Annotated in this window: 54 protein-coding genes and 1 tRNA gene (2 of these 55 cut by a window edge); 22 read left to right on the forward strand and 33 right to left on the reverse strand. The window is 67.4% G+C overall.

All coding sequences use genetic code 11. The annotated features are described in order from the left end of the window. Positions 1–41, forward strand: partial view of an alpha/beta hydrolase gene (locus ACIOU8_RS16135; protein WP_400791622.1) — the 3' end only. Its footprint begins 709 nt before the window's first position; only the last 41 of its 750 coding nucleotides appear in the window; the start codon falls outside the window, past its left edge; the stop codon is at positions 39–41. A 25-nt stretch (positions 42–66) separates the two neighbouring features. Here ACIOU8_RS16135 and ACIOU8_RS16140 read toward each other — a convergent pair whose 3' ends face one another. The 9 genes from ACIOU8_RS16140 to ACIOU8_RS16180 form a co-directional block, all read right to left on the reverse strand. Beyond that, entirely contained in the window at positions 67–1167 is a 1101-nt protein-coding gene (locus ACIOU8_RS16140; RefSeq protein ID WP_400791625.1) for a polysaccharide deacetylase family protein, read from the reverse strand. Between the two features lie 3 nt (positions 1168–1170). Then, entirely contained in the window at positions 1171–2286 is a 1116-nt protein-coding gene (locus tag ACIOU8_RS16145) for an adenosine deaminase (protein WP_400791628.1), read from the reverse strand. 52 nt (positions 2287–2338) lie between these two features. After that, positions 2339–3631, reverse strand: coding sequence for a thymidine phosphorylase (locus ACIOU8_RS16150; RefSeq protein ID WP_400791630.1), 1293 nt, complete (start codon positions 3629–3631; stop codon positions 2339–2341). Continuing rightward, the gene (locus ACIOU8_RS16155) at positions 3628–4047 is read right to left on the reverse strand and encodes a cytidine deaminase (RefSeq protein WP_400791631.1); all 420 of its coding nucleotides are present in this window, start codon (positions 4045–4047) and stop codon (positions 3628–3630) included. The genes ACIOU8_RS16150 and ACIOU8_RS16155 overlap by 4 nt, the downstream gene beginning before the upstream one ends. 7 nt (positions 4048–4054) lie before the next feature. Further along, positions 4055–5341, reverse strand: coding sequence for an ABC transporter permease (locus tag ACIOU8_RS16160; RefSeq protein ID WP_400791633.1), 1287 nt, complete (start codon positions 5339–5341; stop codon positions 4055–4057). After that, on the reverse strand, positions 5338–6657 hold the full coding sequence (locus tag ACIOU8_RS16165; RefSeq protein ID WP_400791635.1) for an ABC transporter permease: 1320 nt from the start codon (positions 6655–6657) through the stop codon (positions 5338–5340). The genes ACIOU8_RS16160 and ACIOU8_RS16165 overlap by 4 nt, the downstream gene beginning before the upstream one ends. Beyond that, entirely contained in the window at positions 6654–8168 is a 1515-nt protein-coding gene (locus tag ACIOU8_RS16170) for an ABC transporter ATP-binding protein (protein WP_400791637.1), read from the reverse strand. Before ACIOU8_RS16170 ends, ACIOU8_RS16165 begins: the two co-directional genes overlap by 4 nt. A gap of 162 nt (positions 8169–8330) precedes the next feature. Continuing rightward, a complete protein-coding gene (locus ACIOU8_RS16175) occupies positions 8331–9443 on the reverse strand; it encodes a BMP family protein (RefSeq protein WP_400791639.1) in 1113 nt (370 codons plus the stop codon). Positions 9444–9590: 147 nt separating this feature from the next. After that, positions 9591–10706 (reverse strand): mannose-1-phosphate guanylyltransferase, encoded by a 1116-nt coding sequence (locus tag ACIOU8_RS16180; RefSeq protein ID WP_400791641.1) that lies wholly within the window; start codon positions 10704–10706, stop codon positions 9591–9593. A 179-nt stretch (positions 10707–10885) separates the two neighbouring features. Between ACIOU8_RS16180 and sdhC the strand changes: the two genes are divergently transcribed. The 8 genes from sdhC (at position 10886) to ACIOU8_RS16220 (ending at position 18469) form a co-directional block, all read left to right on the forward strand. Further along, a complete protein-coding gene (gene sdhC, locus ACIOU8_RS16185) occupies positions 10886–11320 on the forward strand; it encodes a succinate dehydrogenase, cytochrome b556 subunit (protein ID WP_072591539.1) in 435 nt (144 codons plus the stop codon). After that, complete coding sequence (locus tag ACIOU8_RS16190) at positions 11320–11763, forward strand: succinate dehydrogenase hydrophobic membrane anchor subunit (protein ID WP_290160414.1); 444 nt, start codon at positions 11320–11322, stop codon at positions 11761–11763. Before sdhC ends, ACIOU8_RS16190 begins: the two co-directional genes overlap by 1 nt. Positions 11764–11782: 19 nt before the next feature. Next, the gene (gene sdhA, locus ACIOU8_RS16195; RefSeq protein WP_400791643.1) at positions 11783–13609 is read left to right on the forward strand and encodes a succinate dehydrogenase flavoprotein subunit; all 1827 of its coding nucleotides are present in this window, start codon (positions 11783–11785) and stop codon (positions 13607–13609) included. 2 nt (positions 13610–13611) lie between these two features. Then, a complete protein-coding gene (locus ACIOU8_RS16200) occupies positions 13612–14379 on the forward strand; it encodes a succinate dehydrogenase iron-sulfur subunit (RefSeq protein ID WP_400791646.1) in 768 nt (255 codons plus the stop codon). A 77-nt stretch (positions 14380–14456) separates the two neighbouring features. Then, entirely contained in the window at positions 14457–15662 is a 1206-nt protein-coding gene (locus ACIOU8_RS16205; RefSeq protein WP_400791648.1) for a YihY/virulence factor BrkB family protein, read from the forward strand. Positions 15663–15672: 10 nt separating this feature from the next. Beyond that, entirely contained in the window at positions 15673–16515 is an 843-nt protein-coding gene (locus ACIOU8_RS16210) for an exodeoxyribonuclease III (protein ID WP_400791651.1), read from the forward strand. Between the two features lie 67 nt (positions 16516–16582). After that, complete coding sequence (trpS, locus tag ACIOU8_RS16215; protein ID WP_400791653.1) at positions 16583–17587, forward strand: tryptophan--tRNA ligase; 1005 nt, start codon at positions 16583–16585, stop codon at positions 17585–17587. Positions 17588–17611: 24 nt separating this feature from the next. After that, entirely contained in the window at positions 17612–18469 is an 858-nt protein-coding gene (locus ACIOU8_RS16220; RefSeq protein WP_400791655.1) for a hypothetical protein, read from the forward strand. Positions 18470–18503: 34 nt separating this feature from the next. Here ACIOU8_RS16220 and pth read toward each other — a convergent pair whose 3' ends face one another. Both pth and ACIOU8_RS16230 read right to left on the reverse strand, forming a co-directional pair. Then, positions 18504–19085 (reverse strand): aminoacyl-tRNA hydrolase, encoded by a 582-nt coding sequence (pth, locus tag ACIOU8_RS16225; protein ID WP_400791656.1) that lies wholly within the window; start codon positions 19083–19085, stop codon positions 18504–18506. 119 nt (positions 19086–19204) lie between these two features. Next, positions 19205–19813: a 50S ribosomal protein L25/general stress protein Ctc gene (locus tag ACIOU8_RS16230; protein ID WP_400791659.1), complete on the reverse strand. Its 609-nt coding sequence runs from the start codon at positions 19811–19813 to the stop codon at positions 19205–19207. 221 nt (positions 19814–20034) lie between these two features. Here ACIOU8_RS16230 and ACIOU8_RS16235 point away from each other — a divergent pair, with 221 nt between their 5' ends. Together ACIOU8_RS16235 and gndA are read left to right on the forward strand one after the other, a co-directional pair. Beyond that, positions 20035–20160: a hypothetical protein gene (locus ACIOU8_RS16235; protein ID WP_258184237.1), complete on the forward strand. Its 126-nt coding sequence runs from the start codon at positions 20035–20037 to the stop codon at positions 20158–20160. A 97-nt stretch (positions 20161–20257) separates the two neighbouring features. Next, positions 20258–21706: an NADP-dependent phosphogluconate dehydrogenase gene (gene gndA, locus ACIOU8_RS16240; RefSeq protein WP_400791661.1), complete on the forward strand. Its 1449-nt coding sequence runs from the start codon at positions 20258–20260 to the stop codon at positions 21704–21706. A gap of 59 nt (positions 21707–21765) precedes the next feature. On the opposite strand, the gene ACIOU8_RS16245 is transcribed toward gndA, so the two are convergent. Both ACIOU8_RS16245 and ACIOU8_RS16250 read right to left on the reverse strand, forming a co-directional pair. Next, the gene (locus ACIOU8_RS16245; RefSeq protein WP_400791663.1) at positions 21766–22491 is read right to left on the reverse strand and encodes an ABC transporter ATP-binding protein; all 726 of its coding nucleotides are present in this window, start codon (positions 22489–22491) and stop codon (positions 21766–21768) included. Positions 22492–22526: 35 nt separating this feature from the next. After that, positions 22527–23996: an ABC transporter permease gene (locus ACIOU8_RS16250; RefSeq protein WP_400791665.1), complete on the reverse strand. Its 1470-nt coding sequence runs from the start codon at positions 23994–23996 to the stop codon at positions 22527–22529. Between the two features lie 164 nt (positions 23997–24160). Here ACIOU8_RS16250 and ACIOU8_RS16255 point away from each other — a divergent pair, with 164 nt between their 5' ends. The 3 genes from ACIOU8_RS16255 to ACIOU8_RS16265 all read left to right on the forward strand — a co-directional run bounded on the left by ACIOU8_RS16255 (position 24161) and on the right by ACIOU8_RS16265 (position 27646). Further along, complete coding sequence (locus ACIOU8_RS16255) at positions 24161–24889, forward strand: response regulator transcription factor (protein ID WP_042540306.1); 729 nt, start codon at positions 24161–24163, stop codon at positions 24887–24889. Between the two features lie 26 nt (positions 24890–24915). Then, entirely contained in the window at positions 24916–26397 is a 1482-nt protein-coding gene (locus tag ACIOU8_RS16260) for a sensor histidine kinase (protein WP_400791917.1), read from the forward strand. Between the two features lie 415 nt (positions 26398–26812). After that, entirely contained in the window at positions 26813–27646 is an 834-nt protein-coding gene (locus ACIOU8_RS16265; RefSeq protein WP_400791668.1) for a DUF559 domain-containing protein, read from the forward strand. A gap of 312 nt (positions 27647–27958) precedes the next feature. Here ACIOU8_RS16265 and ACIOU8_RS16270 read toward each other — a convergent pair whose 3' ends face one another. The 6 genes from ACIOU8_RS16270 to ACIOU8_RS16295 form a co-directional block, all read right to left on the reverse strand. Beyond that, positions 27959–29533, reverse strand: a complete 1575-nt coding sequence (locus ACIOU8_RS16270; protein ID WP_400791671.1) for an FAD-dependent oxidoreductase — start codon at positions 29531–29533, stop codon at positions 27959–27961. Between the two features lie 27 nt (positions 29534–29560). Continuing rightward, the gene (locus ACIOU8_RS16275; RefSeq protein WP_400791674.1) at positions 29561–30418 is read right to left on the reverse strand and encodes an FAD:protein FMN transferase; all 858 of its coding nucleotides are present in this window, start codon (positions 30416–30418) and stop codon (positions 29561–29563) included. 17 nt (positions 30419–30435) lie between these two features. Next, positions 30436–30906: an FMN-binding protein gene (locus ACIOU8_RS16280; RefSeq protein ID WP_400791677.1), complete on the reverse strand. Its 471-nt coding sequence runs from the start codon at positions 30904–30906 to the stop codon at positions 30436–30438. Positions 30907–30991: 85 nt separating this feature from the next. Further along, a complete protein-coding gene (locus ACIOU8_RS16285; protein WP_140037590.1) occupies positions 30992–32026 on the reverse strand; it encodes a ribose-phosphate diphosphokinase in 1035 nt (344 codons plus the stop codon). An 8-nt stretch (positions 32027–32034) separates the two neighbouring features. After that, complete coding sequence (glmU, locus tag ACIOU8_RS16290) at positions 32035–33465, reverse strand: bifunctional UDP-N-acetylglucosamine diphosphorylase/glucosamine-1-phosphate N-acetyltransferase GlmU (RefSeq protein ID WP_400791681.1); 1431 nt, start codon at positions 33463–33465, stop codon at positions 32035–32037. A 1-nt stretch (position 33466) separates the two neighbouring features. Further along, a tRNA-Gln gene (locus ACIOU8_RS16295) sits at positions 33467–33538 on the reverse strand. Between the two features lie 81 nt (positions 33539–33619). Between ACIOU8_RS16295 and ACIOU8_RS16300 the strand changes: the two genes are divergently transcribed. Genes ACIOU8_RS16300 through ACIOU8_RS16310 form a run of 3 tightly spaced genes read left to right on the forward strand, consistent with a single transcriptional unit; the run spans position 33620 to position 35243 of the window. Next, complete coding sequence (locus tag ACIOU8_RS16300; RefSeq protein WP_400791683.1) at positions 33620–33799, forward strand: hypothetical protein; 180 nt, start codon at positions 33620–33622, stop codon at positions 33797–33799. 7 nt (positions 33800–33806) lie between these two features. Beyond that, positions 33807–34301 carry a MarR family winged helix-turn-helix transcriptional regulator gene (locus ACIOU8_RS16305; protein ID WP_400791686.1) on the forward strand — a complete coding sequence of 165 codons (495 nt, stop codon included), beginning with the start codon at positions 33807–33809 and terminating at the stop codon, positions 34299–34301. Positions 34302–34319: 18 nt separating this feature from the next. Then, the gene (locus ACIOU8_RS16310) at positions 34320–35243 is read left to right on the forward strand and encodes a pseudouridine synthase (protein WP_400791919.1); all 924 of its coding nucleotides are present in this window, start codon (positions 34320–34322) and stop codon (positions 35241–35243) included. On the opposite strand, the gene ACIOU8_RS16315 is transcribed toward ACIOU8_RS16310, so the two are convergent. The 7 genes from ACIOU8_RS16315 to ACIOU8_RS16345 form a co-directional block, all read right to left on the reverse strand. After that, a complete protein-coding gene (locus ACIOU8_RS16315) occupies positions 35230–35889 on the reverse strand; it encodes a methionine ABC transporter permease (protein WP_400791688.1) in 660 nt (219 codons plus the stop codon). The two genes, ACIOU8_RS16310 and ACIOU8_RS16315, sit on opposite strands and share 14 nt — an antisense overlap. Further along, complete coding sequence (locus tag ACIOU8_RS16320) at positions 35889–36932, reverse strand: methionine ABC transporter ATP-binding protein (RefSeq protein WP_400791690.1); 1044 nt, start codon at positions 36930–36932, stop codon at positions 35889–35891. The genes ACIOU8_RS16315 and ACIOU8_RS16320 overlap by 1 nt, the downstream gene beginning before the upstream one ends. Before the next feature lie 99 nt (positions 36933–37031). Then, entirely contained in the window at positions 37032–37946 is a 915-nt protein-coding gene (locus ACIOU8_RS16325) for a MetQ/NlpA family ABC transporter substrate-binding protein (protein WP_400791692.1), read from the reverse strand. 91 nt (positions 37947–38037) lie between these two features. Further along, positions 38038–39840 (reverse strand): Na+/H+ antiporter, encoded by a 1803-nt coding sequence (locus tag ACIOU8_RS16330; protein WP_400791694.1) that lies wholly within the window; start codon positions 39838–39840, stop codon positions 38038–38040. A 123-nt stretch (positions 39841–39963) separates the two neighbouring features. Continuing rightward, positions 39964–41775 (reverse strand): ABC-F family ATP-binding cassette domain-containing protein, encoded by a 1812-nt coding sequence (locus ACIOU8_RS16335; RefSeq protein WP_400791696.1) that lies wholly within the window; start codon positions 41773–41775, stop codon positions 39964–39966. Positions 41776–41814: 39 nt separating this feature from the next. Beyond that, on the reverse strand, positions 41815–42612 hold the full coding sequence (locus ACIOU8_RS16340) for a hypothetical protein (RefSeq protein ID WP_400791699.1): 798 nt from the start codon (positions 42610–42612) through the stop codon (positions 41815–41817). A gap of 9 nt (positions 42613–42621) precedes the next feature. After that, a complete protein-coding gene (locus ACIOU8_RS16345; protein WP_400791702.1) occupies positions 42622–43359 on the reverse strand; it encodes an alpha/beta fold hydrolase in 738 nt (245 codons plus the stop codon). Positions 43360–43463: 104 nt separating this feature from the next. Between ACIOU8_RS16345 and ACIOU8_RS16350 the strand changes: the two genes are divergently transcribed. The 4 genes from ACIOU8_RS16350 to ACIOU8_RS16365 all read left to right on the forward strand — a co-directional run bounded on the left by ACIOU8_RS16350 (position 43464) and on the right by ACIOU8_RS16365 (position 47330). After that, positions 43464–44801: a DUF222 domain-containing protein gene (locus ACIOU8_RS16350; RefSeq protein ID WP_400791704.1), complete on the forward strand. Its 1338-nt coding sequence runs from the start codon at positions 43464–43466 to the stop codon at positions 44799–44801. Between the two features lie 116 nt (positions 44802–44917). Continuing rightward, positions 44918–45445, forward strand: coding sequence for a hypothetical protein (locus tag ACIOU8_RS16355; protein WP_400791707.1), 528 nt, complete (start codon positions 44918–44920; stop codon positions 45443–45445). Positions 45446–45513: 68 nt separating this feature from the next. Then, positions 45514–46293 (forward strand): hypothetical protein, encoded by a 780-nt coding sequence (locus ACIOU8_RS16360; protein WP_400791710.1) that lies wholly within the window; start codon positions 45514–45516, stop codon positions 46291–46293. Positions 46294–46499: 206 nt separating this feature from the next. After that, positions 46500–47330 (forward strand): hypothetical protein, encoded by an 831-nt coding sequence (locus tag ACIOU8_RS16365; RefSeq protein WP_400791713.1) that lies wholly within the window; start codon positions 46500–46502, stop codon positions 47328–47330. 94 nt (positions 47331–47424) lie between these two features. Here the strand turns inward: ACIOU8_RS16365 and ACIOU8_RS16370 are convergent, their stop codons facing one another. The 7 genes from ACIOU8_RS16370 to rsmA all read right to left on the reverse strand — a co-directional run bounded on the left by ACIOU8_RS16370 (position 47425) and on the right by rsmA (position 55662). Beyond that, positions 47425–48546, reverse strand: a complete 1122-nt coding sequence (locus tag ACIOU8_RS16370; protein WP_400791716.1) for a substrate-binding domain-containing protein — start codon at positions 48544–48546, stop codon at positions 47425–47427. A gap of 60 nt (positions 48547–48606) precedes the next feature. Beyond that, positions 48607–49962 carry a multiple monosaccharide ABC transporter permease gene (gene mmsB, locus ACIOU8_RS16375; RefSeq protein WP_400791719.1) on the reverse strand — a complete coding sequence of 452 codons (1356 nt, stop codon included), beginning with the start codon at positions 49960–49962 and terminating at the stop codon, positions 48607–48609. After that, positions 49959–51479: a multiple monosaccharide ABC transporter ATP-binding protein gene (mmsA, locus tag ACIOU8_RS16380; RefSeq protein ID WP_400791921.1), complete on the reverse strand. Its 1521-nt coding sequence runs from the start codon at positions 51477–51479 to the stop codon at positions 49959–49961. Before mmsA ends, mmsB begins: the two co-directional genes overlap by 4 nt. A gap of 155 nt (positions 51480–51634) precedes the next feature. Further along, positions 51635–52648, reverse strand: a complete 1014-nt coding sequence (locus ACIOU8_RS16385; protein WP_400791721.1) for a LacI family DNA-binding transcriptional regulator — start codon at positions 52646–52648, stop codon at positions 51635–51637. Between the two features lie 121 nt (positions 52649–52769). After that, positions 52770–53702, reverse strand: a complete 933-nt coding sequence (locus ACIOU8_RS16390; RefSeq protein WP_400791723.1) for a 4-(cytidine 5'-diphospho)-2-C-methyl-D-erythritol kinase — start codon at positions 53700–53702, stop codon at positions 52770–52772. 13 nt (positions 53703–53715) lie between these two features. Then, the gene (gene mgrA / locus ACIOU8_RS16395; protein WP_400791725.1) at positions 53716–54783 is read right to left on the reverse strand and encodes an L-glyceraldehyde 3-phosphate reductase; all 1068 of its coding nucleotides are present in this window, start codon (positions 54781–54783) and stop codon (positions 53716–53718) included. A 9-nt stretch (positions 54784–54792) separates the two neighbouring features. Continuing rightward, positions 54793–55662 carry a 16S rRNA (adenine(1518)-N(6)/adenine(1519)-N(6))-dimethyltransferase RsmA gene (rsmA, locus tag ACIOU8_RS16400; protein WP_400791727.1) on the reverse strand — a complete coding sequence of 290 codons (870 nt, stop codon included), beginning with the start codon at positions 55660–55662 and terminating at the stop codon, positions 54793–54795. A 91-nt stretch (positions 55663–55753) separates the two neighbouring features. On the opposite strand from rsmA, the gene ACIOU8_RS16405 reads away from it, so the two are divergent. Next, positions 55754–56567 carry the 5' portion of an MFS transporter gene (locus ACIOU8_RS16405; RefSeq protein ID WP_400791923.1) on the forward strand. 461 nt of this gene lie beyond the right edge of the window, so the window shows 814 of its 1275 coding nt (coding positions 1–814); the start codon lies at positions 55754–55756; its stop codon lies off the right edge, out of view.

The following is a 56567-nucleotide window of genomic DNA, read 5'->3' on the forward strand; positions in this document are numbered from 1 at the left end:
ACATCCTGATCCCCTTCATGGCCGCGCTTCCCCAGGGCTGATCTGATCTGCTCTGCTCTGCTCTGCTCAGCCGATCCGCTTGATCAGCGAGTCCAGCCCCATGCCGTAGTCGATGCGGACGACCGGCAGCGCGAGCTTGTCCGTTCCGATCTCGACGTACCCGGGCTCGATGGTCCGCGCCATCTCGAAGCCGGCCTGCGCCACGCCCTGCTTCGCGGTGTCGTTGTGGTGTCCGAACGGATACGCGATCACCTCGCGCACCCCGAGCACATCGCCCGAGACGTTCAGGTCGGCCGCGATCTCGTCGGCCGTCCAGTTGGTCATCCGGCCCTTGCCGTTCTCTCCGGCCTGGTGCATGTCGTGGGTGTGCGACCGGCGCAGCACGTAGATCGACGGCGGCGGGTCCTGTCGGTACGCCGTGATCATGAACGACGTCGACAGGAGTCTGTTCCGCTCGATCACCGGCACGGCGAGGTCGAACCACGTCTGGTCGGCGTCGTCGTCGGTGATGATCACCGAGCGGGCAGGCAGCGAGAGGCGTCCGTCGATGAACGCGCTGAGCTCGTCCCAGGTCGGAAGATAGAACCCCGTCGTCGCGATGTGAGTCATCTGCGCCTCGAAGTCGCCGATGTACGCGTAGTTGCCGCGCAGCCACCCGGACTCGCCGTCCGGGTTCGCCGTGAACTGGTGGTACATCAGGATCGGCACCTGCACATCGGCAGCGGCGTTCGCCTCAGGGGTCGTCCAGCCGGCGAACAGCTCGGTCTGCTGATCGACGCAGGCGACGGGGTCGGCGCCGTTGATCCGGGCGGCGACGGTGTATACGGCAGCATCCGCCTCTGTCGTGTACCACCCCGCGAACACCCGCCCGTCCTGCGCGAGGATCGGAAGAGCCGCATAGAGCGCGTCCTGCCGCTGCAGCATGGGCTCGGCCGGGGCTCCGTCGCCGACGAGACTCACCGCGCACGCCAGCGGGTCGTCGGCATCGGCGAGGAGCTGCTGAGCGGGAGTCAGCGGACGCTCGATGACGGCAGCGCCGGCGCGCGGAATGCTCTCCGGCGCGCGCGTCGACCAGGCGAATGCCGCTGCCGTGCCTGCCGCGAGCACGATGACGGCGCTGAAGACCAGTGCGACGCCGATGCGGCGCCGCTTCCCCCCGGAAGCCATGGTCTAGATGTCGAATCCGTCGGCGATCATCTCCACGAGCTCCTCGCGCTCCTCGACCGGCAGGAAGGCTCCGGCCGCGGCGTTGAACTGGAAGGTCTCGAGGTCGTCGAGGTCGTACTCGAACGTCTCGACGAGGTGGGCGAGCTCACGCGTGAGAGACGTGGCACTCATCGTGCGGTTGTCGACGTTCACCGTGACGGCGAAGCCGAGCTGATAGAGCAGGTCGAACGGGTGGTCGGCGAGAGTGTCGCCCCACGCCGCCACCGCCCCGGTCTGCAGATTCGATGACGGTGAGAGCTCGAGTGGGATCTCGCGGTCGCGTACCCAGCGGGCGAGGTCGCCGAACTGAACCTGCACCTCGTCGCCTTCCTGGGTGATCACGTGCAGATCCTCGGCTATGCGCACGCCGTGGCCGAGTCGCAGGGCTCGCCCGTCGATGAGCGCCGACCTGATCGAGGCCGGGCCGGCTGCCTCCCCCGCATGCACCGTGACGGGGAAGAAGTTCTCCGCGAGGTAGTCGAAGGCGGCCCGATGGTTCGAGGCCGGGAAGCCGTCCTCGGGGCCGGCGATGTCGAAGCCGACGGCCCCGCGCCCACGGAACCCGACCGCGAGTTCTGCGATCTCCCGAGAGCGGTCGGTATGCCGCATCGCGGTGATCAGCTGTCCGACGCGGATGCTGTGGCCGTCGCGGTCAGCGGCGTCCTCCCCCTCCTCGATGCCCTGCTGCACGGCCTCGACGGCCTGCTCGAGCGAGAGACCGCGGGTGAGGTGCTGTTCGGGTGCCCAGCGAACCTCGCCATAGATCACTCCGTCGTGCGCGAGATCCTGCACGAACTCGCGTGCGACGCGGGTCAGCCCCTCCGTCGTCTGCATGACGGCCGTCGTCAGATCGAACGTCTTGAGGTACTCGACCAGCGAACCGGAGTCGCTCTTCTTCGCGATCCACTTGCCGAGAGCGGCCGGGTTCGACTCCGGCACGTCGACGCCGATCTCATCCGCCAGCTCGATGATGGTCGACGGGCGCACTGCGCCGTCGAGGTGGTCGTGCAACGACACCTTGGGCAGGCCTCGCAGAGACGCCCCCTGAATGGTGACATCGCCGTTCGCGTCGATCGACATGGGGATTCCTCTCGGTCGCGGATTCGCTGTGTTCAGGCTAGCGGTCGGCGGATCAGGCCGTGATGCGCTCGCGCACGATCGGCCCCGCAGCCGGAGCCTCGTCACCGATCGCCCACGCGCCCTCGAGCGCCTCGAGGGCGCGCGGGAACCGCGCCTCATCGGCGGCGGAAAGGGTGAAGAGCGGCTGACCGGCCACGACGCGGTCACCGGGCTTGGCGTGCAGATCGATGCCCGCTTCGAAGATCACCGGATCCTCGGCCCGCGCGCGTCCTGCGCCGAGACGCCACGCCGCGATGCCGAAGGGCAGCGCGTCGAGCTGAGACACCACGCCGTCGGCGGGGGCGGTGACCACGTGCGTCTCGTGTGCCGTCGGCAGCGGTGCGTCCGGGTCGCCGTCCTGCGCACGGATCATGGCCTTCCAGCCGTCCATCGCGCGTCCGTCGTCGAGAGCGGCCTCGACATCGGCGTCCGGCTGTCCGGCGAGCGCGAGCATCTCGCGCGCCAGGGCGATCGTCAGCTCGCGGACGTCCGCGGGGCCTCCGCCCGCCAGCACCTCGACCGATTCGCGGACCTCGTTGGCGTTGCCGATCGCACGGCCGAGCGGCACGTTCATGTCGGTGAGCAGCGCGGTCGTGGCGACGCCGGAGTCGGTGCCGAGCGCGACCATCGTGCGCGCGAGTTCGCGTGCCCGATCGATGTCCTGCATGAACGCACCCGAGCCGAACTTCACGTCGAGCACCAGCGCGTCCGTGCCTTCGGCGATCTTCTTCGACATGATGCTCGACGCGATCAGCGGGATCGCCTCGACCGTGCCGGTGACGTCACGCAGTGCGTAGAGCTTCTTGTCTGCGGGAGCGAGACCCGATCCTGCCGCGCAGATCACCGCGCCCACATCGCCCTGCATCTGCGCGAACATCTCGTCATTGCTGAGCGCGGCATGCCAGCCGGGGATCGACTCGAGCTTGTCGAGCGTTCCGCCCGTGTGGCCGAGCCCGCGGCCCGAGAGCTGCGGCACTGCGACGCCGAACACGGCGACCAGCGGTGCGAGCGGCAGGGTGATCTTGTCGCCCACCCCTCCGGTCGAGTGCTTGTCGACGGTCTTCTTGCCGAGGGTCGCGAAGCTCATCCGCTCCCCCGAGGCGATCATCGCGTCGGTGAGCACACGGATCTCATCGCGCTCCATGCCGCGCTGGAAGACGGCCATCGCGAACGAGGCCATCTGCGCGTCCGACACATATCCACGCGTGTAGGCGTCGACCATCCAGCGCAGCGCCTTCTCGGGCACGGCACCTCCGTCGCGCTTGGCACGGATCACATCGACGGCGTCGAAGGGCTCAACGCTCATCTCCACTCTCCTTCCGGTTCCTGAGCCTGTCGAAGGGCTCGGGGGCCGAACGCATCCGGCAGTACTTCATCGATGGTCCGGATGCCGGAGACGGTCTCCAGCAGCATCCCGGGCATCGCGTGCTCGTAGAGCAGTTGGCGGCAGCGGCCGCACGGCATGATCGTCTGCCCGTCGTTGTTCACGCACACGAAGGCGACGAGCTGGCCGCCGCCCGACATGTGCAGGTCACCCACCAGTGCGCACTCGGCACACAGGGTCACTCCGTAGGACGCGTTCTCGACGTTGCAGCCGGCGACGATACGACCGTCGCCGACGAGGGCGGCGGCTCCGACCCGATACCGCGAATACGGCGCGTAGGCCCTGGTCATGGCGTCGGTCGCGACCTGGCGAAGCTCGTCCCAGTCGATGTCAGTCATGTCTCTCCTAGGACTTTATGTATGGCTTGCCGCTGGCCGCCGGTCCGCGGATCTGACCGGCGAAGCCGGCGACCGCGAGCAGCGTCACGACATACGGGAGCATCAGCATGAACTCGCCGGGGATCGGTGTCTTGAGGATCGACAGCAGGTTCTGCAGGTTCGTCGCGAAGCCGAACAGCAGCGCGGCGAGAGTCGCGCGAATCGGATCCCAGCGTCCGAAGATCACCGCGGCGAGAGCGATGAAGCCGAGACCGGCCGTCATGTCCTTTCCGAACTGCGGCACCGACACGAGCGTGAAGTAGGCACCGCCGATGCCGGCGATCGCGCCCGCGAGCAGCACGTTCCAGAATCGCGTGGCGTTGACCTTGATGCCGACGGTGTCAGCGGCCTGCGGGTGCTCTCCCACGGCTCGTACGCGGAGTCCCCACTTCGTGCGGTACAGCCCCCAGGCGACGATGGCGACGGTGATGAACATGAGATAGACGATGAACGTCTGGTTGAAGAGCACCGGCCCGATGATCGGGATGTCGCTGAGGATCGGGATCTCGATGCGGCTGAAGCGCACCGGAGTGTTGAGCTCGGCTTCGTTCGGGGCGAGCAGCGCGCCGTAGAGGAACCCGGTCAGCCCGCTGACGAGCACGTTGAGCACCACACCGACGATCACCTGTTCGACGAGGTACTTGATCGCGAACGAGGCCAGCACGGCTGCGACGAGCACGCCGCCGAGCATGGCGCCCAGCAGTCCGATGAACGGGCTGCCGGTGATGCTCGAGAGCAGCGCGGCCGAGAAGGCTCCGAGCAGCAGCTGGCCTTCGATGGCGACGTTGACCACGCCCGCCCGCTCGCCGATGACGCCGCCGAGGGCGCCGAACACGAGGGGGACGGAAAGGGAGACGGCTCCGAACAGCAGGCTGCTGACCGGAACGAGACCCCCCGCACTCGCCCACACGAGGAACCCGAAGACCGCGATGACGCTGAACGCGATCACCAGCCAGATCGAGGGCTTGCGGTACGTCCACGCCCGCAGGAAAGCGAGCACCGACAGCAGCACGAGGATCACGATGACGACCCAGCTGGTCGGCCCCGTCGGCAGCGCCACATCAGGCAGTGCGATCGGGGACGTCGGGTCGTTGAGCCGGAAGGTGCTGGTGCCGCTGCGCGGCACGAGCAGGATCAGGAGCGCCAGCAGCGCGGTGGCTGCGGCGAGGACGATCGGTGCCTTCAGGTGCCGCTCGCGCACGGTGGCGAGCTGCACGGTTCCGTCGGCGGCTTCGCTCTGGACGAGGGAGGTCATGCGGTCACCGCCTTCTTCGCGGCCTTGGCTCTCGCCTTGGCCGCCTTCTCGAGGTCGGACTTCGGCAGGAAGAACACCGCGCGCAGCAGCGGCGGCGCGGCGATGAACAGCACGACGAGCGACTGCACGACGAGCACGATGTCGACGGGGATGTCCTGCGCCTGCATCGAGAACGATCCGGCCTTGAGTGCGCCGAACAGGATGCCGGCGGCGAAGGTGCCCCACGCGCGGCTGCGGCCGAGCAGGGCGACGGTGATCGCGTCGAAGCCGATCCCGGCGTCGATCGTCTCGGTGATACCGGTCGTGACCGCACCCTGAACCTGGTTCATGCCCGCGAGACCGGCGAGAGCGCCGGCGAGCAGCATGGCGTAGACGTAGACGCGCTGCACGCTGATTCCGGCCGCGCGCGCGGCGTGCGGGTTCTCGCCCACGGCGCGCATCCGCATTCCGAGCGAGGAGCGCTCGATCAGCCACCAGACGAAGAGGGTCGCGATGATCACGATTACGAACCCGAGGTCGAGCAGCGGGAACTGCGGCCCGAGGAGCTCGGGGAACTGCGCGCTCTCAGGGGTCGCGTAGCCGAGGGCCTGGTTCGTGCCCGGCTTCTGCAGCAGCCCGGGGGTGCGGATCATCCACAGCAGCAGGTAGTACGCCACGTAGTTGAGCATGATCGTGAGGATGACCTCGTGGGCGCCCGTGCGTGCCTTGAGCAGACCGGCGATCGCACCCCACAGTGCGCCGCCGGCGATCCCGGCGATCAGGGTCACCGGGATGTGCAGCCAGAACGGCAGGTCGAGCTGGAAGGTGAACAGCCCGGCGGCGGCGACGCCGATCAGCATCTGACCGCGTGCACCGATGTTGAACAGGCCGACGCGGAAGGCGAGTGCGACGCCGAGGCCGGCGGCGATCAGTGGCGCTGCGAAGCCCAGCGTGTTCGTCAGCGGACGGATCTGGGCGGCGAAGTCCGCGCCGCGTGCGTTGAAGATCGCTCCGCGGACGAGCGCCTCGTAGCCGTTGTAGACCGCGTTCCAGATCGCGGCGAAGGTGTCGCTCGGACGCTGGAAGAAGTAGCCGGAGGCCTCCAGCACGTCCTCGTTGGTGATGGCGATCAGGATGCCGCCGACGACCAGCGCGAGGAAGATCGCGAGAATCGTCGTGACGGCGTTGCTGCGCAGCATCTCCTTCAGGATCACATTGCCCCGCGGGGGCGGTGGAACCTCGCCGGAATCGCGCATCGTCGTGGTCGTGTTCACCGATAGCTGATCGGCGGATCCCTGGCCCGCCGAGTCGCTCCCCTGTGGCGTCGTACCGCTCATGCGGCCACCTCTCCCTCGGCGGCGCCCGCCATCATCAGTCCCAGCGTCTCGCGCGGGGTGTCGCCGGGAACGATCCCGACGATCGTGCCTCTGTACATGACCGCGATGCGGTCGGCGAGAGCCGCCACCTCGTCGAGCTCGGTCGAGACGACCACGACGGGAATGCCCGCGTCCCTCGTCTCGATGATCCTCTTGTGGATGAACTCGATGGAGCCGACGTCGACGCCACGCGTCGGCTGCGCCGCGACGAGCAGCTTGAGCTCGCGGCTCATCTCCCGGGCGATCACGACCTTCTGCTGGTTTCCTCCCGAGAGGGTCCCCGCCGGGGTGTGCGGCCCCTGCGTGCGGATGTCGTATTCGCTGATGCGAGCGCGGGCGAAGTCCTCGAGCGCGGACCGGCGGATGGTCCCGACTCTGCTGAACTCGTCATCGCCCGTGCGGTCGAGGATCAGGTTCTCCGCGACGGAGAAGCCCGCGACGAGTCCGTCCTCGGTGCGGTCCTCCGGCACGAAGCCGACGCCGGCGTCGAGGATCGCTCGCACGCTCTTGCCGACCAGTTCGGTTCCCCCGAGTGTGATCGATCCTTCGACCCTGGACGCCAGGCCGACGATGGCCTCGACGAGCTCGGTCTGCCCGTTGCCCTGCACCCCGGCCACGGCGAGCACTTCGCCTGGGCGCACGGAGAAGTCGATGCCGTCGACGACGATCGCCCCGGCGGTGGTGAGCACCCGCAGCCCCTTGACGTCGAGACCGCCCTCGCCGAGTCGCGGCGGATCCTTGTGCACCGTGAGCTCGACAGCGCGCCCGACCATCAGAGAGGCCAGCTCGGCGTTGGTCGCCGTGGGCGACGCCTCGCCGACGATGCGGCCGAGGCGGACGATCGTGATCGTATCCGCCACCTCGCGCACCTCACGCAGCTTGTGGGTGATGAAGACGATCGCCGTGCCCTCGTCGCGGAGCTGGCGCATGATGCCCATCAGCTCGTCGGTCTCCTGCGGCGTGAGCACAGCGGTGGGCTCGTCGAACACCAGGACCTTGGCGTCGCGCGAGAGCGCCTTGATGATCTCGACCCGCTGCTGCACGCCGACGGGGAGGTCGCCGACGATGGCGTCGGGGTCGATGTCGAAGCCGAAGCGAGCGGCGACTGCGCGGACGTGCTCACGCGCCTTCGTGATGTCGAGGGTGCCCAGGCCCTTGGTCTGCTCGTGGCCGAGCATGACGTTCTCGGCCACCGTGAACACGGGGACGAGCATGAAGTGCTGGTGCACCATGCCGATGCCGGCGTTCATCGCGTCGCCGGGGCCGCGGAACCGCTGGACGACGTCGTCCAGGAGGATCTCGCCCTCATCGGCCTGATAGAGCCCGTAGAGGACGTTCATCAGAGTGGACTTGCCTGCGCCGTTCTCGCCGAGCAGCGCATGGATCTGCCCCGGCTCGACGACCAGGTCGATGTGGTCGTTGGCCACCAGGGTTCCGAACCGCTTGGTGATACCGCGAAGTTCGAGCTTCATATCTGCACCTTATCCAGAAGTGTCATCCAGAAGAGTCCGAAGAATCTTCGGCGCATCGTACGGGGATCGCCCGGATGCGCCGCGAACAGTCGTCGTCGTCCGTCCACGGCGCGGGGCGAGTGGCCGCTTGCACCACTCGCCCCGCCATGGATTGTGAACTGCTTACGGGGAGTTCTCCGACTCCACCGTGATGTCACCCGAGATGATCTGCTCCTGCAGAGCCGCGATCTCGTCGAGCAGCCCGTCGGGCAGGTCTCCCTCGAAGGCACCGAAGCCCGAGAGCTTGACGCCCTCGTTCTCGAGCGTCCCGATGTAGGGAGCCGGGTCGAAGTCGCCCTCGGATGCGGCGACGGTCGCGTCCTCGACGGCCACGTCGATGGCCTTCATGATCGAGAAGAGCGTGACGTCGGCCACGCTCTCATCGGCCACCGCGAGGTCGCTGTCGACGCCGACCAGCAGCGTGTCCTTGCCGCTGTCGGCGATGGCCGCCGCTGCGCTCTGGTAGATCGGTCCACCGACCGGGAGGATCACGTCGACGCCCTGGTCGAGCACGCCCTGGGCGGTCTGCTTGGCGGTGTCGTTCGCGTCGAACCCTCCGGTGAAGGAGCCGTTCTGCGTGGCGGCGTCCCAGCCGAAGACCTCGACGGCGCCCGACTTGTCCTCGTTGTACTTCTCGACACCGAGCTGGAAGCCGTCCATGAACACGGCGACCGACGGGATCTGCATTCCGCCGAAGGTGCCGACCTTGTTCACGCCCGATGCAGCAGACCAGCCGGCCGCGGCGTAGCCACCGAGGTAGGCGGCCTGAGCCGTGTCGAAGACGAGAGGCTTGATGTTGGGAGCATCGGTGGTGCCGTCGAAGTCGTTGTCGGCGTAGTCGTCGATGATCGCGTAGTCGATCTCGGGGTTGGCGAGAGCGGACTCGACGGTCGCGGCCGAGAGCTTGAAGCCGACGGCGACGATGAGGGAGCAGCCCTCCGATACAGCGGTCTCGAGGTTCGGCGCGTAGTCGTTGTCGTTGGCCGATTCGAACTCGATCGGGTCGACACCGAGGGTCTCCGCTGCGCGGTCCATGCCCTCCTTGGCCGACTGGTTGAACGACTTGTCGTTCCAGCCGCCCGCGTCCGAGACGAGGCAGGGGATGAAGTCGGAGTCAGCCTCGCCGCCGCCGGTGCCGCCCGATTCGGTAGGAGCCTGGCCGCAGCCGGCGAGTGCGAAGACGACGCCGGCGGCGATGGTCGCGCCGAGCAGCTTCTTGGTGGTGGAGATGGTCAACTCATGCCTCCTGAACGGTGCCGCGGCCCTCGCGGATCGCTCAAAGTTACCTACTGTTTCGACTTTTGTGCACATGTGAGGGCGAGGCGCTGGCGAATGGTTACAAACCTGAAACCAAGACAGCCGATGAGCGACCGTGCGTGCTCATCAGAGCACGTCGCTCCGCCCGGTCAGCTTGAGGGACTCGACGACGCCCTTCACCCGCTGCGCATGCTCGACCGTGGTGACGAGCAGGGCGTCGGGGGTGTCGACCACCACGATGTCCTTGACGCCGATCAGACTGATCACGCGAGAGGTCTGACTGACCAGGATGCCGCTGGCGGCATCCGACAGCACGCGTGCCTTGGGCCCGAGCACGGCGAGGTCGTTCTTCCGACCGTTGTTGATGAGCTTGGTGAGAGAGGCGAAGTCCCCCACGTCGTCCCAGTCGAAGTGACCGGGCACGACCGCGAGGCGTCCGCGTCGCGCAGCGGGCTCGGCCACCGCATAGTCGATCGCGATCTTCTTCAGCCCGGGCCAGATCCGATCCACAGCGGGGCCACGGCGCTCGCGGTCGTCCCACGCCTCGGCGAGTTCGAGCAGTCCGGCATGCAGAGCCGGTTCGTTCGCGGCGAGCTCGTCGAGCAGCACGCTCGCCTTGGCGATGAACATGCCGGCGTTCCAGAGGTAGCCGCGGTCGGCGAAGTAGGCCTTGGCGGTGTCGAGGTCGGGCTTCTCGACGAAGCTGTCGACCAGAGCGGCCTCGCGCGCCCCCTCGACGACGAGCTCCGCTCCCCTCTTGATGTAGCCGAAGCCGATCGCGGGCTCGGTCGGAGAGATGCCGATCGTGCAGATGTACCCCTCCCGCGCGACCTCGACGGCGTCGCGGACGGCGAACTCGAACACACGCGTGCTGCGGATGACGTGGTCGGCGCTGAACGAGCCGATGATCACATCGGGGTCTCGCCGATGCAGGATCGCGGCCGCCAACCCGATCGCCGCCGCGGACTCGCGAGGCTCCGACTCCAGAAACACGTTCAGATCCGGTATTCCGGGCAGCTCCGCCTCCACGGCCGCGCGGTGGGCGCGTCCGGTGACCACGGCGATGCGATCGGCCCCGGCCAACGGCTCCAACCTGTCCCACGTGTCACGCAGCAGCGAGTGGCCCGAGCCCGTGAGATCGTGCAGGAATTTCGGCGCGTCCGCACGGGAGAGAGGCCAGAGTCGACTGCCGATTCCGCCGGCGGGGATCACGGCGTAGAAGTTCTCGATGGGTTGGCTCACCCTGCAAGGGTATCGCCACGAAGAGTCTCGACATCGAGACACTTAGGCTCCCCTTCGTCGCCCGCGGTCGCCTCACGGGAATAGGATGGTGTCCGATCGGCCGTGCCTGATGACAGCAGGCTCACGCTTGGAAGACGCACCGCACGCGACCGAGTCACTTCGATCCAGGGAGGACGACCGTGTCCACAAGCGCTCGCTTGACACCGTCGATTTCGGAAACCACTTCCAAGACGCCCCGCGGCACCCTCTATCGGGGTCGTGAAGGCATGTGGTCGTGGGTGCTTCACCGCATCACCGGAGTCGCCATCTTCTTCTTCCTGTTGGTGCATGTGCTCGACACTGCACTCATCAGGGTCTCCCCCGAGGCGTACAACGCCGTCATCGGCACGTATAAGAACCCGATCATGGCGCTCGGCGAGGTCGTGCTGGTGGCCGGCATCGTGTTCCACGCGATGAACGGCCTCCGCATCATCGCCGTCGACTTCTGGTCGAAGGGCGCCAAATACCAGCGCCAGCTCTTCTGGGGCGTGCTCCTCGTGTGGGGCATCATCATGGCCGGCTTCGTGCCTCGCCACCTGATGCTCGCGTTCGCCGGCTTCGGAGGAGGACACTGATGACCGCTCAGACCGTCGCAGCCCCTGTCCGCCGCCAGCGCGGATTCAACCTCGAGAAGTGGGGCTGGCTCTTCATGCGCGCCTCCGGCGTCGTGCTCGTCGTGCTCATCTTCGGCCACCTGTTCATCAACCTGATGGTGGGCGAGGGCATCCACGCCCTGGACTTCGCGTTCATCGCCGGCAAGTTCGCCACACCGTTCTGGCAGTGGTGGGACGTCATCATGCTCTGGCTCGCGCTGATCCACGGGGCCAACGGCATGCGCACGATCGTCAACGACTACGTGACGAACAACACCGCTCGCAAGGCGCTGATCTGGGCCCTCGGCCTGGCCGCAGCCCTGCTCATCATCCTCGGCACCCTGGTCGTCTTCACCTTCGACCCGTGCCTCGGCGTGACCGAGTCGAGCACACTGTGGGAACAGTGCCAGACGCTGGTCAAGTAGAAGAGAAGGCATACGAGAAGTGACTACCGAGACCCAGGATTCCGTCGTGCGCGACGGCGTGCACTACCACCAGTTCGACATCGTCATCGTGGGCGCCGGCGGCGCCGGCATGCGAGCGGCCATCGAGGCAGGCTCCGGCGCGAAGACCGCGGTCATCTCCAAGCTCTACCCGACGCGGTCGCACACCGGTGCGGCACAGGGCGGCATGGCTGCTGCGCTCGCGAACGTCGAGGAGGACAGCTGGGAGTGGCACACCTTCGACACCGTCAAGGGTGGCGACTACCTGGTCGACCAGGATGCTGCAGAGATCCTCGCCAAGGAGGCGATCGACGCGGTCATCGACCTCGAGAACATGGGTCTGCCCTTCAACCGCACGCCCGAGGGCAAGATCGACCAGCGTCGATTCGGCGGCCACACCGCCGAGCACGGCAAGACCCCGGTGCGCCGCGCCTGCTACGCCGCCGACCGCACCGGCCACATGATCCTCCAGACGCTGTTCCAGAACTGCGTCAAGCTCGGCATCAACTTCTTCAACGAGTTCTATGTGCTCGACCTGCTCACGGTGAAGGATGCCGACGGCAAGACCCAGGTCTCGGGCGTCGTCGCCTACGACCTCTCCACGGGTGAGCTGCACGTGTTCCAGGCCAAGGCCGTGATCTTCGCGACCGGCGGCTTCGGCAAGATCTTCAAGACGACCTCTAACGCGCACACCCTCACGGGTGACGGTGTCGGCATCGTCTGGCGCAAGGGCCTCCCCCTCGAGGACCTCGAGTTCTTCCAGTTCCACCCGACCGGTCTCGCCGGCCTCGGCATCCTCCTCACCGAGGGCGCCCGCGGCGAAGGCGCCATCCTGCGCAACGCCTCGGGCGAGCGCTTCATGGAGCGCTACGCCCCGACGATCAAGGACCTCGCTCCTCGAGACATCGTCGCCCGCTGCATGGTGCAGGAGGTGGCCGAAGGCCGCGGAGCCGGTCCGCACAAGGACTACGTGCTGCTGGACTGCACGCACCTGGGTGCCGAGGTGCTCGAGACCAAGCTTCCGGACATCACCGAGTTCGCCCGCACCTATCTGGGCGTCGACCCGGTCGTCGAGCCCGTGCCGGTGATGCCGACTGCGCACTACGCGATGGGCGGCATCCCCACGAACAACGACGCAGAGGTCCTCGCCGACAACACCACGGTCGTCCCGGGTCTCTACGCCGCCGGCGAGTGCGCCTGCGTCTCGGTGCACGGCGCCAACCGTCTCGGCACCAACTCGCTGCTCGACATCAACGTGTTCGGCAAGCGCGCGGGACGCAATGCGGTGGAGTACGTCAAGACCGCCGAGTTCGTGCCGCTGCCGGAGAACCCCGCCGGCTTCGTCGCCGGCATGCTCGAGGGCCTGCGCAACAACCAGGGCACCGAGCGCATCGCCGTGCTCCGCAAGGCGCTGCAGGACGAGATGGACAAGGGCGCGCAGGTCTTCCGCACGCACGAGTCGCTGGAGCACGTGCTGGGTGTCATCAAGGAACTGCGCGACCGGTACATGAACGTGCACGTCGACGACAAGGGCAAGCGGTTCAACACCGATCTGCTCGAGGCCGTCGAGCTGGGCTTCCTGCTCGACATCGCAGAGGTCGTCGTCTACGCCGCGCAGAACCGCGAGGAGAGCCGCGGCGGCCACATGCGCGACGACTTCCCCACTCGCAACGACGAGAAGTACATGCAGCACACGATGGCCTATCTGACGGGTGATCCGCACTCCTCCACTCCGAGCGATCACATCAAGCTCGACTGGAAACCGGTCGTGTTCACGAAGAACGAGCAGGGCGAGTTGAACTACCCGCCGATGGAGAGGAAGTACTGAGCATGTCGAACGCCATCGCAGAAGCTCCCGCGGACACGACGCAGGAGACAGGCATCCAGTCGTTCATCGTCACGTTCAACATCCGCCGGTTCGACCCCGAGGTCGACGCCGAGCCCCATTGGGTCGACTACGACGTGGAGCTCTACTCGACCGACCGTGTGCTCGACGCGCTGCACAAGATCAAGTGGGAGGTCGACGGCTCGCTGACCTTCCGCCGCTCGTGCGCCCACGGCATCTGCGGCTCCGACGCCATGCGCATCAACGGCCGCAACCGCCTTGCCTGCAAGACGCTGATCAAGGACCTCGACATCTCGAAGCCGATCTACGTCGAGGCGATCAAGGGGCTGCCGCTCGAGAAGGATCTCGTCGTCGACATGGAGCCGTTCTTCGCGTCGTTCCGCGAGGTGCAGCCTTTCCTCGTCGCGAACTCCGTGCCGGAGAAGGGCAAGGAGCGCGTCCAGACGATCGCCGATCGGGAGATCTTCGACGACACCACCAAGTGCATTCTCTGCGCCGCGTGCACCTCGTCGTGCCCCGTCTTCTGGACCGACGGACAGTACTTCGGCCCGGCGGCGATCGTGAACGCGCACCGCTTCATCTTCGACTCCCGCGATGACAACGCCGCGGTTCGCCTCGACATCCTCAACGACAAGGAGGGAGTGTGGCGCTGCCGCACGACCTTCAACTGTTCCGAGGCGTGCCCGCGCGGCATCGAGGTCACCAAGGCCATCGCCGAGGTCAAGCAGGCAGTGCTGCGCGGTCGTCCCTGACTCTCACGCGCTGACGGCCACGGGCGGACTCCTTCACGGGACTCCGCCCGTTCTCTTTGTGTGGATAGGGTGAGGATGTGTCTGATCCCGCTGACGCTGAGAGCGAGCCCCGCCGCCTCGACGCGGCCGTGGAACGGGCGACCGCGCTGACGCAGCGCACGCTCGGGCTGTTCCCCGTGCGCGTGTGGCGGCATTTCCTGCAGCACAACGGGTTCCTCCTCGCCGCGGGCGTGAGCTACCAGGCCCTGTTCGCGATCTTCGCGGCGATCTACCTCGCGTTCGCCATCGCCGGCCTCTGGCTCGGCGGCAGCACCCAGGCGGTCGACGGGCTGATCGACATCATCAACAGCTACATCCCCAACCTGATCCAAGACGAGGGCGGGGTGTTCACCCCGCAGCAGGTGCAGGACATCGCGGTCAGCACGACCGGGCTCCTCAGCATCACCGGTCTGATCGCGCTCGGAACCGTGATCTGGACGGCCATCGGCTGGGTGACGTTCTCGCGGCGAGCGACGCGCGACATCTTCGGTCTGCCGCCCGACCGCCGCAGCTACGTCATCCTGAAGGCGCGGGATCTGCTCGCCGCGCTGATCTTCGGAGCGTCGCTGATCGCCGGTTCCCTGCTCAGCTCCGCCAGCGCGGTCGCCATGAGCTGGATCCTGAGCCTGATCGGATGGGGATCCGCCCTCGACGGCCTCACCAGCATCCGGATCGGCACGGTGCTGGTGTCGTTCGCGCTGCTGTCGGGCGCACTCGCGGCGATGGTGCGCTTCCTCACCGGCACATCCCTGCATTGGAGCACGATCTGGCCGGGCGCGCTCCTCGGCGGCGGGGCGATGACGATCCTCCAGTTCGGTGCGGGATACCTCCTGAGCTACACGCCGACGAATCCCCTGCTCGCCACGTTCGCGATCTTCATCGGCCTCCTGCTGTGGTTCCGCGTCAACGGCGTGGTGATGCTGGTCGCCTCCTCGTGGATCGCCGTCGCGGCGAAGGATCGTGACCTGCCGCTTCTGGCTCAGTCCGACGCGGAGCGGCGAGCGGCCGAGCACCAGACCCTGGTGGCCGCAGCCCGCATTCGTGCGCGCGAAGCACGAGAGGCTCGCGAGGCGGCCCCGTGGTATCGCACCTGGGCCGCCGCCAGAGCCGTGCGCGCGGCCGAGCAGGAGCTCGGCGAGCTGGAGGCCTCCGCTCCCCCGCCCGTCGATGCGAGCTCAGCCTTCGCCCAGCGCCTGCTGGCCGAGCTGCAGCGTCCGTCCAAGGATGTCGGCGGCCCTCGTTAGGCTGGTGAGCATGCCTCATCTGCGTATCGCCTCGGTCAATGTCAACGGAATCCGAGCGGCGGCTCGCAACGGCATGAGCGGCTGGCTCGATGCGGCCGACGTCGACATCCTGACCCTGCAGGAGGTTCGCGGGCAGGACGAGCACCTCGAGGCCGCGCTTCCCGGCTGGACGTTCGTGCACGACGAGGCGACGGCCAAGGGCCGCGCCGGTGTGGCGATCGCGAGCCGTGAGCCGGCGATCGACTCCCGAACCGATTTCGGCGACGCCGACTTCGACTCGAAGGGCCGCTGGATCGAAGCCGACTTCCTGATCGGCGGCAGCCCGCTCACGGTGGTCAGCGCCTACGTGCACAGCGGCGAGGCCGACACACCGAAGCAGGAGGAGAAGTGGAAGTTCCTCGACGCGTTCGGCGTGCGGCTCGCAGAGCTCGGCGCCGCTGACGGCGCGCTCGCCCTCGTGACCGGCGACCTGAACGTCGGCCATCGCGAGCTCGACATCAAGAACTGGCGTGGCAACCGCAAGAAGGCCGGTTTCCTCCCTCGCGAGCGTGCGTATTTCGACCGGTTCCTCGGGGCGGCGGGCGAGACGGTCGAGGGCGTCGACGGCTCCACCGGCACCGGGCTCGGATGGATCGACGTCGGACGCGCCTTCCACGGCGAGGTCGACGGCCCCTACACCTGGTGGTCGATGCGCGGGCAGGCGTTCGACAACGACTCCGGGTGGCGGATCGACTACCACCTGGCGACCCCTACGCTCGCAGAGCGTGCGACCGCGTACCACGTCGCTCGCGCAGCCGCGTATGACCAGCGCTGGAGCGACCACGCGCCGGTCGTGGTCGACTACACCTACTGATTCGCAGCTCGACTCCGTGCGTCAGCCACGCGATCGGGCACGACCGGCGCCGCTTAGGATTGATACCGTGACGAAACCTCGCCTCTACTCAGGAATGCAGCCCTCCGCCGACTCTCTGCAGATCGGCAACTACATCGGAGCGCTCCTCCAGTGGCGTGACCTGCAGACTTCCTACGACGCGTACTTCTCGGTCGTCGACCTGCATGCGCTCACAGTCGCGCAGGACCCGGCAGAACTGCGTGAGAAGACACGTCGCACCGCCGCCCAGTACATCGCCGCAGGCATCGAGCCCTCGCTGTCGACGCTGTACGTGCAGTCGCACGTGCGCGCGCACGCAGAGCTCGCCTGGATCCTCTCGACGATCACCGGTTTCGGTGAGGCCGGTCGCATGACCCAGTTCAAGGACAAGTCGGCTCGGTACGGCGCCGATGCCACGAGCGTGGGCCTTTTCACCTACCCGGTGCTGATGGCCGCCGACATCCTGCTCTACCAGACCGACGTCGTGCCGGTCGGCGACGACCAGAAGCAGCACGTCGAGCTGACGCGCGACCTCGCCGAGCGGTTCAACTCACGGTTCGGAGAGACGTTCGTCGTGCCCCGGCCCGTGATCCAGAAGGACACGGCACGCATTTACGACCTGCAGAACCCGACGTCGAAGATGTCGAAGTCGGCAGAGAGCGACGCGGGCGTGCTGTGGATGCTCGACGACCCGGCGAAGTCGGCGAAGAAGATCATGCGCGCGGTCACCGACAACGAAGGCTCCGTGCGCTTCGATCGGGAGAACAAGCCCGGCGTCTCCAACCTGCTGACCATCTACGCAGCGCTCTCAGGACGACAGGTTCCCGCGATCGAAGACGAGTACGCGGGCCGCGGCTACGGCGACTTCAAGAAGGGACTCGCCGACGTCGTCGTGAACGAGTTCGAGCCCGTGCGGGCCCGTGCCCTCGAGCTTCTCGAAGACCCGGCCGAGCTCGATCGAATCCTCGCGCAGAACGCCGCCCGCGCGGATGCCGTCGCCGACGCCACTCTCGGAGCGGTCTACGACCGGGTCGGACTGCTTCGTCGCGTCTGACCTCGACAGCCATAGGATGGGGGCGTGACTGATCCGCAGCAGCCCCCATCCGGTGCCGTCCCTCCTGTTCCACCTGTGCCGCGGCCGGACGACGAGCAGCCGCAGTTCATTTCGCCCGAGTCGTCACCGACACCGCCGGCACCGCCTGCACCGCCTGCACCGCCTGCACCGCCTGCATATGCGACGCCTCCGGCGCCTCCTGCCTACCAGGGCGCTCCTCCGACCTACCAGGGCGCTCCTCCCGCATACCAGGGCGCACCTCCCTCGGCTCACTCCGGGCACAGCGAGCCGTCCTTCCCCGCTCCTGCCGCGCCGAGTCAGACGTTCTCCGCCGGTCAGCCCGCGCCGGCATACCCGGCTCCGACGGGAGCCCCCGTGTACCCGCATCTCACGGGTCAGCAGCCCGGTGCGCCGACCTACCAGGCGGCTCCTCCCGGCGCCTATCAGGTTCCGGTCGGCGGCTACGCGGCGCCTGCGGGCGAGTACCGGGCGCCGGCCACCGGGGAGAAGAAGTCCGGATTGCTCGGCGTTCTGGCGCTCATCCTGGCGATCGTGGCCGCTGTCGTCACGCCGATCGTCGCCGGAGTCGCGGGATTCGAGATCGGCAGTCGTCTGCCGAGCGGTTTCGACACGACCGATCCCGACTTCCTGTCGATCCTCGCTCCCGCGCGGGATCAGGTGCTGTGGGCCGAGATCGCATTCTGGACGGGCACCGTCCTCGGCATCGCTGCCATCGTCATCGGCATCATCGCGATCCGCAAGAAGCAGGCGCGCGGCGCGGGCATCACGGCACTCGTCGTCGCGGTGCTCGGCCCGATCATCTTCTGGGTCGTGCTGCTGGTGACTCTGTCGACCGGCACCGCGACCGGCTTCATGCCGTGAGGTGCCGCCGCGCGACGCATTGACCTCGCCGAGGTCAGCGCGGAGCGTGGTGCTTCTGCTGAGCGGCGAGCAGCCCGTCCTCGACGAGCAACTCGACCGCGTCCGCCGCGTCTGACACGAGGATGGGCAGGTTCGGGCGCTCGTCCTTGCCGAACGGCGAGAGCACCCAGTCGGCGGGATCCTGTCGACCTACCGGCCGACCGATGCCGACACGCACCCGGGGGAACTCCGGGGTGGTGAGGGCGCGGGCGATGTCGCGCACGCCGTTGTGTCCCCCGTGGCCTCCGCCGATCTTGAGCTTGACGGTGTCGAAGGGGATGTCGAGTTCATCGTGGACGACGATGATCTGCTCCGGCGGCACGGAGTAGAAGCGGGCGAGAGCGGCCACGGGAGTGCCGGAGACGTTCATGAACGTGTTCGGCTTGGCGAGCACGAGCTTGTCGCCGCCGGGGCGCAGCCAGGTCTCGACGACCCGCGCGCCGCCCTTGTGCTCGCGAAAGCTCTCGCCGCGGCGCGAGGCCACCTCGTCGACGACCATCTGGCCGATGTTGTGGCGCGTATCCGCGTATCTCGGGCCGGGGTTGCCCAGCCCCACCACGAGCCAGGTGGATGCCATGTGGTCGTCCTCTCGCATGCGGGCCCTGCGTGGTGCCCGGCTCAGAATACGACAGAGGGGGCGCGATCTGCTCGCGCCCCCTCTGTGATGCAGTCAGCTGTGCGCTGCGCCTGCGGAGATCACTCCGAGGCGGGAGCCTCCTCGGCGGAAGCCTCGTCGTCTCCGGCCTCGTCCTCTCCGAGCGACTCCTCGGACGGGATCGAGATCGCGACGACGAGCACCTCGGGGTCGGTCAGCAGGGACGAGCCCTTGGGGAGCTTGACGTCGGCTGCCGTGATGTGTGCGCCCTCTTCGAGTCCTTCGACAGAGACCTCGACGTTCTGCGGCAGGTGCGTGGCCTCGGCCTCGATCGAGATCGTGTTCGCGTCCTGGTTGACGATCGTGCCGGGGGCGGGCTCGCCGGTGACGATGACGGGAACGTCGATCGTGACCTTCTCGCCCTTGCGGACGACCAGCAGGTCGATGTGCTCGATGATCTGGTGCACCGGGTCGCGCTGGACGTCCTTGACGAGGGCGAGCTGGTCCTTGCCATCGATGTCGAGCTCGAGCAGCGCGTTCGCGCGGCGGATGATGAGCGAGACCTGGTGGCCGGGCAGTGCGACGTGCACGGGGTCGGTGCCGTGGCCGTAGATGACGGCGGGGATCTTGCCTGCGGCGCGCAGACGACGGGCGAAGCCCTTGCCGAAGCTCTCGCGGAGCTCGGCCTTGACCTTGGTGTCTTCAGACATGGGGTTCTCCTTCGGGGCACGCAGCGACAGCTACGCGGTGGTCTTGGAATTGTTCTCGAACGCAGACACGTGAGGAAAGCCACCGGCTTGCTTCGCCGCGTCGATAACGGATGCCAGCGCACGCGCAGAAGCATCCCTCGCCGAGGTACTCCTCTCATGGTACCGGATGAGCCGGTAGGCTGAGAACACCGATCCCTCTCTGCAGAACACGGAGTTCCCTCATGCTCGACGGCGTCTTCTTCTCCCACGCGATCGCCTGGCTCATCGGCGCGATGACCGTGTGCGCCGCCGGCCTCACCTTCGCGGCCCTGTTCTCTCTCGGACGCTCCGGGTACCGCAAGGACTGACCTCCTCGCGTCCGGTGCCGCCCGTCACACGGGAGCACCACCCCGGACGCCGCGATAATCTGAGAGCATCCCCTTCTTCTCGATCTAGGAGCCATCTGTGCCCGAAGCATCAGCGAACATCGGAGTCGTCGGACTCGCCGTCATGGGTTCGAACCTCGCCCGCAACCTCGCCAGCCGCGAGGGAAACACGGTGGCGATCTTCAACCGCAGCTACGAGAAGACCGACACGCTCGTCTCCGAGCACCCTGAGGCAGGCTTCATCCCGGCGAAGACCTATCAGGAGTTCGCCGACTCGCTGCAGAAGCCACGCACCGCGATCATCATGGTCAAGGCCGGCGGACCGACCGACGCCGTGATCGACTCGCTCGTCGAGGTCTTCGAGCCGGGCGACATCATCGTCGACGGCGGCAACGCCTACTTCCCCGACACGATCCGCCGCGAGAAGGCCGTCCGCGAGACGGGCATCAACTTCGTCGGCGCCGGCATCTCCGGCGGCGAAGAAGGCGCGCTCACGGGCCCGTCGATCATGCCCGGCGGTTCCGACGAATCCTGGATCACCCTCGGCCCGATCCTGAAGTCGATCGCCGCGATCGCCGAGGGCGAGGCATGCGTGACGCACGTCGGCCACGACGGCGCAGGGCATTTCGTGAAGATGGTGCACAACGGCATCGAGTACGCCGACATGCAGCTCATCGCCGAGGCCTACGACCTCATCCGCCGCGGCACGGGCAAGTCACCCGCCGAGATCGCCGAGATCTTCGCCGAGTGGAACAAGGGCGAGCTCGAGTCATACCTGATCGAGATCACCGCAGAGGTGCTGCGCCAGGTGGATGCCGAGACCGGCAAGCCGCTGGTCGACGTCATCCTCGACCAGGCCGGTGCCAAGGGCACCGGTGCCTGGACCGTGCAGACCGCCCTCTCGCTCGGCGTCCCGGTCTCGGGCATCGCCGAGGCCACGTTCGCCCGCTCGCTCTCATCGCACCCGGAGCAGCGTGAGGTCGCGGGCGCGCTCCCCGGCCCCGACGAGGAGTTCGTCGTCACCGACGAGGCCGCGTTCATCGAGGACGTCCGTCTTGCGCTCTACGCGTCGAAGATCGTCGCGTACTCGCAGGGCTTCGACGAGATCCGCGCCGGTGCAGCCGAGTACGGCTGGAACATCGACCTCGGCGCGATCAGCAAGATCTGGCGCGGCGGCTGCATCATCCGCGCGCAGTTCCTCAACCGCATCGCAGACGCGTATGCAGAGACCCCCGACCTGCCCGTACTGATGACGGCCCCGTACTTCGCCGAGGCGCTCACCCGCGGCCAGGCCTCGTGGCGCCGTGTCGTCGTGAGCGCCGCTCAGGCCGGCATCCCCGCTCCGGCGTTCTCATCGTCGCTGTCGTACTACGACGGCATCCGCGCCGATCGCCTCCCGGCCGCACTTGTGCAGGGACAGCGTGACTTCTTCGGTGCGCACACCTACAAGCGCATCGACAAGCCGGGCACGTTCCACACGCAGTGGTCGGGCGACCGCACTGAGATCGAAGCCGAAGACACGCACTGAGCGCTGTCTGAGACAGCGAAGAAGGCCCCGGCGAGTGTCGCCCGGGCCTTCTTCGTGTTTCACCTGGTGATGTCCTGCACCGTCCCCTTCGCGAGCCGCAGCTGCCTGGTCGCCCTGCGAGCCACCGCCGAGTCGTGCGTGACGACGACCATGGTGATGCCCTCGGCGCAGAGCCCCTCGAGCAGCGTGAGGATCTCGTCGCGCATGCTCTCGTCGAGGTTGCCGGTCGGTTCGTCGGCCAGCAGCACGCGGGGCCGCTTCACGATCGCCCTGGCGATCGCCACACGCTGCTGCTGGCCGCCCGAGAGCTCGGTCGGCAGATGGTCGCCGCGGTCGTCGAGGCCGACGTGGGCGAGCGCCTGAGCCACGCGGGTCAACCGTTCGGTGCGGCTCAGCGAGGTCGGCTCGAGCGCCATGTTGACGTTCTCGGCCGCTGTGAGTGTGGGGATCAGATTGAACCCCTGGAAGACGAAGCCGATCTCCTCGGCCCGGATGCGAGTGAGCTCACGAGCGGATGCGGAGGCGAGTTCGATGTCGCCGAGCTTCAGTGACCCCGTCGACGGCTTGTCGAGCGCGCCGAGCAGCTGCAGCAGGGTCGACTTGCCTCCCCCGGTCGGTCCCTGGATCGTGACGAACTCGCCGGGGTTGATCGTGAGATCGACGCCGGTCAGCGCCGTGACCGTCCGCCCTTTCTGCCGGTAGGTGCGAGTGACGTCCTGTGCGCGGTATACGGGTGCCGTGGCATCCGTGCCGTTCGCCGTGGGGGCGATGTCTGCGATGGTCATGATGTTCTCTCCCAATCTGTGGTGTCCGGTGTTCGTCAGGCGACGGAACGCAGTGCCTCGGCGGGGCTGAGTCGCGCGGCACGCCAGCCGCCGAATGCTCCGGCCACGAGGCCGCCGAGCACGGCCAGGCCGACCGCGGCGATGAGCACCCACGGCGTGAACGGCGCCTGCAGCACGATGTCTGCCGCCTGCTGTGTCTGGAACATGCTGGCGCCAGCGGGGCCGCCGCCCATGCCTCCCGGCCCCGCGTCTGTGCCGCCCGTTTGCGCCGCAGCCACGGTCGGCTTCACGAGGTTGATGACGATGATGCCTGCGATGCCGAGCACGAGTCCGACCGCTCCCCCGATCAGTCCCTGAACCATCGACTCGCCCGCGACCTGACGCACGACCCGGCCGTTCGACCAGCCGATCGCCTTGAGCGTGCCGAACTCGCGGGTGCGACGCGAGACCCCCGAGAGCGTGAGCAGCACCGAGAGCAGCACAGCCACGGCGAGCACGAGGATCGACAGCCAGGTGCCGAGGTTCGTGATCAGCGAGGTCGCGCTCGACAGAGACCCGGAAACGGTCGATGCGAGCTCGGACTGCGACGTGATCGTGGCATCGGGAAGCTCGTCGGCGAGTGCTGTCTGCACGGCGTCGATGGACGCTGCCGACTCTGCCTGCACGTAGACGGTGGAGACGACGTCGCCTGCCCCCGAAAGCTCCTGCGCCGTGTCGAGGGGCAGGTAGACGTCGGCCGCGGTGTCGGCGGAGTCGGAGGTGGATGCCACGACGCCGATGACCCCGACGTCGGAGCCTGCGACGTCGATCGTGTCTCCGACGGCGATCTCGTTCGTGGTGGCGTAGGTGGCATCGACGAGGGCGACGAGCGCACCTGCGTCATCGCTGTCGAGAGCGCGGCCCTCTCTCACCTCGGCCGAGGCGAGCGGACCCACCGAGGTCACAGCCGGATCGACGCCGAGCACCGTGAACGAATCGACGCCGAACGAGCCTCCGCCCGCGCCACCCGCTCCGCCCTGCGGAGGCGCCTGCCCCTCAGTGGGGGCGCTGCCGTCGGTGGCCCCGTCCTGATCGCCGAAGCCGCCGCTGGGCAGCTCGCCCGAGAAGGTCGAGTTCGTGAGGCTGAGAGCAGCGGATGCCGCCGTCACACCCTCCGTCGCTGTCACCGTGTCGAGCACGGACGCGTCAAGGGTTCCGCGCATGAAGTCCGTCATCAGAGTCGACTGACTCAGCGTCGTCGTGTCGCCGTCGGAGGCTCCGTCGTCCGCGCCGAAGTCGAAGCGCTGACCGCCGCCCTCCCCCGGCTCGGCTGCCGCACCGGTGACCGTGAGGTCGGTGCCCACGCCGTAGACCGACTCCAGCGCCTGGGCCTGGGCATCGCGGACTCCCGCGGTGAGGGCGTTGACGATGATGACCAGGGCGATCGCGATGGCGAGCCCGATCGCGACGATCATCGTCTGTCTCTTGCGGCCCGCCAACTCGCGCCGCAGATATGTCCCGTACATGTGTCTCCTTCCGCCGCGCCGTTCGCGGACCGATGATGACGCTAGGGAGCGGACTTTTGCGAGATCGAGGGAGCAGTGATGAGAAGACTATGGCTGTCAGATCTCACAGCCCACGCATAGCGGTCTCCATAGAAACCCCATAGGTGATTCCGCAGAATGTACTCATGAGCTCCGATCTCCCCGAACTGCGCCGCCCCGACGGCTCCCCCCTGCGCATCCTCGCCGTCGACGACGAGCAGATGCTCACCGACCTGCTCGCGATGGCCCTGCGCATGGAGGGCTGGGAGGTGCGCACCGCATCGTCGGGCCTCGAAGCGCTGCAGGTCGCGCGCGAATTCGAACCCGATGCTCTCGTGCTCGACATCATGATGCCCGACCTCGACGGCATGGCCGTGCTGCGCCGGCTCCGCGAGTCGGGCAGCTTGGTGCCGGTGCTGTTCCTGACGGCGAAGGATGCCGTGGGCGACCGCGTCGCCGGCCTCACCGCCGGCGGCGACGACTACGTCACGAAGCCCTTCAGCCTCGAAGAGGTGATCGCCCGGCTGCGGGCGATCATCCGACGCACCGGGCACGCGACGGCGGACGACGGCCAGTCGATCCTCCGCGTCGCCGACCTCACCCTCAACGAGGACAGCCACGAGGTCGTTCGCGACGGCACCGAGATCGAGCTGACCGCGACCGAGTTCGAGCTGCTCCGCTACCTGATGCGCAACGAGCGACGAGTGCTGTCGAAGGCGCAGATCCTCGACCGGGTGTGGAGCTACGACTTCGGCGGCAAGTCGTCGGTGGTCGAGCTCTACATCTCGTACCTGCGCAAGAAGATCGATGCGGGTCGCACCCCGCTGCTGCACACCGTTCGCGGCGTCGGCTACATGATCAAGGCACCCCAGTGAGTCTGACGGGGATGACTCGGCGACCGATGAGTCTGCAGACACGGCTGATGACGGCTGTGATCGGGTTCGTCTCGCTCATCCTCGTGATCGTCGCCGTGATCACCAGTGCTCTGCTCGGTGGAACCCTTGAGCGGCAGCTCGAGGTCCGGCTCAACGGTTACTCGCTGCAGGTGACCAAGTGGGTCAGCCAGGTGCCCGCCCAGTTCGCGGACATCGACAACGTCCTCGCCGAAAGGAACCCGGGTGTCCCTGGAATCCTTCTTGCAGTGTCCAGCACTGAAGGAGGCACCAGCGGCGTCGTTTTCCCCGATACGAAAGGCGAGTTGAGCGGTGTTTCACAGACGCTGACCAGCGCTGACCTCGATCGGATCAACTCGGCCCTCGGCGGCCGCGCAAGCGGAACGGTGACTCTGGACGACTTCGGTTCCTACCTGGTGGTCGTGCAACAGGCACCCAACGGTGTCAACGTCGTGACGGGCCTCCCCCGCACCGAGATCCAGAACCAGCTCGCGACGCTGCTCACGGTGATCGCTCTCGCGACCATCGGCGGCCTGATCCTCCTTGCTCTGACGACAGCGATCACGATCCGGGTGGGGCTGAGACCGCTGCGCGCCGTCGCGGCCACCGCCACGCGCGTCGCGAACCAGCCGCTCGATCGAGGTGAGGTGCAGATCACCGAGCGAGTTCCGGCGTCCGAGGCCGATCCACGCACGGAGACAGGCCTGGTCGGCTCGTCGCTGAACAAGCTTCTCGACCACGTCAACGACTCGCTCGCGTCGAGGCAGAAGAACGAGGAGCGCATGCGGCGCTTCGTCGCCGATGCGAGCCACGAGCTGCGCACTCCGCTGTCGTCGATCCGCGGCTACTCCGAGCTCTCGCTGCGCGCGCTGAAGCAGCAGGGCGGCGAGGCGGCTGTCGAGAGCACCACGACGTCGCTCGAGCGCATCCAGGCCCAGTCGCTGCGCATGACGCGCCTCGTCGAGGACCTGCTGCTGCTCGCCCGTCTCGACGAGGGACGCGAGCTGGTCTACGGCACCGTCGACCTGACGCAGCTCGCGCTCGAGGGACTCTCCGACGCGCGCCCTACTGCAGCCGACCACCACTGGAACATCGAGGCGCCGGACGAGCCGATCGTCATCGTCGGCGATGCAGGACGGATGCACCAGGTCGTCGCGAACCTCCTGGCCAATGCGCGGACTCACACGCCCGCGGGCACCTCGATCACCCTCAGCGTGAGTCGCGAGGGCGATGAGGCCGTGGTGCGGGTGCACGACGACGGCCCCGGCATCGACCCCGGAGTGCGCGATGAGCTCTTCGCCCGGTTCGCCCGCGGCGACAGCTCGCGCGCCCGCCAGACCGGCGGCACCGGCCTCGGGCTCGCCATCGCCAAGGCGATCGTGGAGGGTCACGGCGGCCACCTCACGGTCGCCAGCGAACCCGGCGACACGACGTTCACGGTGCGACTCCCCTTGAGTCCGGCCACCGCCTCCACCGCGTCCGCCGACTGACACGGGCCCGCTCTCGCGCCTCCTCGCGACAGCATCCCCCGTTTTCGCGACCGCCCCTTCCCCGCGACCGTAGGCCCGTCTGCAGGACCGAAGCACGTCCGTAGGACCAACCAACGACTTCAGTCCCGCATCCGTGCTTGCGTCCTGCAGACGGCACGGGTCGTGGGCCGCCCGGGCCCGATCCGCGGCGAGTCACGGGCACCGTCTGCAGGACCGAAGCACGTCCGCAGGACCAACGAACGACTTCAGTCCCGCATCCGTGCTTGCGTCCTGCAGACGGCATGGGTCGTGCACACCAGAACATGCCCCGCAGGTCGCCCCGACCTCCCCTGCACCGATCGTGAACCGGTGCAGATCCCTCCCCGACCTTCCATTCCGGCCATGTCGTCGGCTGAGATCCGGCAGGATCGATCAGATGTCGACCGCCGCACATGTCCTCTCCCACCTCGGCGATGTGGCCAGGGGCACGACTCTGCATGAATTCGGACTCAGCAGGCGGATGCTGTCCGCCGCCGTTCGCGACGGCACGGTCACCCGCGTCCGCAACGGAGTGTTCGCAACGCCCTCTGCACCCGTCGACGTGCTCACCGCCGCGGCCCACGGCGGTGCGCTCACGTGCACTCGAGCGCTGCGCATGCACGGAATCTGGACCCTCGACCATGATGCCGATCCGCACGTCTGGCTCGGAACGCACGGCCGAAACCATCACATCGAGTGCACTTGCACCGGCCACTACTTCGACGGACGAACGGTGCTCGGTCTCGTTCCTCTGGAAGACGCCCTCGTGCACATCTATCTGTGCCGGGGCGAGGAGTCGTTCTTCGTCTCCGTCGAGTCAGCTCTGCAGCTGCGCAAGATCGGAGCGGCAGGTCGAGCCCGCATCCGCTCGCGCCTGCCGGCGAAGGCACGGTGGCTCGTCGATCTGGCTCGGACGGATGCCGACAGCGGCCTCGAGTCCCTCCTTCGGCTGCGGCTTCACATGCTCGGCATCCGTCTGGAAAGTCAGGTCGAGATCCCGTCGGTCGGTCGCGTGGACTTCGTGCTCGATGAGCTGCTCATCCTCGAAGCGGACGGGGCCGAGAATCATGGCAGCGAATCGCACCGCCATCGAGACCTCCTGCGCGATGCGGAGGCATCCAGGCAGGGGTACGAAACCCTGCGCTTCGACTACGCGATGATCGTCCACGACTGGCCGATCGTCAAAGCCGCGATCGTCGCGGCCGTCGATCGCCTTCGCGCACGCGTCTGACCCACCACCTGCAGGACTGAGGACCACCTGCAGGACCCAACGATCGGATTCCGACGGCAGAACGTGCCAGCATCCTGCAGACGAGCCCGAGCAGACGTCCGCGCCGCGCTCTCCCGGGTCATGCACGTGTCTGGGATGTCATCTCGCCCGTACCGTCTGCAGGACGGAGGCACGCCTGCAGGACCCAACGATCGGATTCCGACGGCGGAACGTGCCAGCATCCTGCAGACGGGCCCGAGCAGCCCAGCCAGACCAGACCAGCCAGACCAGACCAGCCGGACCAGACCAGCCAGACCAGACCGGAGCTCCGGCTCAGTACCCGGCGAAGGCGTCCGTCGTGAGGGAGCGGGCCTTCTGCAGAGCGGGAGCGAGGTCGGCGATGAGCCGCGGCGGACCGGAGATGTACGAGTGCCGCTCGCCGAGATCGGGAACGCGGCGCTCGAGGCCGGCGGCGTCCAGGCGTGCGCCCTGTGCCCAGGTCCAGTGCGCGGGAAGATCCGCGGGTTCGTCGCGCGTGAAGACGATGACGCGCGCGCCGGTCGCGGCCAGCTCGTCGCGGAAGGCCAGCTCCGAGCTGTCGGATGCCACGTAGACGAGCACGACGTCACGCTGCTGCTCTGTGAGCTGCAACTGCCGTAGCTGCGACACGAACGGCGTGACGCCGATTCCGGCGGCGACCATGAGCACGGGAGTCTCCGAACGCGGCAGAAGGAAGTCGCCCCAGGTGCCCGTCACCGCGAGAGCTGAGCCGGGTTCGGCCGCAGCGAGTGCTCGCTTGTAGCTCGACGGATGCTTCTGGTCACCGTCCTTGTAGGCGATGCGGAGTGTCGGGAGGTCTGCCGGCGCCGAGACGATGCTGAATTCGCGGCGGGTTCCCCGGGCATCGGGGCGAGCGTGCGGAACGTCCAGTTCGAGGTACTGCCCCGGCAGGAACTTGAGCTCCCCCTTCGCGCGGAACGTCAGCTCCTGCGCGGTCGGCGTGATGAACCGACGCTTCTCGAGCACGAGCCTCACCGATCCTCGCAGCGCGAAGGCGAACGCGAGCAGGTTGCCGATGAGCAGCGCGCGCTCCTGGCCGAGAGTGAACAGGGTGCCGATCGCGATCGGCCACCCGGCGAGTACTCCGACGAGAGCCGCCACCGAGAACTGCTGCCATCGGCGCGGCGGCAGAGTCAGTGGTTCGGAGAGCATGAACGCTCCGAGGAACAGGAACGGCGACTGGAGGATAGCGAACGAGAGGGCGGCGCCAGGATCGAACGCGATCGCGAACTCCTGCGCCTGCACCGCCTGTCGCAGGATCGAGACCGCGACCGCGACGATGAGGAAGACGACGACGACGCGCACCTTCTCGGTTCGCCAGAGGACCGCGAGTCCGAGGATCAGCACCGGGACGAAGAGCGACGGTGTGCCGACCCACCACGATGATGACGTCCCGAGCCATTCGAAGGCACCGAAGGATCCGAGGATCGACACGACGGCCGCACCGAAAGCCGCCGGGTTGAGGATGTGCCGACCTCGCCAGGCGATCAGGTACTTCGACAGGCTCGCGACGGCTCCGGCGATGGCGAGCCCGAGCAGGGCGGTCGGCTCGATGCCGGGGCGGAGCACGAAGAGCAGGATCAGAGCCGTGACCAGCGACGACTCGATGCGCCACGGCAGCCGCAGGATGCGCTGCGCCGCGGCATCCACCAGCGAGATGACGACCGCGAGCACGACGAAGGACGCGAGGATCTCGAGCGGTGTCGGGGAGACGATCACGCCGAGCGCCGACAGCGCCACGGCGATGAGCGCCAGTGCCAGCAGGGCGAACAGCACCAGACGGTACATGGAGACGCCGCCGAGCAAGGCGAGAACCCGCTGCCGCAGCGCGGTGATGGAGGTGATCACAGGTCTACTCTTCCCTACTTCGATGCCTCATCGGCGGGTGGTGAACAGCTGTGCGGGGCAGCCGGGCGAACGCTCCGCGCGTCCGTCGGTCGTCATGCGCACCCACTCGACGCCCCACGATGCGGCGAGCTCGGGACCGCCCTCGAAGAACAGGGCGGTGGCGACGGCATCCGCCCGCATCGCCTCGGGGGCGATCGCCCACGTCGCCGCCCAGGTGCGCACGGGCACCCCGGTGCGGGCGTCGAGCACGTGATGCAGCCCGTCACCCCACGCCCGGCGATTGACCGCCGAAGCGCACAGCGCGGCATCCTGCAGTTCGATCACGCCGATCGCCTTCGTCGGATCATAGGGATGCTCGAGGCCGACCCGCACCACGTCACCGCGGACCCTCATGTCGCCCCCGGCATCCACGACGAGATCGCCGGACACGTCAGCGAGCACCCCTGCCACGAGATCGACCAGGCGCCCCTTGCCGAGAGCTCCGACATCGAGGAGCGCGGGAGCGGATGCCGCGGCCTCCCCCGCCGTCCAGCGCACCCGATCGGCCCAGTCGCTCGGCGCGGCGATCGGGGAGGCCGCGATCAGCGAGTACGACGCGTCATAGCCGAGGGCTGCGAGGCTGTCGCCGACGAGCGGATTCACCGCGCCTCCGGTCGCCTCGGACAGGTCGCGGTAGGCATCGAGCATCGCTCCCGCGTCGGGAGACGAGATCGAGCCGCCGTCTCGACCGACACGGGTGACCGATGAGTCCTCACGGAACCGCGACCACTCCCGGTCGAACCGCTCGATCTCGGCGCCGACGCGGTCACGGTCGTGCCCGCCGAGCTCGTGCGACGTCTCGATCTCCCAGCGCGTGCCGATCGCATCGAAGTGCCAGATCGCCATGAAGGTGGCCAGGCGCCTCAGGCGGCCGCCTGCTCCTTGATCGATTCGACGGCCTCGTTGAATCCGCCGCTGGTGAGCGACGAGCCCGCCACCCGGCTGACCTCGATGTCGTCGAGCGACTTGCCCACGACCTCATCGGCGATGCCGTCGATGAACTGGCCCTGATACTGCTCGGTCTCCCGCGCCTGCGGGTCGCCCGTCACCTCGACCTCGGTGACCAGGCCGTCGGCGACGGTGAGGGTCACGCTGATCTTCTCGACGGTCTCAGGGGTCTGGTACGAACCGTCGGCACTGTAGGTGCCGTCGGTGTAGTCGCCGCCCGCCGCCGCGCCCGAATCGGTGGACTCGGAACTCGTGTCGGTTCCCGTGTCGGTGGACTGGTCTTCGGCGTCAGCCGTGCCGGAGCATCCGGCGAGGACGAGGAGCCCTGCGACGCCGGCCAGGGCTGCGCCCTTGCGAAGAGAATTGGGTACAGTCGTGCGGATCATGATGGTCCTCCCGGCCTTGATCGGTGTGTTGATTCGACCGTAGGGACAGCATCTATGCGCGGGCTGTGTCCGAAATATGCGTAGCCTACGCGTCTCCGCCGAACATGCTCGTGACCGACCCGTCTTCGAAGACCTCGTGGATCGCCCGCGCGAGCAGAGGAGCGATCGGCAGGATCGTGAGCTTGTCCCACCGGCGCGACTCCGTCAGCGGGATCGTGTCGGTGATCACGACCTCGTCGATCGATGCGTCCTGCAGACGCTCGGATGCCGGGTCGCTGAAGATCGCGTGGGTCGCGGCGACGATCACGCGATGCGCGCCGCTCGCCTTGAGGGCCTGCGCCGCCTTGACGATCGTGCCGCCGGTGTCGATCATGTCGTCGACGAGCAGGCAGGTGCGTCCCTCGACGGCTCCGACGATCTCGTGAACGGAGACCTGGTTGGCGACCTTCGGGTCGCGACGCTTGTGGATGATGGCCAGCGGCGCCCCGAGGCTGTCCGACCAGGTGTCGGCGACGCGGACGCGCCCCATGTCGGGCGAGACGACGGTGAGGATCTCGCGGTCCTCGGCGCTCAGCGTGCTCTTGAAGTAGTCCATCAGCACGGGCTTGGCGAACAGGTGGTCGACGGGACCGTCGAAGAAGCCCTGGATCTGCGCGGCGTGCAGGTCGACGCTCATGACGCGGTCGGCACCGGCCGTCTTCAGCAGATCGGCGACGAGGCGGGCGCTGATCGGCTCGCGGCCGCGACCCTTCTTGTCCTGGCGCGAATACGGATAGTAGGGGGCGACGACGGTGATGCGCTTGGCGGAGGCGCGCTTCGCGGCATCGATCATGATGAGCGTCTCCATGAGCCATTCGTTGACCGGCTCGCCGAAGGTCTGGATCAGGAACAGGTCGCAGCCTCGGATCGACACCTCGAACCGCGCGTAGATCTCACCGGATGCGAAGGTGCGGTGCTCGGTCGGCACCACCTCGGTGCCGAGCGACGCGGCGACTGCAGCGGTCAGCTCGGGGTGCGATCGACCACCGGCGACCACGAGTCGCTTCTTGGTCTTGGCTACGAGACCCGGAGCGATGCCGTTGTCCCTGTCCAGATCGACCGTCTTCTTCTTGCGCGCCATCGTTCTGCCTACTCCGCCACTCGGGTTCGGGCTGCGGCATCTGCCGCGCCCGTGCCTGCCCTGTTCTTCTCGACCCAACCCTCGATGTTGCGCTGAGGGGCGACGCTCATGGCAAGGGAGCCGGCAGGGACGTCCTTGCGGACGACAGCGCCAGCACCTGTCTTGGCGCCAGCACCCAGCCTAACGGGCGCGACGAGGGTCGTGTGCGAGCCGGTGTGCACCTCGTCCTCGACGACCGTGCGGTGCTTGTTGACGTCGTCGTAGTTCGCCGTGATCGTGCTGGCACCGAGGTTGACGCCTCGGCCGATGGTCGCGTCTCCGACGTACGACAGGTGCGGGACCTTGCTGCCTTCGCCGATCTCGGCGTTCTTCGTCTCGACGTAGGCGCCGATCTTGCCTCGGGCTCCGAGGACGGTGTTGGGGCGCAGGAACGAGAAGGGGCCGACGGTGGCCTCCGCGCCGATCACCGCGAGCGTGGCATCGGTGCGGCGGACGATCGCGTCCTCTCCCACCTCGCAGTCGACGAGCGTCGTGTCGGGTCCGATGATCGCCCCCTCGGCGATCCTCGTCGCCCGAAGGATGTGCGTGTTCGGGAGGATCGTGACGTCGGGCGCCAGCGTCGCGTCGTCGTCGATCCACGTCGTCGCCGGGTCGATCACCGTGACGCCCTCGAGCTGCCAGCGGCGGACGATGCGCCGATTGAGCAGGCGGCCGACCTCGGCGAGCTGAGCGCGGTCGTTGACCCCGTAGGTGACCGTGACGTCGGAGACGACGGATGCCGCCACGCGGCTGCCGTCGCGGCGCAGCAGCCCTGGGACGTCGGTCAGGTACATCTCGCCCTGCGCGTTGTCGACGCCCACCGAGGGGAGGTACTTGCGCAGGGTCGCTACGCGGAAGACGTACATGCCCGCGTTGATCTCGCTGACAGCGGCTTCGTCTGCCGTGGCGTCCTTCTGCTCGACCACGCGGTCGACACCGCCGTCGGCATCGCGGATGACACGGCCGTAGCCGGTCGGGTCGTCGACGACCGCCGTCATCAGAGTCGCCTCCGCTTCGGCGGCACGATGCGCAGCGAGGAACGAGCGCAGCGTGTCTGCGTCGGCGAGCGGGCAGTCCCCCGAGAGCACGAGCACATCTCCGTCGAAGTCTGCGGGGAGTGCGTCGACCGCGACCTGCACCGCTCGCCCGGTGCCCGGAACCTCGTCCTGGTCGATGAACACTGCGGCCGGGTAGTCCTCAGCGAGTGCCGCGACCACCTGGTCTCGCTCATGCCGGACGACGACCTCGACGTGATCGGCCTCGAGGCGACCGGCCGTCGTCAGGACGTGGCCGACCAGTGGGCGCCCGCCGATCGGGTGCAGCACCTTCGGCAGGCGCGAGCGCATGCGGGTGCCCTGGCCTGCGGCGAGGATGATGATCGCGAGATTGTTCCCAGTCATGCTCCGCCGCCAGGACTCGAACCTAGACCTAACAGCTCCAAAGGCTGTCGTGCTGCCATTACACCACGGCGGACCGCGGGCTCCGTGAGGAAGCCGCCCGCTCATTCTGCCACGCCGACATCGGCGCGAAACACGACTCTGCGATCCTGCGGTGATGAGCATCACGATCGACAGGGTGATGGCGGCCACACCCGACCTCGCCGGGTTCCTCCTGGCCCACCACGCCGATATGGCGGGCACCGCGCCGTTCGGCGCCTACGCGGCCGACCCGCACAGCACATTCATGAGCATCGAGCTCGACACGGTCGGGCCTCCGGCGCCCCGCACGCGATAATGGACGGATGAGCGAGGCGGATGAGGTCGACCGGATCGTCGGTGCCTGGAACACCCAGCGACCCGACCTCGACTTCTCACCCCTCGAAGTGCTGTCGCGGATGGATCGCTTGACCCGACTGCTCGACCGCGCTCGTCGCGACGTGTTCCGCCGGAGCGATCTGGAGGCCTGGGAGTGGGACGTGCTGTCGGCGCTGCGCCGCGCCGGCGCGCCCTTCCAGCTCTCCCCCAAGCAGCTTCTCCAGCAGACACTGGTGTCGAGCGGCACCATGACCAATCGCATCGATCGCCTCGTCGGGCGTCGTTTCGTGCGGCGCGAGGGCGACCCGGCTGACGGCCGCAGCGTGCTCGTGACGCTCACCGACGACGGACGCATCAGGGTGGATGCCGCGATCACGCGCCTCGTCGACGTCGAGGACGACCTGCTGCGCGCTTTGTCGCGCGGCGACCGCGATCGCCTGGCTGCACTGCTGCGCAAACTGAGCCTCAGCTTCGACGCGTGAGGGACTGACGACATGGCCATGCTCTCCCCTCTTCCGGTGCGCGACGGCGTCGGTGCGACACGTCTGCACGTGCCGATGAGCGGCGAATGGCCGACCGTCGGCGCCTACATGATCGAACGCTTCTTCCACCTCGACCCGGAGGGGCTGCTCTCGCGCTTCGACCGTGGCGAGATCGTGGCCCGCGACGGCAGACCCCTCACGCGGGACACGCCCCTCGGCGTCGAGGAGTTCATCTGGTACTACCGTGATCCACCGGTCGAGACGCGCCTGCCCGTCGAGATCGACGTCATCCATCAGGACGACGACCTGGTGGTGATCGACAAGCCGCACTTCCTGCCGACGATCCCCGGCGGCAGGTTCCTGCAGAACTCCGCCCTGATCCGGCTGCGCAACCTCCTCGGCAACGACGAGCTCGCACCGATCCATCGCCTCGACCGGGCGACCGCCGGCGTGCTGATGTTCTCGGCACGGCCGGCCACGAGAGGGCCGTACCAGCTGCTCTTCGAGACCCGGCAGGTGCAGAAGGTCTACGAGGCGGTGTCGGCTCGTCCGGCCGACTGGGATGCGTCGCGATTCCCCCTCGTGTACCGCAACCACATCGTGAAGCTCCGCAACGAGCTGAAGGTCCAGGTCGACGACGAGCGCGAGCCGAATGCCGAGACGCAGATCGAGGTGCTCGATGCCGACGAGCGCGTGGTGCACACCCTGCTGCGCCCGCACAGCGGCAAGATGCACCAGCTGCGGGTGCACCTTGCGGCGCTGGGCCTCGGCATCCTGAACGATCCGTTCTACCCCGAGCTGCGCGGCGAGAAGCCCGACGACTTCGATCACCCCATGCAGCTGCTCGCGCGCGAGCTGCACTTCGTGGATCCGCTGAGCGGCGAGCCGCGCGTCTTCACCACGACGCGCACGCTGCAGGAGGCCCCCGTCAGCGGCGCATGATCCTGCGGGCGAGCCACGTGCCGAGCATCTGCACGAGGTGCACGAACACGACGATCAGGACGATCGCCGTCCACATGACGACCGGCTCGAACTGCCGGAAGCCGTAGATCTGGGCGAACGCGCCGAGGCCGCCGCCGCCGATGAGACCGGCCATCGCTGTCATGTCGATGAGCGCCACGACGATGAACGTGTAGCCGAGGATCAGCGGTCCGAGAGATTCGGGGATCGCCACCGTGAACAGGATGCGCACGGGGCCGGCGCCCATGGCCCGTGCCGCCTCGATCACCCCCGGTGAGACCGACACGAGATGCTGCTCGACGATGCGGCCGATCGCGAAGGCTGCCGCCAGACCGATCATGAACGCGCCGGCGGTGGTGCCGATGCCGGTGCCGACCACCGCGCGGGCGAACGGCTGAGCGACGGCCACGAACAGCACGAACGGGATCGGGCGGAAGAAGTTCACGCCGAGGTTCGCGATGACGGAGACCGCCCTGTTCTCGGCGAGGCCACCGGGGCGGGTGACGTACAGGATGACGCCGATCGCGAGGCCGAGGATGCCGCCGAGCACGAGCGCGAACGACGTCATGTAGAGGGTCTCGAGCGCGGCCTTCCAGAGGTCGGGCCACAGTTCGTTTAGACGATCCATCAGCGTGCCTCCTCTTCTGCGATCTCGGTGACTTCGACCCGTTGCGCGACATCGGCGAGCGTGCGGTCGATCACCGCGTCATCACCGCGGATCGCGAGCGTGAGATGGCCGAAGGCGCGCCCGCGGATGTCGTTGATGCCGCCGTACACGAGCTCGAAGTCGAGTCCAGCGCCGGCGAGGTCGAGGAAGACCTGCGCCTGCGACGAGTCGCCGTCGCGGAACGAGAAGGTGACGAGGCGCCCCTGGTGCCGGTCGCGCAGCACGGCGCGCTCCGACGGCGAGGGCACGCCCTTCACGACCGTGCCGACGAACCTCTGCGACGCCGGGTTCTGCGGGGAGGAGAAGACGTCGAACACGTCGCCCTGCTCGATCACGCGGCCGTTCTCCATGACTGCGACCTTGGTGGCGATGGTCTGGATGACGTCCATCTCGTGCGTGATGACCACGATCGTGACGCCCTGCTCCCGGTTGACGCGCTTGAGGAGGTCGAGCACCTCGTGCGTGGTCTGCGGGTCGAGCGCGCTCGTCGCCTCGTCTGCCAGGAGGATCGCCGGGCCGGTGGCGAGAGCGCGGGCGATGCCGACGCGCTGCTTCTGACCTCCGGAGAGCTGCTCGGGGAAGGCCTTGGCCTTGTCGGCCAGACCGACGAAGCTCAACAGCTCGGTGACCCGTTTCTCGATGTCGGGCTTCGACCAGCCGGCGAGCTTGAGGGGGTATGCGATGTTCGCCTTGACGCTCCGCGAGGCGAACAGGTTGAACTGCTGGAAGATCATGCCGATGCCGCCGCGGACCTTGCGCAGCTCGCTCTCCTTGAGAGCGGTGATGTTGACCCCGTCGACGGTGATCGTTCCGCTCGTCGCAGGCTCGAGAGCATTGATCAACCGCACGAGCGTCGACTTGCCGGCGCCGGAGTATCCGATGATCCCGAAGACGTCGCCCTTCTCGATCGAGAGGGTGACGTCGTCCACGGCCACGACCTCGGACTCTTCGCGGGTGCGTGACGGGTAGTTCTTCGAGACGTTCGTCAGGGTGACGATCGGCATGTGGTGCTCCGGTCTGCTTCGGGAACGAAGAATCGGGTGACGCATCGTGCGCCACCCGATTCTCCCTCATCGGACAGGGGTGTTCTTCACCCGGCAGTCCTACTTGCTGGCTTCGATGTCTTCCTGGACCGTCTCCAGCGAGGCGACCAGGTCTTCGACCGGGGTCTGGAGCGGCACGGCGGTGTCACCCGACGACTCGAGCAGACCGGCCTGCACGTCTTCGTTCGTCTGGAAGATCTCGACGAGTGTGAGGTACGTCTCGTTGTCGGCGTCTTCGGCGCGGGCCGCGAAGATGTTCACGTACGGCAGCGCGTTCGCGTCTTCCGGGTCGTCCTGCGCGATGGCGTCGTCGAAGGTGAGTCCGGCGTCCTGCACGAAGTCGTTGTTGATGATCGCCGCGGCGACGTCGGGCAGCGAGGTGGGAATCAGCGCGGCCTCGAGTGCGGTGACCTCGACCTTGGACTTCTCGGTGTCGACGTCGGCGAGATCCGAGAAGATCGTGCCGCCGCTCTTGAGCTCGATGAGTCCGGCCGACTGCAGCACGAGCAGCGCGCGTGCCTGGTTCGACGCGTCGTCCGGGACGGCGACCGTCTCTCCCTCGGGGATGTCGTCGACATCGTCGTACTTCTGGGAGTACAGGCCGAGCGGGTAGATCGCGGTGGATCCGATCGGCGTCAGGTCAGAGCCCGAGGCGTTGTTGTACTCGGCGAGGTACACGATGTGCTGGAACTGGTTGAGGTCGATCTCGCCCTCGGTCAGAGCGGGGTTCGGCTGCTCGTACGAGCCGAAGTCGACGAGCTCGACCGTGATGCCCTCTTCAGCGGCTGCCTCGACGAAAGGAGCCCACTGCGCGTCTCCCTTGCCGACGACGCCGACCTTGACGGTCTCGTTCCCACCGTCGCCGGAACCGGCGTCGGACGATGCGGTGGCGCAGCCTGCGAGTGCGACGAAGAGCGGGACCGCGGCGAGCGCGGCGATGACGGAAGTGGTCCGACGGGATGCTGTGATGGACATGAGTGTTCGGGTTCCTCTCTTGGGGGACTCGAATACGTTAGGCGGGGCGATGCGGTGCGCGACAATCGAGCGTCACAGAGCGTCACAGCCGTCAGTCGTAGTCCTCGATGCCCTGCAGCCTCACCTGTTCGAGGTCGAGTCTGGCCGAGATGCGACGGAACACGAGGTCGTCGACCGTGCGATCTCTGCGCAGCCCGAGCAGCACCTCTCGCTTGCGGTCGAGGAGGGCGAGCTTGAGGCGCGTGTGCTCTTCGTGGCGCAGCAGCGGCGACCGCTGCATGACGTCGACGTCGACCGAGGTGGCGAGCATCTGCAGCGTCCGGATCTCGCCGTCGGTGCCGTCTTGGTCTTCGACGAGCGTCGGTTCAGGCATCTGCACCGCCGTCTGCACGGCATCCGCTCCGTCGTCTGCACCTGCCTCGCGCATCGAGCTGCCGCTTCCGAGCGGATCGGGCTCGTCGAGCATCACGTCGAGTGCCTGCGCCTCGGCATCGACGATGGCCTGCTCGCGGGCCAGGGCGCGTGCGTTCGAGAACTCGAGCATCTGATAGCCCTCGGCGCGCACCCTGTCTCGGATCTCCTGTCCGACTCCGTGCTCGACGGCGAGGTCGTCGAGTGCAGCGAGTGCCGCACCCGAGATCGTGCGCTCGGCCAGCTCGTACTCCTCGTCTTCGGCGTGGTCGACGGGGAAACGTGCCCAGCGGACGATGGCCGGCAGGAGCGGCCCCTGCACGAGCAGGCTGAGCAGGATCACCCCGGCGGTGACGAAGACGATCTCGTCACGCCCCGCGATCTCGCCCTCGGCAGCGCTGGAGACGGGCACGGACAGCGCGATCGCGAGCGACACCGCACCTCTCATGCCGGCGACGGTCGACACCGCCATCGACCGCGCCCGCGCACCTCGCGACGGACGCGCGGGGTTGCGCCCCTGAAACAGAGCGTTCATCACCTGGAAGAGGTAGCGCACGATCAGCAGCGTCAGCCACACGGCCAGTGTGATCAGCACCAGGCGTCCGATCGCCGCCGCCGAGATCTCATGCGCGACGAACTGCACCTCGAGACCGATGAGGACGAAGAGCGCGCCGTTGAGCAGGAAGACCCCGAAGGGCCAGGCTGCGGCCACCTGGCGGCGGGACGAGGCCGTCGTCACGCGAGGCGACACGTACGCGACGATGAGCCCTGCGACCACGACGGCGAGGACACCGGACGCGTGCGCGACCTCGGCGAGCAGGAACGACGAGAACGGGATCAGCAGAAGCGTGACGTTGATGACGATCGTCGAGGAGGTGCGACGAAGCAGCAGGTATGCGAGCGCGGCGATCACCACACCGGCGGCGATGCCTCCGACGTACGAGATGAGCACCGACATCGTCACCGACAGCGGCGTCACGTTGCCGCCGATGGCCAGCGAGATCGCGATCGCGTAGAGCACCAGGGCGGTGCCGTCGTTCGTCAGGCTCTCCGCCTTGAGCTTCATAAACATGCGCGTGGGCAGCAGGCGTCCGAGGGCGGCGACCGCGGTGGCATCGGGTGGGGCGACGGCTGCGCCGAGAATGAGGGCGGTCTCCCACGGCATCCCGAACAGCAGCCCGATGCCGGCGACGGCGAAGGCAGATGCCACGACGAGCAGCGTGCTCATCGGCAGGATGTAACGGAAGTCGCGGCGGATCGAGCGCAGCGAGGTGGTCAGACTCTCCCAGAACAGCATCACCGGGAGGAACAGCAGCAGCACGGTCTCGGGTGGCAGCTGGATCTCACGCAACTGCGGCACGAAGCCCAGCAGCAGGCCCAGGATGACGAGCACGAGCGGCAGTGCGAGCCGCACGCGTGGCGCCAGCAGCGTGCCCACGAGGATCGTGAGTCCGATCAGGACGGTGACCTCGAGTCCTTCCATCCGAACCTCCCGGGTACCGCAGGATCAAGCTGTGCGATCCCGGATGGCATCGAACCCCGCCCAGAGCACAGCGCATCGCACTGCCACCGTATTCCCGCTACGGCCGAATGGCGAGACCTCGCGTCAGTCGAGCTCTTCGGTCAGCTCGAACCAGCGGAGTTCGAGCTGTTCGATCTCAGCCTGCTGGTCGCTGATCGCCTTCATCTTGTCGCCGAGGCCCGCGAAGTCCGACTGATCATGCTCGGCCAGGGCCGTCTTCGCCCTGTCGACCTGCTGCGTGAGCTTCTGGATGCGGCGCTCGAGCGACGAGACCTCCTTCTGCGCCGAGCGCAGGGCGGCGCCGTCGAGGCTGGAGGCCTTCTTCTCGGTGTTGACGGCCGTCTGCGACTTGCCGGGCGCCGAGGTCTGCAGCTGACGCAGCCGGAGATACTCGTCGACCCCTCCGGGGAGATGCCGCAGGTGTCCGTCGAGGATCGCGAACTGCTGGTCGGTCACGCGCTCGAGGAAGTACCGGTCGTGGCTGACCACGAGCAGGGTTCCCGACCACGAGTCGAGGAGATCCTCGATGGCCGCCAGCATGTCGGTGTCGAGATCGTTGGTCGGCTCGTCGAGGATCAGCACGTTGGGCTGGTCGAGGAGCACGAGCAACAGCTGCAGTCGACGCTGCTGGCCGCCGGAGAGATCTTTCACCGGGGTGGAGAGCTGGGCCGAGTCGAAACCGAGCCGCTCGAGCAGCTGACCCGGCGTGAGCTCCTGGGCCTTCGAGCCCGAGCCCATCGTGTACGAGGTGCGCAACCGCGAGATCACGACACGCACCGGCTCGCGCCGCACGTCTTCGAGTTCGTCGAGGCGCTGGGTGAGCGTCTTCACCTTCACCGTCGTGCCGCGCTTCACGCGGCCGGTGGTGGGCTCGACGGTTCCAGAAATGAGTCCGAGCAGGGTCGACTTGCCGGCGCCGTTCACACCGAGGATGCCGGTGCGCTCCCCCGGCGCGATGCGCCACTCGACGTCGCGCAGCACTTCTCGCGTGGTCCCGTCTTCCTTCGGGTAGGAGACGCTCACGTCGAGCAGGTCGACGACGTCCTTACCCAGACGCGATACCGCGAGAGACTGCAACGAGATCTTGTCGCGGATCTCGGGCACGTCGGCGATGAGCTCATTGGCGGCGTCGATGCGGAACTTCGGCTTCGCTGTGCGAGCGGGCGCGCCTCGGCGCAGCCAGGCGAGCTCCTTCTTGGCGAGGTTCTGACGCTTGGCCTCGGTGGCCGCCGACATGCGATCGCGTTCGACGCGCTGCAGGATGTATGCCGCGTAGCCGCCCTCGAAGGGTTCCACGATGCGGTCGTGCACCTCCCAGGTCTCGGTCGAGATCTCGTCGAGGAACCACCGGTCGTGGGTGACGACCATGAGCGCTCCGGAGTTCGGACTCCACCGCTTCTTGAGGTGCCCGGCCAGCCAGGTGATGGCTTCGACGTCGAGATGGTTGGTGGGCTCATCGAGCGCGATGACATCCCAGTCACCCGTCAGCAGCTTGGCGAGCGAGACACGCCGGCGCTGGCCACCGCTGAGGGAGCCGATCTGGGCATCCCACGGCAGATCCTTCAGCAGCCCCTCGATCACGTCGCGGATGCGGGGGTCGCCAGCCCACTCGTACTCAGGCGTGTCGCCGACGACCGCTGCGCTGATGGTCAGGTCGTCGCTGAGGGTGTCGGCCTGATCGAGAACGCCGATGGTCGTGCCGCCGCGCACCGTGACGCGGCCCGAGCTCGGCTCCTTGAGGCCTGCGAGCATGCCCAGGAGGCTGGACTTGCCGTCGCCGTTGCGGCCGACGATGCCGATGCGGTCACCTTCTTCGATGCCGAGGGTCACGGAGTCGAAGACGACCCTCGTCGGATATTCGAGATGAAGGGCTTCTGCCCCGAGAAGATGTGCCATATCACTCCCCAGGGTAGTCGGGCACGCTGGGTGGGTCGGTCAGCTGAGCGCTGCGGTGACAGCAGGAATGTGGCGTGCCTCCATCTCGGCATCCCAGACTCCCAGGAGGTGGAAGGTCGCGATGCGGAAGACGAGTGCCCGGATGACGTACTGACGGCCGTCTGCTCTCTCGTCTGCGAGCCGGAGCATCTCCGACGGTGCGAGACCATGCCAGCACGCGGCGTCGGCCAACACGACCGCGTCGGCGAAGCCGACCGGACGCCAGTACGGCGCCCAGTCGATGATCGTCGGCGGCTGACCCTGTTCGAACATCACGTTGCCGAGGAGATCGCCGTGGATGATCTGGGCCGGCGCGTCCACCGCTCGGAAGGCGGTGGCGAGTCGCTCGAGCGTGCCGCCCGGCGGGAGATCCTCTTCTTCCCAGGCGATCCTGTCTGACCGCGCCCATGGGTCGACTGCGGCGTCGAGGAAGTCGGGTCGGTCGAGGTCCGCGACCGTACGATGGAATGCCGCGCCGGCGGCGAGCACGTCGGTCACACGGGTCTCATCGGTCTGGCCGGGCAGCCAGTGCCAGGCCTCCCAGCCGTCGATCGTCCACCCTCCGGACGCCGATGGGATCGGGCGCGGCGTGCGGAATGCCGAGGTGTGCGGCAGATGCGCGAGGATGTTCGCCTTCCACAGCGTCTCCCCGTCTCCGGACGAGGGGCGCAGGACGATGTCGGCCGCACGCCAGGTCAGGCCGCGTCCGCCGGGGAGGTTCAGGGGTTCCTCGCGGTGCGTGGCGAGGACTCCGAACTCCGCGAGCACCGCATCCGAGGGTCTCGCCGCGGCCATCATGATCCGAGGCTACGACAGGGCGTGCGGCCCCGCTTGGTCGAAGAGCTCGGGGAGAGCGGCAGCGAACTCGTCGAAATGGCTGTACCAGATGGTGTGCGCGGCCCCGGGGATGCTGCGGACATCGGCACCGTTCGCCGCGAATCTGCGGGCGTCCTCGTCGCTGACCCACGCGCTCGGCTCGGCACGCACGATGATCGAACCGGCGGCGGGAAGCCAGGAGTGATCCGTATCGCAGGAGATAGATGCTGTCGTCGCCGGGTCGAAGAGTGCGGCGGCGCGGGCTTCCACCTCGGCGTCCTGCAGAGAGTAGAAAGGTCGGGATGCGAGCAGATGCTTCGGAGTCAAGCGCGCTCTGCGGTCGCGCGCGTACTGCGCTATGAGTCCCGCTCGGTCGCGGCCTCCGGTCAGGGAGAGCGCCGCGTCGACGTACACGCACAGGTCGGGTTGCAGCATCTCGGCGGCCGCGGCGAGGACTGTCGCCCCGTAGGAATGGCCGATGGCTGCGAATGGGCGCCCGGGCCCGAGATCCCTAACCGTCTCGACCACGGAGGCCGCCGCCCGCTCGATCGTGAGCTGCGGATCGCGTTCCGAACGGCCGTGACCGGGGAGGTCGAGGGCGATCACGCGGTGGCCGTTTGCTGTGAGCGACGGGATCAGACGCCACCAGCTCTCGGATGACCCCATCATTCCGTGGAGCAGGAGCACGGTGCTCGGGCCCGTCCCGGTATCGGTCGCGTGGAGGAGCATTCTGCCAGTGTCGCACGCTTTCGTTATCTTTCCGTGACCATATCCGGATCGGAATGTTTCGTATCTATCTTCGAATGTCGGTGGTTGCTGATCTACTTGAGGACATGACAGCACTGCTCGACGCGACCGACGCACAGATGGCGGATCTCGCCGATCTCGTCGCCGCGCTAGAGGTCGCGGAGGCGACGCTCAGCAGCATGAGCGCCGCGCGTGACGGGTTGCTGGCGATCGCCGGGCGGCTGGCGATCGACATCGCCAAGCAGGGCGATCACCCTGATCGAGGCGACCACTCGATCAGGACGATCGCGGCCGAGATCGCTGCAGTGCAGCACGTCAGCGACCGCACGATCGAGCGGCGGATGGCGGCCGCTGAGCTGCTGGTCGATCGGTTCCCGGCCGTATGGGCGGCACAGGGGGCGGGGCGGATCAGCCCGGCGCATTCCCGGGTGATCGTCGACGCGGGGTCACGCATCGAGTCGCCCAGCGATCGCGAGAAGTACTCCGCGATCATCCTCCCGATCGCCGAGGTGGAGTCGCCCAACCGTCTGCGCGCGTCGGCGCGGCGAGTGGCCGAGCGGTTCGCTCCGACGACCGTATCGGAGCGACACCGGCGAGCCAGGTCTCAGAGACGCGTATGGGTGACGGATGGCGAAGACGGGATGGCTGCGCTGCACACGCACGCGCCCGCGGCGCTCGTCCACGGCATGTTCGACCGAATCTCGCAGATGGCGCACGCGCTGCGCAACGAGACCCTGCGCGCGAAGCGACAGGCAGCTCACGACGGCAGCGAGTTCGAGCCGGATGATCGAACGGTCGATGAGATCCGTGCCGATCTGCTCGCGGATCTCGTGCTCAGCGGTCAGCCGACAGGTCACGACAGCGAAGACGGACTGCTCGGCGCCATCAGTGCGCGTATCGAGATCACGGTGCCGGTGACGACGCTGATGGACAGCGATGCGGACGCGGCGTCTGACGCCGATGCGACGCCGCCCGCCGAGCTCGACGGGCGGTCACCGATCGATGTCGACACCGCACGCACGATCGCCGGTCAGACGAAGGGGTGGGACCGGGTGCTGACGCATCCGATCAGCGGTCGAGTGCTCGCGGTCGACCGCTATCGACCGAATCGCCATCTGCGCAGGCACCTGCGAGCGCGTGACCAACGATGTCGCTTCCCCACCTGCGGGATCGCCGCTCGAAAATGTGATCTCGACCACAATCATGCGGCCTCGACAGGTGGCGCCACCTGCGACACAAACCTTGCATCCTTCTGTCGTCGACATCACGTCCTGAAACACCACTCCCCCTGGCACGTCGAGCAGAAACCCGGCGGGGTCATGGCGTGGACGAGCCCGACAGGCCGAACCTACGTCGACACCCCTCCTGCACCGAACACAGTGACCTTCACCGTGGCAGAGGATGCTGCACGCGCGCCGTTCTGAGGAAGGCGATCATGCTGGTTCGGACCTGTGGACAACTGCGACGCGGTTGAGCAAGTTTTCATTACGGTGGCGCGGTGACCTCTTCTCGTTCGCGACCCTCGCCAACTCCCAGACCGATGACGACGCGCGGAAGAAGAACGGTTGTCGTGATCGTGGCTATCGCGCTCGGCCAGCTGCTCGGCTGCGCACCGGCGGCGGCGCCGGTTCCCACTCCGACGCCCGCCTTCGCCAGCGAAGAGGAGGCGTTTGCGGCGGCGGAAGAGGTGTATCGGGCTTACAACGATGCAGTGAACGCACGGTCGAACGGGACGGAGGGCGCCGATCCGCAACGGTACCTGACCGGTCTAGCACTTGAGGGCGATATAGACACTCAGAACCTTCTGTCATCAAGCGAGCTGCACGTCTCCGGCGTAGCGGTAGTCGAGGCATTCTTTGGAGAATCAGCGGACATCGACGGCGACTTCCCTACGATGACCGGCATCGTTTGCATGGACGTCTCGAATGTCTCGCTGATCAACAAGTCGGGAGCGGATGTGACGCCGCTCGAGAGGGGGCAAAAGGTCGAGCAGCGGGTTGTCTTCGTCGGGGCGGGAGACGCATTACGCATCTCCAACGAATCCATGGTTGATGGCTCAACATGTTGACCAAGGTGACGGCCGTTTGCATCGGACTTCTTCTTGTACTTGGCCCGGTCACAACGGACGCAGCACGCATGAGTACCTGTACGACAGCTGCGTCTCGCGTCGGCCTCTGCGGGTCAACGGACGGCTCGTCGCTCACCATCACGGGCACGCAACAGCAGCAGGGCACCAACCCGAACACTGACGCACGCCGCAGCAACGGAGGCCCCGGCGGCCCATCCGGCTCCAGCGCACCGTCGGGACCGAGCCAGGAGGCGATCGATCTCGCGGCGTGCATGGACGACTCGGGCACCACGCGATGCGCACCCCGTCAGAACCGGACCGCTTCCCCACCGCCGTCCCCGTCCATCCCGCCGGCGACCGGCATCCCGACGATCGTCATCTCCGACCTCGCGCGGTTCGCGCCGGCATCCGTCCTCGCCACCGCCGAACCCGGAAACGTCGGGATCGCCGGCATGCCGACCAACTTCACCGCTGCTGCGACGCCGCAGATCGAAGACGGGGAGCTGTTCGGCGTGCCACTGCGCGTGCGGTTCGTCCCCGCCGGGTACGACTACACCTACGGCGACGGCAGCTCGGCCACACTGACGACACCGGGACAGACCTGGGAGGCTCTCGGCCAGGCGCAGTTCACGCCGACCCCGACCAGCCACGTCTACCGCGAACCCGGCGTGTACTCGGCCCGAGTGGACATCCGATACACCGCGCAGGTGGACCTCGGCGGGGACTGGATCGAGGTTCCCGGACAGCTCACGACGCCCGGTGCCACCCAGGAGATCCGCATCCTCGAAGCCCGCACCGCGCTCGTCGCCCACACCTGTCACGAGAATCCCGCCGGCATCGGCTGCTGAAGAAAGCACCACAGCAGCGCGCCGACAAGAAAGAGCCCCCGAGCCCGAAGGTCCACTCTGCTCCTCGAGAGGCAGCGGCCGACCGATCCCCTCCGGCTTAAACTAGACAGGTGCCATGGAGTCGCCGGTTGTTCTCGCTCTCACTAGCCAACCGCAAGGCAAAGCTGGTGCAGTCGAGAAGGCGACCCGGTCGCTTCGAGCTCAGCGTGGATGGAATTGCGCAGTCCGTCGTCTCGATCACCGAGCCCACCGACCTCGAGTACAGCTACACCCAACACATCGCCCGCGCAATGGATGCCGCCGCCGAGCCCCATGCGCCGCTGTTCACCGTGCATCTGGGGGCCGGAGCACTCACGCTGGCACGCTACGTCCAGGCGACGCGCGCCGGATCACCTCAGCTGGTGGTGGAGTTCGAACCCGCGCTCTACGCCGCCGTCATCGACGCGCTGCCATTGCCTCCCGGGTCTGACATACGAGTCATCTTCGGTGACGCTCGGACGGTCGCGGACGCCGCTCTTCCGAATGAGAAGACATCGCCGGTGCAGTCATCTCCGTCCCCCGGACTTGACGACGCAGCGAGGTATCGCACCGCAATCGACACCGATTGGGTGGAGGCGTGCTTCACCGTCGTCGATCTCTGGGATGCCGCCGTCATCCGGCATCGTGTGGCCAGCCAGGAGTTCTATCGCCGGGTCGCCGCGCGCTCCGCAGCAGCAGGCGTGGTCGCCGTGAACCTGCTCGACGGGCATCCGTTCGAATACTCACGACGACAGGCCGCGACCCTGAGCACCGTGTTCGATCACATCGCTGTCGTGCTCGACGCAGAGCCGGAAGATGCGGAAGGGCCACTCGGCAACGTCGTCATTTTCGCGAGCGATGAGCCGCTGGACAAGGTGACCGCCTCCGTTGTGCTCGACACACCGCGACCTCATCTCCTCCGCGACGGCCCTCTGACGTCGTGGATCGCTGAAGCGCGCATCATGACAGATGCCGACGGCACAGACTCTCCCGATCCCGACGACCCCCTCTGGGGCTAGCGCACCGTGTGAAAAATCGACCGAGATGACAAAGGGCCGCCCGGGTCGTATGACCCGGGCGGCCCCTCGTCTGCCCTCGGCGAGGACTCGACGCTTACTGGTACGACTGCACGATCTCGAGGAGGCTCGGCACGTTGGCGTACGCCTCAGCGGCGTTCTCCTTCGTGACGATGATCGGGTCGAGCAGGTAGGCCGGAACGACCTTCACGCCGTTGTCGTACGACTCTTCGTCGTTGACATCGACGGTCTCGCCCGCCTGCAGCTGGCCGACCATCTTGATCGACTGCTCGACGAGCAGCGCGGTGTCCTTGTTGATCGTGGAGTACTGGATGCCCTCCATGATCGACTTCACCGACTCGACCTCGGAGTCCTGACCCGTGACGACCGGAACCGGCTTGCCGGCCTGCTGCACCGACGTGATGATGGCGCGAGCAAGGGTGTCGTTCGGCGACAGCACACCGTCGACCACGGTGTCACCGCTGTACGACGAGGTCAGCAGCGTGTCCATACGGTTCTGCGCGTTCTCCGGAAGCCATCCCTCGGTCGCGGTCTGCGCGATCTCGGTCTGACCCGACACGACGACGAGGTTGCCGTTGTCGATCTCGGGCTGGAGCACGTCCATGGCGCCGTCGAAGAAGACCTTCGAGTTGGCGTCATCCGGCGAGCCCGAGAAGAGCTCGACGTTGTACGGAGCCTCGTGGCCCGCACGCTCGGCGAGTCCATCGAGGAGAGCCTGGCCCTGCAGCTGGCCGACCTTGAAGTTGTCGAACGCGACGTAGTAGTCGACTGCCTCGGTGTTCTCGATCAGACGGTCGTACGCGATCACGTAGGCGCCTGCATCCTGGGCGGCCTGCACCTGGGTGGCGAGCTGCTTGCCATCCTTCGCACCGATGATGATGACCTTGGCACCGTTGGTGACCATGGCCTGGATCTGGTTCTGCTGCTCGGCGACCGTGTTGCTCGCCGGGGCGTACTGCACGTCGGCCTTGAAGCCGGCCTCTTCGAGGCCGTCCGTGAAGAGCTGGCCCGCGAGGACCCAGTTCTCACTGGTCTTGTCGGGAAGCGCGACACCGATCGGGGAGCCTGCTTCGAAGCCTGCTTCGGCCTCTTCGCCGGATCCCGTGTCGGTTCCGCCGCCGCGCTCACCGGAGCAACCCGTGAGTGCGAAGGCAGCCGTCGCGACGAGCGCTGTCGCTGTGACGATGATCTTCTTCATGTGATCTCTTTCTGTGTGATGTGACGGATTCTGCGCGCGAGCACTGCGCGGAGATTCCGCTTACTCGGCCCTTGTCTTGTCGACGGGAGGGGCTTGGTAAGTCCTGTTGGGTTCGAACGTCTCGGTGGCCGGATCCACCTGACGGTTCGAGCGACGCATCATGAAACCGATGAGCGACGGGCGGCCCTGCTGCTTGTTCCAGACGTCGATGCCGACCGCGAGCAGGAGCACGAGGCCCTTGATCATCGAGACGACGTCAGCGCCCTGGCCCAGCAGAGCGAGACCGTTGTTGAGGAACGCCATGACCAGACCACCGATGATCGACCCGATCACGGTTCCGATGCCACCGGCGACTGCGGCGCCACCGATGAAGACGGAAGCGATGGCGTCGAGCTCCCAGCCCGTGCCGTCGTTCGGTCCGGAGGCCTGCGAACGGGCGACGAAGATCATGCCGGCGAGAGCGGCCATCATCGACATGTTCATCATGACGAAGAAGTCGACCCAGCGGTCCTTGACACCCGAGAGGCGCGCAGCCTGGCGGTTGCCACCCACGGCGTAGATGTGACGGCCGAACACGGTGTTCCGCGTGATGAACGAGTAGATGATGACCAGAGCGAGCAGGATCAGACCCGGAACCGGGAAGCTGGTGCCGGGGCGACCGGTCGCGAACATCCACGCAGCGGCGAGGACGACGACCGAGAGGAGCACGACCTTGACCACGCTGACCCACAGGGGTGCACTGTCCGACCCCATCTTGTGCTGCTGGCGACGGGTGCGGATCTCCCAGAAGACCAGCCATGCCACGGCGACCAGGGCGAGGAGCATCGTCGGAACGTTGAAGTTGAGCGGAAGCCCGACCTCGGGCAGATAGCCGGTGCCGATCACCTGGAAGCCCTTGGGCACCGGAATCGTCTGAGCGTCGCCGATCCACTGCTGCGCGCCGCGGAAGAAGAGCATGCCGGCGAGCGTCACGATGAACGCGGGCACCCCGACATACGCCACCCAGAATCCCTGCCAGGCACCCACCAGGGCACCCACACCGAGACCCAGGAGGATCGCCGCCGGCCAAGGGAGGTTCCAGTCGGCCATCGACTTCGCGACGATGATGCCGGTGAAGGCCGCCACCGAACCGACCGACAGGTCGATGTGCCCCATGATGATGACCATCACCATGCCGATCGCGAGGATCAGGATGAACGAGTACTGGTTGATGACGTTGATCAGGTTGCCCGACGTCAGCGTCGCACCGTTCGGTCCGTTGCGCAGCAGCGTCAGGATCTCGAAGAGCGCGATGATGACGATGAGGCTGCCGAGGATGCCGAACTGGCGCAGCGACGAGGTGCCGTTGCCCCCGAACATCTTGCGGATGTCGCCGAAGTGGAAGCCACGCTTCGTTGTCGTGAGGTCGGTGGTCATGCTGATGCTTTCTGAGTCGCGGAGGTCATGCTGCGCATGAGTGCCTCGGGTGTCGCCTGGTCGGCCGGGATGCAGTCGGTGACCCGACCTTCGAAGACTGTGTAGATGCGGTCGGAGATTCCGAGCAGCTCGGGCAGCTCGCTGGAGATGACGATGACGCCCTTGCCCTGCGAGGCGAGCTCGTTGATGATCGCGTAGATCTCGTACTTCGCCCCCACGTCGATGCCGCGGGTGGGCTCGTCGAGGATCAGCAGGTCGGGGTCGGTGAACATCCACCGCGCCAGCACGACCTTCTGCTGGTTTCCTCCCGAGAGCTTGCCGACGCCCTCTTCGACGCTCGGCGTCTTGATGCGCAGCGCCTTGCGGTAGCGCTCGGCGACCGAGTACTCCTCGCGCTCGTCGACGACGCCGCGCTTCGAGATCTTCGACAGCTTGGCCGCCACCACCGACCGCTTGATGGTGTCGAGCAGGTTGAGACCCAGCACCTTGCGGTCCTCGCTGACGTAGGCGAGTCCGTGCTTGATGGCGGAGGAGACATCCGGGATGGAGATCTCGCGGCCGTCCTTGACGATCTGTCCGCCCTGGAAGTTGCCGTACGAGCGTCCGAAGATGCTCATCATGAACTCGGTGCGACCGGCGCCCATGAGGCCGGCGATGCCGACGACCTCACCGCGGCGGACGTTGAGGTTCGACCCCTTGACGACCATGCGCTCGGAGACCGTCGGGTGCTGCACCCACCAGTCCTTGACCTCGAAGAAGACCTCGCCGATCTCGGGGGTGCGGTCGGGGTAGCGGCTCTCGAGCGAGCGGCCGACCATTCCGCGGATGATCCGGTCCTCGTTGATCTCACCGCGTGAGATGTCGAGCGTCTCGACCGTGCGGCCGTCGCGGATGATCGTGATCTCGTCGGCGATCTGCTCGATCTCGTTGAGCTTGTGGCTGATGATGATCGACGCGATGCCCTTGGCCTTGAGGCCGAGGATCAGATCGAGCAGGTGCTGCGAGTCGTTCTCGTTGAGGGCGGCGGTGGGCTCATCGAGGATGAGGAGCTTGACGTCCTTGTTGAGGGCCTTGGCGATCTCGATCAGCTGCTGCTTGCCGACACCGAGCGTCTTGATCGCCACATCGGGGTCTTCCTTCAGACCCACCCTGGCGAGCAGCTCGACCGTGCGCTGGCGCTGTGCGCGCCAGTCGATCGTGCCGAAGCGGCTGGTCTCGTTGCCGAGGAAGATGTTCTCGGTGATCGAGAGCTCGGGGATCAGCGCGAGTTCCTGGTGGATGATCGCGATTCCGGCCGCCTCGCTCGCGGCGATGTCGCGATAGCGCTGCTCCTCGCCGTAGAGCAGGATGTCCCCCTCGTACGTGCCGTAGGGATACACGCCGGAGAGGACCTTCATCAGGGTCGACTTTCCTGCGCCGTTCTCCCCGCAGATCGCATGGATCTCTCCGGTGCGGACGGTGATGGACACGTCGGACAGCGCCTTGACACCCGGGAACTCCTTGGTGATGCTGCGCATCTCCAGGATGGGGCCTGACACGACCGGCAACGTTGCTGTGGTGCTCACAAGATCTTCCTCGCGACGGGCGGTCACCTTCGATGTGACCGTTCACATTGGATTACATAGTCTACGCTCGCCGAGACGCTGTCAAGACCACGAGCGAAATTGTGGCTCTATCGAGGTGCCGACGATTCCCTCGTGCGCAGTGTCGTCTGGAGCGGCCCGAACTGAGGTACCTGCTCACCGCGAATCTGCGCGAGCAGGATCCGCACCGCCCGGCGCCCGAGCTCGGGGAAGTCCTGATGCACCGTGCTCAGAGTCGGCGCGACGTGGGCGGCGACGGGGATGTCGTCGAAGCCGACGACGCTCACGTCTTCGGGCACACGGACGCCGGCATCCCGGAACCCGTGCATCAGACCGATCGCCATCTGGTCGTTCGCGACGAACACAGCCGTGAAATCTCGGCGTCGCGACAGCTCCTGCCCCGCGAAGTAGCCGAAGTCCGCCGTCCAGTCGCCTCGGATCGGCGGGAAGGTCGGAAGATCGGCTTCGCGCAGCGCATCAAGGTATCCGCGCATGCGCGACTCGGCCTCGATCCAGTCCTGGGGACCTGCGATGTGAATGATGTCGCTGTGGCCGAGCCCGATCAGATGCTCGGTGGCGGTGCGCGCACCGGCGACCTGGTCGGCCGACAGGGTCACCCCGTCGGAGCCCGATGCGGTCTGCAGCGACACGAAGGGCATCTCGACCGCCATGCCCTTGAGCACATGGAACGCCCGGACCTGCGGGGCCAGGACGACTATGCCGTCGACCTGCTCGCGCGCCAGCTGCCGCAGCGCGTTGCCGATCGCCTCCGGCGTCGTGGCCGAGAGGTTGAGCGTCGACACCGAGTATCCCTCCTCGCGCGCGGCGTCTTCGATGCCGACGATCGAGGACGTGGGACCGAACTCCCCCACGGTCGCCGCGAGGATGCCCAGCATGTTGGACTTGCTGGTCACCAGCGCCCGCGCTGCGAGATTGGGCCGGTAGTCGAGCACCGCGATGGCGTCGAGTACCTTGGCCTTGGTTTCGGGGCGGATGCTCGGATGATCGTTCAGCACCCGGGAGACGGTCTGGTGCGACACTCCTGCGAGTCGGGCGACGTCGCGGATGCTCGGCATCCTGGCACGCTCGGAGGCAGTCGACATCACAGACCTCCTCGTATGTGCACGGTCACATCGTCACTTCATTATGTATGCCAGGCGCGCCGAGCGCACGTCGCCGACGTGAGGGGGCGGGCAGGGACGGGCAGGGGGCGCTCGGCGCAGGTCAGGCGAGGATGCGTGCGCCCGGCACGGGACCGTGCACGTGCAGCGACTCGAGACCGTGCTCGCGCAGCAGCGACTGGACCTCCTGCGCACCCTCGGGGCTCGCGCAGAGGAGGGCGACGGTGGGCCCTGAACCGGACACGATCCCCTGCAGGGCACCGGCATGGATGCCGCGCAGGATCGTCGTCTCGAGTTCCGGCCGCTCATGCAGGGCGGCCTCCTGCAGGTCGTTGTAGATGCTCTCGGAGAGCAGATCCGGGTCCCCGGAGCGCAGCGCCTGCAGCACGGGCGCGGGGACCTCGAGCGAGAGCGGCGGGTCGTCGGCGAGCGCACCCTCGGCATCGCGCAGAGCGTCGAGCCGCGCGTACACGACCGGCGTGGAGAGCCCCTCATCGCTCGGGACGAGCACCCAGTCGAAGCGCCCTCTCGCCAATGCCGGGTTGAGCTGGTCTCCCCGACCGGTGCCCACCGCGGTTCCCCCGTGCAGGGCGAACGGCACGTCGGCGCCGAGGCGTGCCGCGAGCTCGTGCAGGCGCGCGGTCGAGAACCCGGTGCCCCACAGCGCATCGCAGGCCACGAGGGCGGCAGCGGCATCCGCCGATCCGCCTCCCATGCCTCCGGCGACCGGCACGCTCTTGCGGATCTCCAGCGCCACCCCGCCGTCGTACTCGGCTGCGGTCGCGAGCAGCTTGGCCGCCCGCATCGCGAGGTTGCGATCGTCCAGCGGCACCGTGTCGGGATCGTCGACTCCGGACACCGTGATCGAGAAGTCGTCGGCGTGCCGGGCGATCACGTCTTCATAGAGCGACACCGCCTGGAACACGGTCGCCAGCGCGTGGTACCCGTCGTCGTGACGACCGCCCACGCCGAGGTAGACGTTGATCTTGCCTGGCGCGCGCACATGCACGGAATCGACGGGGGCGGCGAAGCTCATCTCGGTGCTCCCGTCACAGCTCCGTGGACGACGCCCACAGGTCGACGTCGATGGCTCCGGCCGCCTCGTCGATGCGGCTGAGCTCATCGGCGGTGAAGGCGGGTCCGTTGACGGCGGCGATGTTCTCGTCGAGCTGCTCGGGGCGCGACGCCCCGACCAGCGCGGAGGCGACCACCGGATTGCGCAGCGTCCACTGGATCGCCATCTGCGCCAGCGACTGCCCGCGCTGCTCGGCGATGGCGTTGAGCGATCGGAGCGTCTGCAGAGCGGCATCCGACAGCGGAGCATCGGGCAGCGACCCGCGCTTCTGCGCTCGCGCCGCGGTGCCGTCACCGAGGTACTTGTCGGTGAGGAGCCCCTGCGCGAGCGGGGTGAAGGCGATCGCGCCGACACCGGACTGCTCGAGCTCGGCGGTGAGTCCGTCTTCGACCCAGCGGTTGAGGATCGAATATGCCGGCTGGTGGATGACGAGCGGGGTGCCGAGCTCGGCGGCGACGGCCACGGCCTCGGCCGTGCGCTCGGCGCTGTACGACGAGATGCCCACATAGAGCGCCTTGCCCTGACGCACGAGCGTGTCGAGCGCGCCGATGGTCTCGGCGACCGGAGTCACCGGGTCTGCACGGTGCGAGTAGAAGATGTCGACGTGGTCGAGGCCCATGCGCGTCAGCGACTGCTCGGCGCTCGCGAGGATGTACTTGCGGCTGCCGAGGTCGCCGTACGGCCCCGGCCACATGTCCCAGCCCGCCTTCGACGAGATGATCAGCTCGTCACGATAGGGCCGGAAGTCCTCGGCGAAGATGCGGCCGAAGTTCTTCTCGGCCGAGCCGTAGGGCGGACCGTAGTTGTTCGCGAGGTCGAAGTGCGTGATGCCGCGGTCGAACGCGTGGCGCAGCAGTGCGCGCTGGTCGTCGAGCGGGATGTTGTCGCCGAAGTTCCACCACAGGCCCAGCGAGATGGGCGGCAGGTAGAGCCCCGAGGTGCCGACCTGGCGGTACTCGAACTGCTGATAGCGGCTCTCATCGGCGGCGTACGGCCGGTGCAGCTCAGGGACGTTCGGACGGAAGCGGGGGGACTCGGTCACCGTGCCAGATTAGCCGGTGATGGCGGCGTCATCGATCTGAGCGACGTGCCGCGCAACACGGTGATAGTCGTCGACCGTGAGATCTTCGCCACGAGCGGTCGGCGCGACCCCTGCCGCGATCAGGATCTCGGATGCCGCGGCCGAGCTGCCGAAGAGGCCCGACAGCGCCTGACGCAGCATCTTGCGCCGCTGGTTGAAGGCGGCATCCACGATCGTGAAGGTGAGTCGGCGTTCGTCCTCCGTGCCGCGCTCGCCCTCCGAACGGTCGAAGCCGACGAGGAGGCTGTCGACGTTGGGAACCGGCCAGAAGACCTGACGCGACACGGTGCCCGAGAGCCTCCACTCGCCGTACCAGGCCGCCTTGACGCTGGGCGAGCCGTAGATCTTCGAGCCGGGCTTGGCGGCGATGCGCTCGGCGACCTCGGCCTGCACCATCACGACGCCGCGCTCGAGGTACGAGAAGTTCTCGAGGAAGTGCAGCAGCACCGGGACGGAGACGTTGTAGGGGAGATTCGCGACCAGCACGGTGGGCTCGCCCGGCAGCTCGGTGATGCGCAGCGCGTCGGCGTCGACCACCGTGAGCATGTCGGCGGGCACACCGTGCTCTTCGGCCGTCTGGGGCAGACGGGCCGCAAGCCGGTGATCGATCTCGACGGCGGTGACGGATGCCCCGGTCTCGAGGATCGCGAGCGTGAGCGAACCGAGCCCTGGTCCCACCTCGACGACGCGCTCCCCCGGCTGCACGCGGGCGGCGTGCACGATCTTGCGCACGGTGTTCGCATCGACGACGAAGTTCTGTCCGAGCTTCTTGGTCGGAGTGACGTCGAGCTCGGCGGCGAGGCGGCGGATCTCGGTGGCGCCGAGCAGGGTGACTGTCATTGCTCCATTGTCCCCCACCTCCACCGGTGTCCGAACCCGCCAGTAGTCTTCTGTGGTGCCCTCCCTCGGTGAACTGATCGCGCCTCGTCGAATGGGCAGGGATTTCCGCTGGCTGCTCGCATCATCGTGGACGAGCAACGTCGGAGACGGCGTCGCTCTCGCGGCCGCTCCCCTGCTCATCGCATCGATGACCTCGTCGCCGATCCTCGTCGCGGCCGGCGCCATCCTGCAGTTCCTCCCCTGGCTGCTGTTCGGCCTGCACGCCGGAGCGATCGCCGACCGCTTCGACCGCCGCCGCCTGGTCATGTTCGCCAACGCCGCGCGGGCCGTCGTGCTCGCGGGTCTCTGCGCATTCCTGCTGACAGGCACGGCGAACATCTGGATCGTGCTCGCGGTGGCCTTCCTCTACGGCACGGCGGAGGTCTTCGTCGACACGGCGGGCAGCACCCTGTTGCCGATGCTCGTGAAGCCGACGGATCTGGGCCTCGGCAACGCCCGTCTGCAGGCCGGATATCTGGTCGCGAACCAGTTCGCGGGTCCTCCGCTGGGTGCCTTCCTCTTCGCCGCCGGCACGGCGTGGCCCTTCCTGCTCGAGATCCTCTGCGTGCTCCTCGCGGTCGTGCTGATCTCACGCATGGCTCGCACGCCCGTGCCGCCTCGCCCTTCGACGGGCTCAGGGACCCACGAGAAGACGGGCTCAGGGACCCACGAGAAGACGCACGTGCACACCGACATCGCCGAGGGCCTGCGGTGGCTCTGGCAGAACCCTCCGGTGCGGATGCTGGTGCTCATCATCCTCGTCTTCAACGTAACGTGGGCGGCCCCGTGGGGCGTGCTGGTGCTCTACGCCACAGAGCACCTCGACATGGGAGCCGTCGGCTATGGAGCGCTGACCACGGCATCCG

It is taken from the genome of Microbacterium sp. NPDC087589 (assembly GCF_044743635.1).
In the GTDB taxonomy this organism is placed as follows: Bacteria; Actinomycetota; Actinomycetes; order Actinomycetales; family Microbacteriaceae; genus Microbacterium.

What these genes read in the sequence shown, in the direction of transcription:
- ACIOU8_RS16165 (WP_400791635.1), bottom strand. Translation starts at nt 6,657, where the DNA reads ATGAGCGGTACGACGCCACAGGGGAGCGACTCGGCGGGCCAGGGATCC.
- ACIOU8_RS16170 (WP_400791637.1), bottom strand. Translation starts at nt 8,168, where the DNA reads ATGAAGCTCGAACTTCGCGGTATCACCAAGCGGTTCGGAACCCTGGTG.
- ACIOU8_RS16150 (WP_400791630.1), bottom strand. Translation starts at nt 3,631, where the DNA reads ATGAGCGTTGAGCCCTTCGACGCCGTCGATGTGATCCGTGCCAAGCGC.
- ACIOU8_RS16145 (WP_400791628.1), bottom strand. Translation starts at nt 2,286, where the DNA reads ATGTCGATCGACGCGAACGGCGATGTCACCATTCAGGGGGCGTCTCTG.
- ACIOU8_RS16355 (WP_400791707.1), top strand. Translation starts at nt 44,918, where the DNA reads ATGACGACGCGCGGAAGAAGAACGGTTGTCGTGATCGTGGCTATCGCG.
- ACIOU8_RS16200 (WP_400791646.1), top strand. Translation starts at nt 13,612, where the DNA reads ATGTCGAACGCCATCGCAGAAGCTCCCGCGGACACGACGCAGGAGACA.
- ACIOU8_RS16140 (WP_400791625.1), bottom strand. Translation starts at nt 1,167, where the DNA reads ATGGCTTCCGGGGGGAAGCGGCGCCGCATCGGCGTCGCACTGGTCTTC.
- glmU (WP_400791681.1), bottom strand. Translation starts at nt 33,465, where the DNA reads ATGACTGGGAACAATCTCGCGATCATCATCCTCGCCGCAGGCCAGGGC.
- ACIOU8_RS16300 (WP_400791683.1), top strand. Translation starts at nt 33,620, where the DNA reads ATGAGCATCACGATCGACAGGGTGATGGCGGCCACACCCGACCTCGCC.
- pth (WP_400791656.1), bottom strand. Translation starts at nt 19,085, where the DNA reads ATGGCATCCACCTGGCTCGTGGTGGGGCTGGGCAACCCCGGCCCGAGA.
- ACIOU8_RS16250 (WP_400791665.1), bottom strand. Translation starts at nt 23,996, where the DNA reads ATGTACGGGACATATCTGCGGCGCGAGTTGGCGGGCCGCAAGAGACAG.
- ACIOU8_RS16285 (WP_140037590.1), bottom strand. Translation starts at nt 32,026, where the DNA reads ATGGCGCGCAAGAAGAAGACGGTCGATCTGGACAGGGACAACGGCATC.
- ACIOU8_RS16210 (WP_400791651.1), top strand. Translation starts at nt 15,673, where the DNA reads ATGCCTCATCTGCGTATCGCCTCGGTCAATGTCAACGGAATCCGAGCG.
- ACIOU8_RS16275 (WP_400791674.1), bottom strand. Translation starts at nt 30,418, where the DNA reads ATGGCGATCTGGCACTTCGATGCGATCGGCACGCGCTGGGAGATCGAG.
- ACIOU8_RS16385 (WP_400791721.1), bottom strand. Translation starts at nt 52,648, where the DNA reads ATGTCGACTGCCTCCGAGCGTGCCAGGATGCCGAGCATCCGCGACGTC.
- mmsA (WP_400791921.1), bottom strand. Translation starts at nt 51,479, where the DNA reads ATGCGCAGCATCACCAAGGAGTTCCCGGGTGTCAAGGCGCTGTCCGAC.
- ACIOU8_RS16340 (WP_400791699.1), bottom strand. Translation starts at nt 42,612, where the DNA reads ATGATGGCCGCGGCGAGACCCTCGGATGCGGTGCTCGCGGAGTTCGGA.
- ACIOU8_RS16280 (WP_400791677.1), bottom strand. Translation starts at nt 30,906, where the DNA reads ATGATCCGCACGACTGTACCCAATTCTCTTCGCAAGGGCGCAGCCCTG.
- ACIOU8_RS16155 (WP_400791631.1), bottom strand. Translation starts at nt 4,047, where the DNA reads ATGACTGACATCGACTGGGACGAGCTTCGCCAGGTCGCGACCGACGCC.
- ACIOU8_RS16390 (WP_400791723.1), bottom strand. Translation starts at nt 53,702, where the DNA reads ATGAGCTTCGCCGCCCCCGTCGATTCCGTGCATGTGCGCGCGCCAGGC.
- ACIOU8_RS16310 (WP_400791919.1), top strand. Translation starts at nt 34,320, where the DNA reads ATGCTCTCCCCTCTTCCGGTGCGCGACGGCGTCGGTGCGACACGTCTG.
- ACIOU8_RS16255 (WP_042540306.1), top strand. Translation starts at nt 24,161, where the DNA reads ATGAGCTCCGATCTCCCCGAACTGCGCCGCCCCGACGGCTCCCCCCTG.
- ACIOU8_RS16315 (WP_400791688.1), bottom strand. Translation starts at nt 35,889, where the DNA reads ATGGATCGTCTAAACGAACTGTGGCCCGACCTCTGGAAGGCCGCGCTC.
- mmsB (WP_400791719.1), bottom strand. Translation starts at nt 49,962, where the DNA reads ATGACCACCGACCTCACGACAACGAAGCGTGGCTTCCACTTCGGCGAC.
- ACIOU8_RS16335 (WP_400791696.1), bottom strand. Translation starts at nt 41,775, where the DNA reads ATGGCACATCTTCTCGGGGCAGAAGCCCTTCATCTCGAATATCCGACG.
- ACIOU8_RS16320 (WP_400791690.1), bottom strand. Translation starts at nt 36,932, where the DNA reads ATGCCGATCGTCACCCTGACGAACGTCTCGAAGAACTACCCGTCACGC.
- ACIOU8_RS16370 (WP_400791716.1), bottom strand. Translation starts at nt 48,546, where the DNA reads ATGAAGAAGATCATCGTCACAGCGACAGCGCTCGTCGCGACGGCTGCC.
- ACIOU8_RS16360 (WP_400791710.1), top strand. Translation starts at nt 45,514, where the DNA reads ATGAGTACCTGTACGACAGCTGCGTCTCGCGTCGGCCTCTGCGGGTCA.
- rsmA (WP_400791727.1), bottom strand. Translation starts at nt 55,662, where the DNA reads ATGACAGTCACCCTGCTCGGCGCCACCGAGATCCGCCGCCTCGCCGCC.
- ACIOU8_RS16345 (WP_400791702.1), bottom strand. Translation starts at nt 43,359, where the DNA reads ATGCTCCTCCACGCGACCGATACCGGGACGGGCCCGAGCACCGTGCTC.
- ACIOU8_RS16245 (WP_400791663.1), bottom strand. Translation starts at nt 22,491, where the DNA reads ATGACCATCGCAGACATCGCCCCCACGGCGAACGGCACGGATGCCACG.
- ACIOU8_RS16265 (WP_400791668.1), top strand. Translation starts at nt 26,813, where the DNA reads ATGTCGACCGCCGCACATGTCCTCTCCCACCTCGGCGATGTGGCCAGG.
- ACIOU8_RS16230 (WP_400791659.1), bottom strand. Translation starts at nt 19,813, where the DNA reads ATGTCTGAAGACACCAAGGTCAAGGCCGAGCTCCGCGAGAGCTTCGGC.
- ACIOU8_RS16350 (WP_400791704.1), top strand. Translation starts at nt 43,464, where the DNA reads ATGACAGCACTGCTCGACGCGACCGACGCACAGATGGCGGATCTCGCC.
- ACIOU8_RS16325 (WP_400791692.1), bottom strand. Translation starts at nt 37,946, where the DNA reads ATGTCCATCACAGCATCCCGTCGGACCACTTCCGTCATCGCCGCGCTC.
- ACIOU8_RS16235 (WP_258184237.1), top strand. Translation starts at nt 20,035, where the DNA reads ATGCTCGACGGCGTCTTCTTCTCCCACGCGATCGCCTGGCTCATCGGC.
- ACIOU8_RS16190 (WP_290160414.1), top strand. Translation starts at nt 11,320, where the DNA reads ATGACCGCTCAGACCGTCGCAGCCCCTGTCCGCCGCCAGCGCGGATTC.
- ACIOU8_RS16305 (WP_400791686.1), top strand. Translation starts at nt 33,807, where the DNA reads ATGAGCGAGGCGGATGAGGTCGACCGGATCGTCGGTGCCTGGAACACC.
- ACIOU8_RS16260 (WP_400791917.1), top strand. Translation starts at nt 24,916, where the DNA reads ATGAGTCTGCAGACACGGCTGATGACGGCTGTGATCGGGTTCGTCTCG.
- ACIOU8_RS16160 (WP_400791633.1), bottom strand. Translation starts at nt 5,341, where the DNA reads ATGACCTCCCTCGTCCAGAGCGAAGCCGCCGACGGAACCGTGCAGCTC.
- ACIOU8_RS16330 (WP_400791694.1), bottom strand. Translation starts at nt 39,840, where the DNA reads ATGGAAGGACTCGAGGTCACCGTCCTGATCGGACTCACGATCCTCGTG.